49 protein-coding genes and 4 pseudogenes (2 of these 53 cut by a window edge) are annotated in these 56,621 nt (G+C 72.9%); 31 read left to right on the top strand and 22 right to left on the bottom strand.

The features are described 5' to 3' along the window. The 5 genes from ACLQ2U_RS08685 to cysN all read left to right on the top strand — a co-directional run. A protein-coding gene (locus tag ACLQ2U_RS08685; protein WP_425750027.1) for a 50S ribosomal protein L25/general stress protein Ctc crosses the window boundary here: on the top strand, positions 1-636 show its 3' portion. Its footprint begins 72 nt before the window's first position; 636 of the gene's 708 nt are visible here — the last part of the coding sequence; its start codon lies beyond the left edge, outside the window; the stop codon is at positions 634-636. A 104-nt stretch (positions 637-740) separates the two neighbouring features. Next, positions 741-1,331, top strand: coding sequence for an aminoacyl-tRNA hydrolase (gene pth / locus ACLQ2U_RS08680; protein WP_425750026.1), 591 nt, complete (start codon positions 741-743; stop codon positions 1,329-1,331). Between the two features lie 123 nt (positions 1,332-1,454). After that, positions 1,455-2,273 (top strand): inositol monophosphatase family protein, encoded by an 819-nt coding sequence (locus ACLQ2U_RS08675; RefSeq protein WP_425750144.1) that lies wholly within the window; start codon positions 1,455-1,457, stop codon positions 2,271-2,273. A 79-nt stretch (positions 2,274-2,352) separates the two neighbouring features. Further along, positions 2,353-3,267, top strand: coding sequence for a sulfate adenylyltransferase subunit CysD (gene cysD, locus ACLQ2U_RS08670; protein ID WP_425750025.1), 915 nt, complete (start codon positions 2,353-2,355; stop codon positions 3,265-3,267). After that, positions 3,267-4,562, top strand: coding sequence for a sulfate adenylyltransferase subunit CysN (gene cysN / locus ACLQ2U_RS08665; protein ID WP_425750024.1), 1,296 nt, complete (start codon positions 3,267-3,269; stop codon positions 4,560-4,562). Before cysD ends, cysN begins: the two co-directional genes overlap by 1 nt. Before the next feature lie 60 nt (positions 4,563-4,622). Here cysN and galK read toward each other — a convergent pair whose 3' ends face one another. Continuing rightward, positions 4,623-5,777: a galactokinase gene (gene galK, locus ACLQ2U_RS08660; protein WP_425750143.1), complete on the bottom strand. Its 1,155-nt coding sequence runs from the start codon at positions 5,775-5,777 to the stop codon at positions 4,623-4,625. After that, complete coding sequence (gene galE, locus ACLQ2U_RS08655) at positions 5,774-6,757, bottom strand: UDP-glucose 4-epimerase GalE (RefSeq protein WP_425750023.1); 984 nt, start codon at positions 6,755-6,757, stop codon at positions 5,774-5,776. The genes galK and galE overlap by 4 nt, the downstream gene beginning before the upstream one ends. Before the next feature lie 174 nt (positions 6,758-6,931). Between galE and ACLQ2U_RS08650 the strand changes: the two genes are divergently transcribed. The 6 genes from ACLQ2U_RS08650 (at position 6,932) to ACLQ2U_RS08625 (ending at position 11,519) form a co-directional block, all read left to right on the top strand. After that, positions 6,932-7,945, top strand: a complete 1,014-nt coding sequence (locus ACLQ2U_RS08650; protein ID WP_425750022.1) for a hemolysin family protein — start codon at positions 6,932-6,934, stop codon at positions 7,943-7,945. A 33-nt stretch (positions 7,946-7,978) separates the two neighbouring features. Next, positions 7,979-9,004, top strand: a complete 1,026-nt coding sequence (trpS, locus tag ACLQ2U_RS08645) for a tryptophan--tRNA ligase (protein ID WP_425750021.1) — start codon at positions 7,979-7,981, stop codon at positions 9,002-9,004. Positions 9,005-9,027: 23 nt separating this feature from the next. Next, positions 9,028-9,606 (top strand): 2'-5' RNA ligase family protein, encoded by a 579-nt coding sequence (locus ACLQ2U_RS08640; protein WP_425750142.1) that lies wholly within the window; start codon positions 9,028-9,030, stop codon positions 9,604-9,606. Positions 9,607-9,664: 58 nt separating this feature from the next. Further along, positions 9,665-10,600: a YhjD/YihY/BrkB family envelope integrity protein gene (locus tag ACLQ2U_RS08635; protein ID WP_425750020.1), complete on the top strand. Its 936-nt coding sequence runs from the start codon at positions 9,665-9,667 to the stop codon at positions 10,598-10,600. Next, positions 10,560-10,970, top strand: a complete 411-nt coding sequence (locus ACLQ2U_RS08630; RefSeq protein WP_425750019.1) for a GntR family transcriptional regulator — start codon at positions 10,560-10,562, stop codon at positions 10,968-10,970. Before ACLQ2U_RS08635 ends, ACLQ2U_RS08630 begins: the two co-directional genes overlap by 41 nt. A 99-nt stretch (positions 10,971-11,069) precedes the next feature. Then, the gene (locus ACLQ2U_RS08625) at positions 11,070-11,519 is read left to right on the top strand and encodes a hypothetical protein (RefSeq protein ID WP_425750018.1); all 450 of its coding nucleotides are present in this window, start codon (positions 11,070-11,072) and stop codon (positions 11,517-11,519) included. A 276-nt stretch (positions 11,520-11,795) separates the two neighbouring features. Here ACLQ2U_RS08625 and ACLQ2U_RS08620 read toward each other — a convergent pair whose 3' ends face one another. Continuing rightward, a complete protein-coding gene (locus ACLQ2U_RS08620; protein ID WP_425750017.1) occupies positions 11,796-13,436 on the bottom strand; it encodes a glycoside hydrolase family 13 protein in 1,641 nt (546 codons plus the stop codon). Positions 13,437-13,734: 298 nt separating this feature from the next. Continuing rightward, entirely contained in the window at positions 13,735-14,823 is a 1,089-nt protein-coding gene (locus ACLQ2U_RS08615) for a LacI family DNA-binding transcriptional regulator (protein WP_425750016.1), read from the bottom strand. 195 nt (positions 14,824-15,018) lie between these two features. On the opposite strand from ACLQ2U_RS08615, the gene ACLQ2U_RS08610 reads away from it, so the two are divergent. The 12 genes from ACLQ2U_RS08610 (at position 15,019) to ACLQ2U_RS08555 (ending at position 30,715) form a co-directional block, all read left to right on the top strand. Continuing rightward, positions 15,019-16,269 (top strand): sugar ABC transporter substrate-binding protein, encoded by a 1,251-nt coding sequence (locus ACLQ2U_RS08610; RefSeq protein ID WP_425750015.1) that lies wholly within the window; start codon positions 15,019-15,021, stop codon positions 16,267-16,269. Continuing rightward, positions 16,269-17,909: an ABC transporter permease subunit gene (locus ACLQ2U_RS08605; RefSeq protein ID WP_425750014.1), complete on the top strand. Its 1,641-nt coding sequence runs from the start codon at positions 16,269-16,271 to the stop codon at positions 17,907-17,909. Before ACLQ2U_RS08610 ends, ACLQ2U_RS08605 begins: the two co-directional genes overlap by 1 nt. Beyond that, positions 17,906-18,808 (top strand): sugar ABC transporter permease, encoded by a 903-nt coding sequence (locus ACLQ2U_RS08600; RefSeq protein WP_425750013.1) that lies wholly within the window; start codon positions 17,906-17,908, stop codon positions 18,806-18,808. The genes ACLQ2U_RS08605 and ACLQ2U_RS08600 overlap by 4 nt, the downstream gene beginning before the upstream one ends. Before the next feature lie 181 nt (positions 18,809-18,989). Then, positions 18,990-20,801 carry a glycoside hydrolase family 13 protein gene (locus tag ACLQ2U_RS08595; RefSeq protein WP_425750012.1) on the top strand — a complete coding sequence of 604 codons (1,812 nt, stop codon included), beginning with the start codon at positions 18,990-18,992 and terminating at the stop codon, positions 20,799-20,801. Between the two features lie 173 nt (positions 20,802-20,974). Then, complete coding sequence (locus tag ACLQ2U_RS08590; protein ID WP_425750011.1) at positions 20,975-21,316, top strand: hypothetical protein; 342 nt, start codon at positions 20,975-20,977, stop codon at positions 21,314-21,316. Between the two features lie 791 nt (positions 21,317-22,107). Further along, positions 22,108-23,175 carry a BMP family lipoprotein gene (locus ACLQ2U_RS08585; protein ID WP_425750141.1) on the top strand — a complete coding sequence of 356 codons (1,068 nt, stop codon included), beginning with the start codon at positions 22,108-22,110 and terminating at the stop codon, positions 23,173-23,175. 141 nt (positions 23,176-23,316) lie between these two features. Further along, positions 23,317-25,023: an ABC transporter ATP-binding protein gene (locus ACLQ2U_RS08580; protein ID WP_425750010.1), complete on the top strand. Its 1,707-nt coding sequence runs from the start codon at positions 23,317-23,319 to the stop codon at positions 25,021-25,023. Next, the gene (locus tag ACLQ2U_RS08575) at positions 25,020-26,351 is read left to right on the top strand and encodes an ABC transporter permease (protein ID WP_425750009.1); all 1,332 of its coding nucleotides are present in this window, start codon (positions 25,020-25,022) and stop codon (positions 26,349-26,351) included. The genes ACLQ2U_RS08580 and ACLQ2U_RS08575 overlap by 4 nt, the downstream gene beginning before the upstream one ends. 3 nt (positions 26,352-26,354) lie before the next feature. Next, a complete protein-coding gene (locus ACLQ2U_RS08570) occupies positions 26,355-27,635 on the top strand; it encodes an ABC transporter permease (protein ID WP_425750008.1) in 1,281 nt (426 codons plus the stop codon). A 212-nt stretch (positions 27,636-27,847) separates the two neighbouring features. Then, positions 27,848-28,558 (top strand): cytidine deaminase, encoded by a 711-nt coding sequence (locus tag ACLQ2U_RS08565; RefSeq protein WP_425750007.1) that lies wholly within the window; start codon positions 27,848-27,850, stop codon positions 28,556-28,558. Between the two features lie 71 nt (positions 28,559-28,629). Beyond that, the gene (locus tag ACLQ2U_RS08560) at positions 28,630-29,910 is read left to right on the top strand and encodes a thymidine phosphorylase (protein ID WP_425750006.1); all 1,281 of its coding nucleotides are present in this window, start codon (positions 28,630-28,632) and stop codon (positions 29,908-29,910) included. A gap of 100 nt (positions 29,911-30,010) precedes the next feature. Continuing rightward, positions 30,011-30,715, top strand: a complete 705-nt coding sequence (locus ACLQ2U_RS08555) for a DUF4272 domain-containing protein (RefSeq protein WP_425750005.1) — start codon at positions 30,011-30,013, stop codon at positions 30,713-30,715. Between the two features lie 2 nt (positions 30,716-30,717). On the opposite strand, the gene ACLQ2U_RS08550 is transcribed toward ACLQ2U_RS08555, so the two are convergent. Beyond that, positions 30,718-31,584 carry a putative RNA methyltransferase gene (locus tag ACLQ2U_RS08550; protein ID WP_425750140.1) on the bottom strand — a complete coding sequence of 289 codons (867 nt, stop codon included), beginning with the start codon at positions 31,582-31,584 and terminating at the stop codon, positions 30,718-30,720. Between the two features lie 175 nt (positions 31,585-31,759). After that, positions 31,760-31,993, bottom strand: a complete 234-nt coding sequence (locus ACLQ2U_RS08545; RefSeq protein ID WP_425750004.1) for a MarR family winged helix-turn-helix transcriptional regulator — start codon at positions 31,991-31,993, stop codon at positions 31,760-31,762. 8 nt (positions 31,994-32,001) lie between these two features. Here ACLQ2U_RS08545 and ACLQ2U_RS08540 point away from each other — a divergent pair. Both ACLQ2U_RS08540 and ACLQ2U_RS08535 read left to right on the top strand, forming a co-directional pair. Then, positions 32,002-32,346 (top strand): annotated as a pseudogene (locus ACLQ2U_RS08540) (PPOX class F420-dependent oxidoreductase); the annotation flags it as partial. Between the two features lie 80 nt (positions 32,347-32,426). After that, on the top strand, positions 32,427-33,503 hold the full coding sequence (locus ACLQ2U_RS08535; protein WP_425750003.1) for an adenosine deaminase: 1,077 nt from the start codon (positions 32,427-32,429) through the stop codon (positions 33,501-33,503). Here the strand turns inward: ACLQ2U_RS08535 and ACLQ2U_RS08530 are convergent, their stop codons facing one another. Then, positions 33,504-33,914 (bottom strand): hypothetical protein, encoded by a 411-nt coding sequence (locus ACLQ2U_RS08530; protein ID WP_425750002.1) that lies wholly within the window; start codon positions 33,912-33,914, stop codon positions 33,504-33,506. It lies immediately after the preceding gene. A 384-nt stretch (positions 33,915-34,298) separates the two neighbouring features. Here ACLQ2U_RS08530 and ACLQ2U_RS08525 point away from each other — a divergent pair, with 384 nt between their 5' ends. The 4 genes from ACLQ2U_RS08525 (at position 34,299) to ACLQ2U_RS08510 (ending at position 39,356) form a co-directional block, all read left to right on the top strand. Further along, a complete protein-coding gene (locus tag ACLQ2U_RS08525; RefSeq protein ID WP_425750001.1) occupies positions 34,299-37,883 on the top strand; it encodes a nitrate- and nitrite sensing domain-containing protein in 3,585 nt (1,194 codons plus the stop codon). Continuing rightward, the gene (locus tag ACLQ2U_RS08520; RefSeq protein WP_425750000.1) at positions 37,880-38,284 is read left to right on the top strand and encodes a roadblock/LC7 domain-containing protein; all 405 of its coding nucleotides are present in this window, start codon (positions 37,880-37,882) and stop codon (positions 38,282-38,284) included. The genes ACLQ2U_RS08525 and ACLQ2U_RS08520 overlap by 4 nt, the downstream gene beginning before the upstream one ends. Before the next feature lie 99 nt (positions 38,285-38,383). Beyond that, entirely contained in the window at positions 38,384-38,761 is a 378-nt protein-coding gene (locus ACLQ2U_RS08515; RefSeq protein WP_425749999.1) for a DUF742 domain-containing protein, read from the top strand. Position 38,762: 1 nt separating this feature from the next. Further along, positions 38,763-39,356, top strand: coding sequence for a GTP-binding protein (locus ACLQ2U_RS08510; RefSeq protein ID WP_425750139.1), 594 nt, complete (start codon positions 38,763-38,765; stop codon positions 39,354-39,356). Positions 39,357-39,846: 490 nt separating this feature from the next. On the opposite strand, the pseudogene ACLQ2U_RS08505 reads toward ACLQ2U_RS08510, so the two are convergent. The 5 genes and pseudogenes from ACLQ2U_RS08505 to ACLQ2U_RS08485 all read right to left on the bottom strand — a co-directional run. Next, positions 39,847-40,152, bottom strand: a pseudogene (locus tag ACLQ2U_RS08505) (ABC transporter substrate-binding protein); the annotation flags it as partial. A gap of 1 nt (position 40,153) precedes the next feature. After that, complete coding sequence (locus ACLQ2U_RS08500; protein WP_425749998.1) at positions 40,154-40,393, bottom strand: hypothetical protein; 240 nt, start codon at positions 40,391-40,393, stop codon at positions 40,154-40,156. 282 nt (positions 40,394-40,675) lie between these two features. Next, complete coding sequence (locus ACLQ2U_RS08495; RefSeq protein ID WP_425749997.1) at positions 40,676-43,273, bottom strand: transposase; 2,598 nt, start codon at positions 43,271-43,273, stop codon at positions 40,676-40,678. A gap of 42 nt (positions 43,274-43,315) precedes the next feature. After that, positions 43,316-43,813 (bottom strand): annotated as a pseudogene (locus tag ACLQ2U_RS08490) (DNA primase); the annotation flags it as partial. A 108-nt stretch (positions 43,814-43,921) separates the two neighbouring features. Beyond that, a pseudogene (locus ACLQ2U_RS08485) lies at positions 43,922-44,254 on the bottom strand (DNA primase); the annotation flags it as partial. Positions 44,255-44,372: 118 nt separating this feature from the next. On the opposite strand from ACLQ2U_RS08485, the gene ACLQ2U_RS08480 reads away from it, so the two are divergent. Beyond that, on the top strand, positions 44,373-44,714 hold the full coding sequence (locus tag ACLQ2U_RS08480) for a PadR family transcriptional regulator (RefSeq protein ID WP_425749996.1): 342 nt from the start codon (positions 44,373-44,375) through the stop codon (positions 44,712-44,714). 112 nt (positions 44,715-44,826) lie between these two features. On the opposite strand, the gene ACLQ2U_RS08475 is transcribed toward ACLQ2U_RS08480, so the two are convergent. From ACLQ2U_RS08475 to deoC, 10 genes are all read right to left on the bottom strand, one after another. Next, a complete protein-coding gene (locus tag ACLQ2U_RS08475) occupies positions 44,827-45,486 on the bottom strand; it encodes a permease prefix domain 1-containing protein (protein ID WP_425749995.1) in 660 nt (219 codons plus the stop codon). Between the two features lie 58 nt (positions 45,487-45,544). Beyond that, positions 45,545-47,308 carry a thiol reductant ABC exporter subunit CydC gene (cydC, locus tag ACLQ2U_RS08470; protein WP_425750138.1) on the bottom strand — a complete coding sequence of 588 codons (1,764 nt, stop codon included), beginning with the start codon at positions 47,306-47,308 and terminating at the stop codon, positions 45,545-45,547. A gap of 206 nt (positions 47,309-47,514) precedes the next feature. Next, complete coding sequence (cydD, locus tag ACLQ2U_RS08465; protein ID WP_425749994.1) at positions 47,515-49,188, bottom strand: thiol reductant ABC exporter subunit CydD; 1,674 nt, start codon at positions 49,186-49,188, stop codon at positions 47,515-47,517. After that, positions 49,185-50,192: a cytochrome d ubiquinol oxidase subunit II gene (locus ACLQ2U_RS08460; RefSeq protein ID WP_425749993.1), complete on the bottom strand. Its 1,008-nt coding sequence runs from the start codon at positions 50,190-50,192 to the stop codon at positions 49,185-49,187. The genes cydD and ACLQ2U_RS08460 overlap by 4 nt, the downstream gene beginning before the upstream one ends. Positions 50,193-50,203: 11 nt before the next feature. Continuing rightward, the gene (locus ACLQ2U_RS08455) at positions 50,204-51,454 is read right to left on the bottom strand and encodes a cytochrome ubiquinol oxidase subunit I (protein ID WP_425749992.1); all 1,251 of its coding nucleotides are present in this window, start codon (positions 51,452-51,454) and stop codon (positions 50,204-50,206) included. 157 nt (positions 51,455-51,611) lie between these two features. Beyond that, positions 51,612-52,517 carry a M56 family metallopeptidase gene (locus ACLQ2U_RS08450; RefSeq protein ID WP_425749991.1) on the bottom strand — a complete coding sequence of 302 codons (906 nt, stop codon included), beginning with the start codon at positions 52,515-52,517 and terminating at the stop codon, positions 51,612-51,614. A gap of 10 nt (positions 52,518-52,527) precedes the next feature. Next, a complete protein-coding gene (locus ACLQ2U_RS08445) occupies positions 52,528-52,989 on the bottom strand; it encodes a BlaI/MecI/CopY family transcriptional regulator (protein ID WP_425749990.1) in 462 nt (153 codons plus the stop codon). Positions 52,990-53,151: 162 nt separating this feature from the next. Beyond that, positions 53,152-53,976, bottom strand: a complete 825-nt coding sequence (locus ACLQ2U_RS08440) for an aldehyde dehydrogenase family protein (RefSeq protein WP_425749989.1) — start codon at positions 53,974-53,976, stop codon at positions 53,152-53,154. Further along, the gene (locus ACLQ2U_RS08435; RefSeq protein ID WP_425749988.1) at positions 53,969-55,399 is read right to left on the bottom strand and encodes an aldehyde dehydrogenase family protein; all 1,431 of its coding nucleotides are present in this window, start codon (positions 55,397-55,399) and stop codon (positions 53,969-53,971) included. The genes ACLQ2U_RS08440 and ACLQ2U_RS08435 overlap by 8 nt, the downstream gene beginning before the upstream one ends. 6 nt (positions 55,400-55,405) lie before the next feature. Next, positions 55,406-56,365: a deoxyribose-phosphate aldolase gene (gene deoC, locus ACLQ2U_RS08430; RefSeq protein ID WP_425749987.1), complete on the bottom strand. Its 960-nt coding sequence runs from the start codon at positions 56,363-56,365 to the stop codon at positions 55,406-55,408. 136 nt (positions 56,366-56,501) lie between these two features. Here deoC and upp point away from each other — a divergent pair, with 136 nt between their 5' ends. Continuing rightward, positions 56,502-56,621: the 5' end (the start) of a uracil phosphoribosyltransferase gene (gene upp, locus ACLQ2U_RS08425; protein WP_425749986.1), read on the top strand. Its footprint extends 513 nt past the window's final position; 120 of the gene's 633 nt are visible here — the first part of the coding sequence; it begins with the start codon at positions 56,502-56,504; its stop codon lies beyond the right edge, outside the window.

Genomic DNA, 56,621 nt, shown 5'->3' with positions numbered 1-56,621 from the left:
GCCGGCAAGGTGCCCGCCGTGCTGTACGGCCACGGCGAGAAGCCCAAGCACATCGCGCTGCCCGCCCGCGAGTTCGCCGCCGCGATCCGTAAGGGCGGCGCCAACCAGCTCTTCGCGATCGAGGTCAGCGACGGCACCCAGGTGCTGGCGTTGCCGAAGGCGATCCAGCGTGACCCGATCAAGGACACCTTCGAGCACGTCGACCTGCTGCTGGTCCGTCGTGGCGAGAAGGTCACCGTCGAGGTCCCGGTCCACCTGACCGGTGAGGCCGCCAGGGACACCCTGATCGTGCACGAGCACGACACCCTCTCGGTGACCGCCGACGCCACCAAGGTGCCGGACCACCTGGAGGCCTCGATCGAGGGCATGGAGGCCGGCAACCAGGTCACCGCCGCCGACGTCGAGCTGCCGGCGGGCGTCGAGCTCGCCACCGACCCGGAGACCCCGGTCGCCGCGGTGACCGCCGCTCCGACTGCCGAGCAGCTCGAGGCGACCCTGCCCGAGGTCGTGGTGGCCGACGAGGAGGTCGAGGCCGGAGTCGGCGAGGAGAGCGCCGAGTCGTCCGAGGGCGCCGAGGCCGGGGCTCCGGCCTCCGCCGGGGGCGAGGAGAGCGCCGAGGCGAAGACCGAGGCCTGATTCGGTCGCATCGTCCACGGCAGGCGCTTCCGGGATACCCGGGGGCGCCTGTCGGCGTATCGGGACACTGGTGGCGTTGACGCGGTGAGCGGGAGGGGCGGAAGGTGACGGACGAGGCGGGGCCGTGGCTGGTGGTCGGCCTGGGCAACCCGGGTCGGGAGTACGCCGGCAATCGGCACAACGTCGGCTTCATGGTCGCCGACCTGCTGGCCGGTCGGGTGGGCGCGAAGTTCGGCCGGCACAAGCGGGCGGTGGCGGAGGTGGCCGAGGGGCGGCTGGGCTTCGGCGGGCCGAAGCTGGTGCTGGTGAAGCCGCTGACGTACATGAACCTCTCCGGTGGTCCGGTGGCCGGCCTGGCGCAGTTCCACAAGGTGCCGCCGCAGCGGGTGATCGCCGTCCACGACGAGCTGGACATCCCGTATGGCCAGGTGCGGATCAAGATCGGCGGCGGTGAGGGCGGGCACAACGGGCTGCGCTCGATGTCCAAGTCGCTGGGGACCAAGGAGTACGTCCGGGTGCGGTTCGGCGTCGGCCGGCCGCCGGGGCGGCAGGACCCGGCGGACTACGTGCTGTCGGACTTCGGCGCCGCGGAGCGCAAGGAGCTGGAGTTCCTGGTGGACCGGGCGGCGGACGTGGTGGAGTCGGTGGTGACCAAGGGTGTCGAACCGACCCAGAACGCGTACCACGGCGGTTAGCGGCTGCCGGGTGGGGCGTACCGGAACGGGCCGGCGCGGCCGGTAGTCTGCGCCTTCTGGCGTGGCGCGACCGCGACGTGGGTCGCGGCGAGGCGACGGGAGCGAGTTGTGGGTAGTCCTCCGATGATCGACGGCGCGTTCGCCCGGTGGCTGGCGGCGCGGGCCGGGCAGGCGCTGCTGGAGCTGCGTGCCGAGATGGGCTTCGCCGATCCGGGCGCGTTGAAGTCGGCGGGGGACAAGGTCTCGCACGACCTGATCCGGACCGAGTTGGCGCGGTGGCGGCCGGGGGACGCGGTCCTCTCCGAGGAGGACGAGGGCTCCCGGCTGGCCTGGGCGGCGGAGGTGAGCACCGGGGCGGTGTCCCGGTTGACCGCGGACCGGGTGTGGATCGTCGACCCGCTGGACGGCACCCGGGAGTTCGCCGAGGAGGGCCGGTCGGACTGGGCGGTGCACGTGGCGCTCTGGGCGCGCAACGCGCCGACGCCGCACGGCCTGACGGCGGGGGCGGTGGGTCTGCCGGCGCAGCACCGGGTGCTGGGCACGGACTATCCGCCGGCGTATCCGCCGATGACGTTGGAGGCGGCGACCGCGGGTGGCGTGCGGATGATCCGGCTGGCGGCGAGCCGGAGCCGACCGCCGGTGTTCCTGACCGACCTGGCCGAGGACGTGGACGCGCACCTGGTGCCGATGGGTTCGGCGGGCGCGAAGATCGCCGCGGTGGTGGCCGGTGACGTGGACGCCTACATCCACGCCGGCGGCCAGTACGAGTGGGACTCCGCCGCGCCGGTGGCTGTGGCGACGGCCACCGGGCTGCACGCTTCCCGGATCGACGGTTCTGCGCTGAAATACAACGAGGCGGATCCGCGCCTGCCTGACCTGCTGGTCTGCCGCAAGGATCTCGCCAGCCGGTTGCTTGCAGCGCTGCAGAGGCATTCCGGGTAGCCTGACCGCTTGTTCTTGATGTGTCCGACCGGAAAGGTCTGGAATCCATGAGCGGATCCACCCCGATCGAGCCCGTGTCATGAGCGCTCCCGCCCGCTTCTACCAGGTCTCCCACCTAAATGTGCTCGAGGCGGAGAGCATCTTCGTGATGCGCGAGGTGGTCGCCGAGATGGAGCGCCCGGTGCTGCTCTTCTCCGGTGGCAAGGACTCCATCGTCATGCTCCGGCTGGCCCAGAAGGCGTTCGCCCCGGCCAACGTCCCCTTCCCGGTGATGCACGTGGACACCGGGCACAACTTCCCCGAGGTGCTGGAGTACCGCGACCAGCGGGTCGCCGAGCTGGGCCTGCACCTGGTCGTGGCGAGCGTGCCCGAGGCCCTGGCCAGCGGCCTGGTCCGGGAGTCCGGCGACGGGACGCGCAACCGGATCCAGACCCCGGTGCTCCTGGACGCGGTCGAGAAGCACCGCTTCGACGCGCTCTTCGGCGGCGCGCGCCGGGACGAGGAGAAGGCCCGCGCCAAGGAGCGGGTGTTCAGCTTCCGCGACGAGTTCGGCCAGTGGGACCCGAAGAACCAGCGGCCGGAGCTCTGGGCGCTGTACAACGGCCGGCACCACCCGGGCGAGTCGATCCGGGTCTTCCCGCTGTCCAACTGGACCGAGCTGGACGTCTGGCACTACATCGCCCGGGAGCGGATCCCGCTGCCGTCGATCTACTACGCGCACGAGCGCGAGGTTGCCGAGCGGGACGGCATGCTCTACGCGGTCAACGAGTTCTTCCGCCCCCGGGCGGGGGAGGAGCGGTTCAAGGCCCGGGTGCGCTACCGCACCGTGGGCGACGCCTCCTGCACGGCGGCTGTCCGGTCGGACGCCGACACCGTGGAGAAGGTGATCGAGGAGGTGGCCGCCACCCGGATCACCGAGCGCGGCGCGACCCGCGGCGACGACCGGGTCAGCGAGGCCGCCATGGAGGACCGCAAGCGGGAGGGCTACTTCTGATGACCGCCGAGACGATCGCGCCCGAGACGGCGGCCCGACCGATGGACCTGCTGCGCTTCGCCACCGCCGGCAGCGTGGACGACGGCAAGTCGACCCTCATCGGCCGGCTGCTGTACGACACCAAGTCGCTCTTCACCGACCAGCTGGCCGCGGTGGAGGCGGTCAGCGCGGCCCGGGGCGACGAGTACACCAACCTGGCGCTGCTCACCGACGGCCTGCGCGCCGAGCGGGAGCAGGGCATCACCATCGACGTGGCGTACCGCTACTTCGCCACGCCGCGGCGGAAGTTCATCATCGCCGACACCCCGGGGCACATCCAGTACACCCGGAACATGGTCACCGGCGCGTCCACCGCCGATCTGGCGCTGATCCTGGTCGACGCCCGCAAGGGCCTGGTGGAGCAGTCCCGCCGGCACGCCTTCCTCTGTTCGCTGCTGCGGGTGCCGCACCTGGTCCTCTGCGTCAACAAGATGGACCTGGTCGACTTCTCGCAGGAGGTCTTCGAACGGATCGCCGACGAGTTCACCGCGTTCGCCGCGAAGCTCGACGTGCCGGACCTGACCGTGGTGCCGATCTCCGCGCTCAAGGGCGACAACATCGTCACCCGTTCGGAGAACATGCCCTGGTACGAGGGGTCGTCGCTGCTGCACCACCTGGAGCGGGTGCACATCGCCTCCGACCGCAACCTGGTCGACGTCCGGTTCCCGGTGCAGTACGTGATCCGCCCGCAGTCGACCACGGTCACCGACTACCGGGGCTACGCCGGGCAGGTGGCCTCAGGCGTGCTGAAGCCGGGCGACGAGGTGATGGTGCTGCCGTCGGGCTTCACCAGCCGGATCTCGTCGGTGGAGACGGCGGACGGTCCGGTGGCCGAGGCGTTCCCGCCGATGTCGGTGACGGTCCGCCTGCAAGACGAGATCGACATCTCGCGCGGCGACCTGATCTGCCGGCCGAACAACGCCCCGGCGGTGTCGCAGGACATCGAGGCGATGGTCTGCTGGATGGACGAGACCCGCCCGCTGCAGGTCGGCGGCAAGTACGCGATCAAGCACACCACCCGCTCGGCGCGGGCGATCGTGCGTGGCCTGTACTACCGGCTGGACATCAACACGCTGCACCGGGACGAGGCGGCCGGCGAGCTGAAGCTCAACGAGATCGGCCGGGTCCGGCTGCGCACCACGGTGCCACTGCTGGCGGACGAGTACCGGCGCAACCGCACCACCGGCGGCTTCGTCATCATCGACGAGACCACCAACCGCACCGTCGGCGCTGGCATGATCGTCGACACCGCCTGACGCTCCCCGGCGACGCTCTTTCCATGCACGAGGGCGCACGGAAGCGCCGCGGGGGCGGGGTCAGTCGAGGCGGGTGGCGCCGGGGGCGGGGAGGACCGGCACGGTGGCGGGGGCGGCGAAGCCCTTCTCGGCGTACGCCTGGGTGACCACCTCGGCGACCGCGCTTGCGCGGTCCGCCTCGACCAGGGCGAGGACGCAGCCGCCGAAGCCGCCGCCGGTCATCCGGGCGCCCAGCGCCCCGGCCGCGAGCGCCGCCTCGACCGCGGTGTCGATCTCCGGGACGGTGATCTCGAAGTCGTCCCGCATCGAGACGTGCGAGGCGGTGAGCAGCGGGCCGATCTCGCGTACCCGGCTGGCGCGCAGCAGCGCGACGGTGTCGAGCACCCGCTGGTCCTCGGTGACCACGTGCCGGACCCGGCGGCGGGTCTCGTCGTCGAGCCGGCCGAGCGCGTCGTCGAGGTCGGCGACCGCCACGTCCCGCAGCGCCGGCACCCCGAGCCGTTCCGCGGCCCGCTCGCAGGACGTGCGGCGGGCGGCGTACTCGCCGTCGGCGTGCCGGTGCGGGGCGCGGCTGTCGACGACCAGCACGGCCAGCCCGGCGGCGTCCAGGTCGAACGGGATGTGCTCGACCGACTCGTCCCGGCAGTCCAGGAAGAGCGCGTGCCCCTCCCGGCAGCGGATCACCGCCGACTGGTCCATGATCCCGGTGGGCGCCCCGACGTAGGAGTTCTCCGCCCGCTGGGCCAGCCGGGGCTGCCGCTCGGTGGGCAGGTCGAGCCCGCCCAGGTCGACCAGGGCGGCGAGCACCGCCGCCTCGATGGCCGCCGAGGAGGAGAGGCCGGAGCCGACCGGCACGTCGGAGGCGATCGCGATCCGCGCTCCGGGCACGGCGTGCCCGGCCTCGCGCAGCGCCCAGACCACCCCGGCCACGTACGCCACCCAGCCGGTGACCCGGCCCGGCTCGTCGACCTCGGCCGCGCCGAACTCGACCGGGGCGTCGGACAGCTCCGACCGGACCGTCCAGCGCTCGCCCTGCTGCGGGGCGGTGGCGGCCACCGTACGCAGCGGCAGGGCGAAGGGCAGCACGAAGCCGTCGTTGTAGTCGGTGTGCTCGCCGATCAGGTTGACCCGCCCGGGAGCCGCCCAGCGGCCCGCCGGCTCCGCGCCGTACGCGGAGCGGAAGCCGGCGGTGGCGCGGGCCGCGGCGTCGGTCAGGACCGTTCCAGGACGTGGCTGCGGTAGAACGCCCAGGCGTCGCCGACCATGTCGTGCAGGGTGGGCTTCGCCGGCACCCAGCCCAGCTCCTCGCGGGCCAGCGCGGAGGAGGCGACCAGCTCGGCCGGGTCGCCCTCGCGGCGCGGCGCCACCTCGACCGGCAGCGGATGGCCGGTGACCTCGCGGACCACGTCGGTGACCTGGCGGTTGGTGAAGCCGTTGCCGTTGCCCAGGTTGTAGATCCGGTGCCGGCCGGGGACGGCGGCGCTCAGCGCCAGCAGGTGGGCGCGGGCCAGGTCCTCGACGTGGATGTAGTCGCGCACGCAGGTGCCGTCGACGGTGGGGTAGTCGTCGCCGAAGAGCTGGAGCTTCTCCCGCCGGCCGGCGGCCACCTCGAGCGCGATCGGGATCAGGTGGGTCTCCGGGTCGTGCCGCTCGCCGATCGCGACGCCGTCGCGCAGGTACGCCCCGGCGACGTTGAAGTAGCGCAGCGAGACGGCGGCCAGGTCGTGCGCGATGGCCTCGGAGGTGAGCGCCATGTCGACGGCGAGCTTGGTGGCGCCGTACGTGTTGGTGGGGGCCTTGACCGCGGTCTCCGGGATGGGCAGTTCCTCCGGGTTGCCGTAGACGGCGGCGGTGGAGGAGAAGACCATCCGGGGCACCCCCGCGGCCCGCACCGCGTCGATCAGGGCGATCGAGCTGACCGTGTTGGCGTGCCAGTAGAGCTCCGGCTTGACCATCGACTCGCCGGCGGCGATCAACGCCGCGAAGTGCAGCACGCCGTCGAAGCCGGCCTCGGGGGTGAGCACCCGGGCGGCCTGATCGACCGGCAGGTCGACGTGCGTGGCCTCGGGGGCGAGCGCCACCCGGTGGCCGGTGCGCAGGTCGTCGAGGACGGTCACGTCGTGGCCGTTGTCGAGCAGCATCCGGGTCACCACGCTACCGATGAAGCCGGCGCCGCCGGTGACGAGCAGTTTCATGTCGGGTCCTCCTGACTTGGCCGCTCCCGTCGCGGCCGTTCGTGATCACCCTACGGCCGCCCGCTTGTGGCCGCGCTCTCCGTCACACCTCCGTCATTCCATCATAAAGCTCCATGATCGAACAGATCCGAACATCGGCCGCCGCCCTTCCGCCGCCCACCTACCATCACCTACATGCGGGAGGCGGGCGGCCCCGGGCTCCGGAGACGAGCGTCGGGGCGACCCCGACGGGCGCCCGGGCCGGTGGCCCGCGGCGTCGCCCGGCTCGTGGTCCGGGTCGCCGACGGCGCCACCCGGCTCGTCACCGACCTGCTCGGCGCCAGCCCGGCCGCCGGTCGGGAACGGATCAGCGAGGACGAGCTGCGCGACCTGGTCGCCGCCAACACCGTCCTCGACCCGGACGAGCGGCGGATCATCGACGAGGTGCTGGTGGCCGGGGCGAGCCTGGTCCGCGAGGTGATGATGCCCCGGACCGAGGTGGTCTTCCTCGCCGCCGGGCTGAGCCTCGCCGAGGCGGAGCGGCTGGTCCGGGCGGAGACGCACACCCGCTACCCGGTGGTCGACGGCACCCACGACGACGTGGTCGGCTTCGTCCACCTGCGCGACGTGCTGCTCCGCCCCGACCTGGACCCGTACACCACGGTGGGGGAGCTGGCCCGGGAGGTGAAACGGCTGCCCGGCAGCAAGCGGGTGCTCGCCGCGCTGACCGAGATGCGCCGCGAGCGGCACCACCTCGCGGTGGTGGTCGACGAGTACGGCGGCACCGCCGGCATCGTCACTCTGGAGGACCTGATCGAGGAGCTGATCGGGGAGATCCACGACGAGTACGACGCCGTCCCCGAGCCGGTGCACGCCGGCCTGCCCGCGGTGGTGGACGGCCGGCTCAACCTCGCCGACTTCGCCGAGCGGACCGGGGTGGTGCTCCCCGTCGGCCCGTACGAGACGGTCGGCGGGTTCGTGATGGCGGAGCTGGGCCGGCTGCCGGTGGCCGGCGACGAGGTGCCGGTGTCCCCGGCCGACGTCCCGGAGCCGGACGACCGCGCCGGCGGTTGGCTGCTGCGGGTGCTGGCCCTGGAGGGGCGGCGGGTGTCCCGGATCGCGGTCTCCGCGGCCCGCCTGCCGGAGCAGCGGCGCGCGGTCACCGCCCCGGCCGACGTGACGGCGGGCCGACCCGCCGGCCCGTCATGACGTACGCCGTGGATTGCTGACAGAATTGCCGGCATGCCCGACGTTCCCGCCCGCCCCCGCGTCTTCTCCGGCATCCAGCCGACGGCCGACTCGTTCCACCTCGGCAACTATCTGGGCGCGGTGCGGCACTGGGTGGCGCTGCAGGAGACCCACGACGCGTTCTACTGCGTGGTGGACCTGCACGCGATCACCGCGGGGCACGACCCCAAGGTGCTCAAGCAGCGGAGCCGGTTGGCCGCCGCCCAGCTCTTCGCGGTCGGGCTGGACCCGGAGCGCAGCACCCTGTTCGTCCAGTCGCAGGTGCCCGAGCACCCGCAGCTGGCCTGGGTGCTGGGCTGCATCACCGGCTTCGGCGAGGCCAGCCGGATGACCCAGTTCAAGGACAAGTCGCAGAAGCAGGGTAGCGAGCGGGCCAGCGTCGGCCTCTTCACGTACCCGATCCTGCAGGCCGCGGACATCCTGCTCTACCAGGCCAACGCGGTCCCGGTCGGTGAGGACCAGCGCCAGCACCTGGAGCTCTCCCGGGATCTGGCCCAGCGGTTCAACTCGCTGTTCGGGCCGACCTTCACCGTGCCCGCGCCGCACATCGTGAAGGACACGGCGAAGATCACCGACCTGCAGGACCCGACGGCCAAGATGTCGAAGTCGTCCTCCTCGCCGGCCGGCATCATCGACCTGCTGGAGGATCCGGCCCGTTCGGCCAAGAAGATCCGCTCGGCGGTCACCGACACCGGCCGGGAGATCGTCTTCGACACCGAGACCAAGCCGGGCGTCTCCAACCTGCTGACCATCTACGCGGCGCTCTCCGGCCGGGGCATCGACGACCTGGTCGCCGCGTACGCCGGCAAGGGCTACGGCGACCTCAAGAAGGACCTCGGCGAGGTGGTCCGCGAGTTCGTCACCCCGATCCAGGAGCGCACCCGCGCCTACCTCGACGACCCGGCGCAGCTGGACAAGCTGCTCGCGCAGGGCGCGGAGAAGGCGCGGGCGGTCGCCGCGCCGACGCTGCGCACGGCGTACGAGCGGATCGGGTTCTTCCCGCCGGTCCGCTTCGAGTAGCGGCCCCGGAGCGACGGGTGCGGGTGGAGTCGGTGGCCGGAGGGGTGGCGCGGAGCGTGGATCGCAGGGACGGTGCGCCGCAGCCCGGCGACACCATCGAGATCGGGATCGCGGTGGACATCCCGGAGCCGTGGGGCGGCATGCTCACCCGGCGCCGGGTCGAGGCGGGTGACCCGCAGGCCGTCCCGGCGCACGTCACCCTGCTCGGGCCCACCCTGCTCCCGGCGGCGGCGCTGCCGGCGGTCGAGGAGCACCTGGTGACGGTCGCCGCGGCGCATCTGCCGTTCACCCTGCACCTGCGCGGCACCGGCACGTTCCGGCCGGTCACCCAGGTGGTCTTCGTGGCGGTGGCGGCCGGGATCAGCGAGTGCGAGCTGCTCGCCGCCGCCATCAACGCCGCGCCCCAGCTGCACCGGGAGGCCCGCTTCCCGTACCACCCGCACGTCACGGTGGCCCAGGACGTCGCTCCCGAGGCGCTGGACAAGGCGTACGAGGACCTGGCCGACTTCTCGGCGATGTTCGAGGTGGAGGGCTTCACCCTCTTCACGCACAGCGGCCAGACGCGGTGGCGGCCGCGCCGGGACTTCCGGCTGGGCGGCTGACCCCTCGCCGGTGGGCGGTCGACCGCCACGGCGACGACAGATCGGCGAGGATGACGTGGTGGACGCGTGGGGTCGGCTGACCGCCGGCATCGACCGCCGGTGCGCCGTGGCCCGGCACCGCTGGCCGCGGTTCGACCACCTCTGGCGGGCGGTGGACCTCTACGGCAATGTGCTGGCCGGGCGGCTCGCCGCGGCCATCGCCTACTACGGGTTCTTCGCGGTCTTCGCGCTCGCCCTGGTGGCGTACTCGATCTTCGGGGCGATCCTGGAGGACAACGACGAGGTCAGCGACGCGGCGGCGGGGTTCCTGCGGGAGAACCTGCCCTTCCTCGACCCGCGGCAGATCGCCGAGAGCAGCAACGCGGTCGGGGTGATCGGCCTGGTCATCCTGGTCTTCACCGGGATCGGCTGGGTGGAGGCGATCCGCTCCTCGCAGCGGCTGATGTACGGCTTCAACCAGCAGCCCGGCAACCTGGTGGTGCGTCGCCTGGTGGACCTGGGCGTGCTGCTGCTGGTCTTCGTGATGCTCGGCATCTCGGTGGCGGCCGTGGACGCGCTGGAGTCGCTGCTGCGCTTCGTGCTGCGGTCCACCGGCTCGGTCGGCCTGACCACGATCAGCGCGGTGCTGAGCGTGCTGGTCAACGTGGTGCTGGCGACCGCGCTGATGATCGCGGTGCCCCGGCTGCGGATGAGCCGGCGCCGGCTGCGCCCGGTGGTGCTGATCGTCGCGGTCGGGATCACCCTGCTCAACACCGTCGGGCGCCACTACATCGTGCGCACCGAGCGGAACCCGGCGTACACCGTGGTCGCCGGCGCGGTGGGACTGCTGCTCTACCTCTACCTGCTCAACCAGCTGCTGCTCTTCGGCGCCGCGCTCGCCGCGACCAGCCGGCACGGCCGGGTGGTCGACCTGGCGGAGGGGCCCGCCCCGGCGGATCTCGACGTCGAGGCCGATGAGGAAACCGGTCCGGGTACGCCGGGAGGGGCGGGCTGACGTGCTGATCGAGATCGACCCGGGCTCGGCGGTGCCCCCGTACGAGCAGGTACGCGGGCAGCTGGCCGCGATGATCGGCGACGGGCGGCTGGCGGTGGGCACCCGGCTGCCCCCGGTGCGGCAGTTCGCCGCCGAGCTGGGGCTGGCGGTCAACACGGTCGCCCGGGCGTACCGGGAGCTGGAGGCGGCCGGCCTGCTGGAGACCCGGGGGCGGCACGGGACGTACGTCGCCCCGGGCCGCGACGACGCGGTCGACCGGTTGCAGCGGGCCGCGAGCCGGTACGCCGACGAGGCGGTCCGGCTCGGTGTGCCGGCGGAGCGGGCCCTGGCCCTCGTCCGCGCGGCCCTGGACGCCGCCCGCCCGGGCTGAGCCGATGGCGGCGCCGAGGCGGGATCCCGACAGTCGAGGGAAGAGATGAATAGGGCAAATGCCGTCCGGTCCGCGGTGCCGACCGACCATGATGAGCCGGTGGGCGCACTCGTGACGTTGGACCTGCCGGACGACTCGCCGATGCTCGGCCTGCCGTGGATCATCACGTTCGGCCCGCTCGACGACCCCGCGGAGTGGGAGCCGGTGGTCTGCGGGCCGTACGAGCGGGCGCACGCGCTGGCCCTGGCCGAGGCGGTGGTCGCCGAGGAGCAGCTGATGGCGGTGGTCGAGCCGCTGCTGCCGGCGCTCTCGGCGGAGGAGATCCGCGGTGAGATCGCCGCCGCGCAGATCGCCGCCGAGGACGAGACGGCCCGGATCGAGGAGTCCGACCTGTACGGCGACTTCGAGGACGTCATCGACGACGAGCTGGAGGCGGCGGCCACCCAGGAGGAGCAGCCGGCCGAGCCGTTGACAGCGCCGAGCGAGGCCGAGCTGCGCGCCGGCTTCGGCCGGATCGCGGAGCTGCTGACCAACCGGGGCCGCCGCTGAACCCGTTCGCGCGGGACCGGTCCACCGGTTCCCTTCGCGCTGCCGTCACCGCCCTGGTCGACGGTGTAGCCGAGTGCCGCCGACCAGAACCCGCGGCGTCGTGCCGACACGTGGCAGTCCGACCCACGGTCGTCCCAGGTGGACACCGGCACCCCGGGAAGCGGACTCCCCGAGGCGCCGGCGCCACCTCACCCCCCACCACAAGGGGTCGGTAGCCCCAGCCGCCCGTCGGCGCGGAGCACAACGGACGACCAGGTCGATGGCGGGTTACCCGGCTCAACGCCGTTCGAACCACGCAGCACTGTCCACCGGCAGGACGTGCCCGTCGCCCTGCTCGGTGAGGTCGGCGCTGGCGACGATCGGCCGGCCGTAGCCGCCGATCGTGACCTCGGCGCCGCCGATGTTGACCACGCAGGTCAACGTGGTGTCGCCGGCGGTGCGGCGGAACGCCAGCACCCCGGGCTCGGTCTCCAGCCAGATCACCCCGCCGGCCGTGGTGGCCAGCGCCGGGTGCTCGTGCCGGATCCGCAGCGCGGCGCGGTAGAGCTCCAGCGTCGAGCCGGGCACGCCGGCCTGAGCGGCCACCGAGAGGGCACGCCAGGTCGCCGGGGCCGGCAGCCAGCTCAGCTCGCTGCCCTCCGGGCCGAAGCCGTACGGGGCCAGCTCGCCGCTCCACGGGATCGGCACCCGGCAGCCGTCCCGGCTCTCCCCGGTACGCAGGAACGCCGGGTCCTGGCGCAGCGCGTCGGGGAGGTCCAGTACCTCCGGCAGGCCGAGCTCCTCGCCCTGGTAAACGTACGCGCAGCCGGGCAGGGCCAGCATCAGCAGGGCGGCGGCCCGGGCCCGGCGCAGGCCGACCTCGCCGTCGCCGTACCGGGTGACGTGTCGCTGCCGGTCGTGGTTGGAGAGCACCCAGGTGGTCGGGGCGCCGACGATGGTCGACTCGGCCAGCGCGGTGTCGATCACCTTGCGGAACGAGTCGGCCGACCAGGTGACGTCGAGGAAGTCGAAGCTGAACGCCTGGTGCAGCTCGTCCGGGCCGATGTAGCGGGCCAGCCGCTGCGGGGTCTCGGCCCAGGCCTCGGCCACCGCCATCCGGCCGCCCGGGTAGCTGTCCAGGATCGGCCGCCAGGCGCGGTAGATGTCGTGCACCTCGTCCTGGTCGAAGTACGGCAGGCGACCCTTGCCGAGCAGCTCGGACTGGCGCTGACCGGTGGTCATCGAGTTGAAGCCGACGTCCGGCAGCCCTTCGGCCTTGATCATGCCGTGCGCCACGTCGATCCGGAACCCGTCCACGCCCCGGTCCAGCCAGAAGCGGAGCACGTCCTCGAACTCGGCGCGCACGTCGGGGTGGCGCCAGTTCAGGTCGGGCTGGGCCGGGTCGAACAGGTGCATGTACCACTGGCCGTCCGGCAGCCGGGTCCACGCCGGGCCGCCGAAGATGCTCTCCCAGTCGTTCGGCGGCAGCTCGCCCGACTCACCCTTGCCGTCGGCGAAGAGGTAGCGCTCCCGCTCCGGCGAGCCGGGGGCGGCGGCGAGCGCGGCGGTGAACCACGGGTGCGCGCTGGAGGTGTGGTTGGGCACCAGGTCGACGATGATCCGCAGGCCCAGGGCGTGCGCGTCGGTGATCATCGCCTCGAAGTCGGTGAGCGAGCCGAACAGCGGGTCGACGTCGCGGTAGTCGGCGACGTCGTAGCCGGCGTCGATCTGCGGCGAGGTGTAGAAGGGGGTCAGCCAGAGCGCGTCCACCCCGAGGTCGCGCAGGTAGGGCAGCCGCTCCCGGATGCCCTGCAGGTCACCCACGCCGTCACCGTTCGCGTCGGCGAAGCTGCGGACGTAGACCTGGTAGACGACCGCGGAACGCCACCAGTCGTCGTCGGAGGGCGGTGGCGTGGGGTTGGCGGCGGCGGCGGTCATCGGTGACGATCCCCGTTCTGTGGCGCGGGACGGCGGCGCCCGCGTCGGTGTGGGTGATGGGCGCGGATGCTGAGCAGAATGCCGCCCCCGCGCTGCAAGAGTCAAGCATTCCTTGCGCAAGAAATGACGGCTGTCACGCTACGGCCAGCACGTCGTCACCTGTCGTCCCGTCCACCAGCCGGGGCGCGAGTGCTCGACGACCGTTCGTGATCGACTCCGTTTCGCCGAGGTGGCGGTGTCCTGGCCGACCGGACCCCGCCACGTCGCCGACATGGCGGCGGGGCGCGGTGGGGGAAGGTCAGGCCGGGACGGCGAGGGCGGGCGGCGCCGGGCGCTGCCGCCCGGAGCCTCCGGGGGCGGGCGTGGCGTCGGCCGGGCGGGCCACCGCGGTGGAGCCGCGGACCACCAGCTCCGGACGGAACAGGTACTCCGAGTGCGGGGCGGCGTGCCCATTGATCTCGTCGACCAGCGCCCGGACGGCGGCGACCGCCATCGCGGCCACCGGCTGGCGCATGGTGGTCAGCGGCGGGTCGGTGAACGCGATCAGCGGCGAGTCGTCGTAGCCGACCACCGACACGTCCCCGGGGACGGTCAGGCCACGCTGCCGGGCGGCCCGGATCGCCCCGAGGGCCATCAGGTCGGAACCGCAGACGATTCCGGTGACCCCGCGCTCGATCAGCCGGCCGGCGGCGGCCTCGCCGCCCTCGACGCCGAAGAGGGAGAGTTCGGCGAACTCCTCCAGTCCGGCCTCCGGCAGGCCGGTCAGGCGGGTCATCGCGGCCTTCCAGCCGGTCACCTTCCGCTGTACCGGCACGAACCGGTCCGGGCCGGTGATCAGACCGATCTTCCGGTGGCCGAGCGCGACCAGGTGGGCGACGGCCAGCTCGGCGGCCTCCCGGTCGTCGCAGGAGACGAAGGGGGCGTCGATGCCGGGGGCGTATCCGTTGATCATGACGATCGGCAGCGGCCGAGCGATCAGCGCGCGGTACCGGTCGTGGTTGGCCGCGGTGTCGGCGTGCAGGCCGGAGACGAAGGCGATCCCGGAGACCTGCCGGTCCAGCAGCATCTCCACGTACTCGTCCTCGGTGACCCCGCCCGGGGTCTGGGTGCAGAGCACCGGGGTGAACCCGCTCTGCGCCAGGGTCGACTCGATGACCTGGGCGAACGCGGGAAAGATGGGGTTCTCCAGCTCCGGGACGACCAGCCCGACCAGTCCCGCGCTGCGCTTGCGCAGCCGGGCCGGGCGCTCGTAGCCGAGCACATCGAGGGCGGTCAGTACGGCCTGCCGGGTCTCCGGGGCCACGCCGGGGCGGTCGTTGAGCACCCGCGACACCGTGGCCTCGCTGACTTCGGCCTGTTTGGCGATGTCGGACAGTCGAGCGCGCATGGCGGCACTTTAGCTCAACGGCAAACTCTTGCGTACACGCCTGCAATCCCTTCCATTCTCTGCAACCTCTTGCTAACGTCCCCGCAACATGCGAGAGCAGCGGCGCAGCACTGGCGCCGGCTGGCAAGAACTTTCAGAGGTTTCCACGGCGGGTCGCCCTTCCCCCGGCGGACCGCCATGACGACAGGAGTACCGATGCGCATCCGTACCGCGGGTGTGGTCGCCGTTCTCGGCCTGGCGCTCGCCGCCTCCGGCTGCGGTGACAGCAGCAAGGACGAGCCGGCCGCGAAGGATTCCCCCAAGGCCGCGACCGGCAAGCTCGTCATCTGGGCCGACGACAAGCGCGCCGCGGCCCTCAAGCCGTTCGGCGAGAAGTTCGGCCAGGAGAACGGCGTCACCGTCGAGGTGCAGGCCGTCTCCAAGGACCTGCAGACCAACTTCGTCACCGCCTCCCAGCAGGGCAGCGGGCCGGACGTCGTGGTCGGCGCGCACGACTGGATCGGCAACATGGTCCAGAACGGCGCCATCGACCCGGTGCAGCTCCCCGACGAGCAGAAGAGCGGCTTCAACGAGACCGCCGTCAAGGCCGTGACCTTCAACGGTCAGGTCTACGGCGTCCCCTACGCCACTGAGAATGTCGCGCTCATCCGCAACACGGAGCTCGCCCCCGAGGCGCCGAAGACGATCGAGGACCTGGTCGCCGCCGGCAAGAAGCTCAAGGCCGAGAAGAAGGCCAGCGAGATCCTCTGCCTCCAGTCCGGCCAGAACGGCGACGCGTACCACGTCTACCCGCTGTACACCTCGGGCGGTGGCTACCTCTTCGGCACCACGGCCAACGGCGACTACGACCCCAAGGACCTGGGCGTGGGCAAGCCGGAGTCGATCGCGGCCTTCCAGAAGATCGCGAAGCTGGGCGAGAAGGGCGAGGGTGCGCTGAAGCGCTCCATCACCGGCGAGAACTCCATCGCCACCTTCACCGGCAAGAAGTGCGCCTTCCTGGTCTCCGGCCCGTGGGCCATCGCCGACGCCAAGAAGGCGAACATCAAGTACGACATCTCCCCGGTCCCCGGCTTCGCCGGTGGCAAGGAGGCCCAGCCGTTCGTGGGCGTCCAGGCGTTCTACGTCGCCGCCAAGGGCAAGAACAAGGCCCTGGCCCAGGAGTTCGTCACCAACTACGTGACCAAGCCGGAGCTGGCCGTCGCCCTGTACCAGGCCGAGCCGCGCCCGCCGGCGCTGACCGCCGCCTTCGACCAGGTCAAGGGCACCGACCCGGACCTGGCCAAGTTCTCCGAGGCCGGTAAGAACGGCCAGGTGCTCCCGGCGATCCCGGCCATGGCCGCGATCTGGGACCCGTTCGGCAAGGCGGAGGCCGCCGTCATCGGTGGCGCCGACCCGGCCAAGACGATCACCGCCGCTGGCAAGACCATCGCGGGTCAGATCAAGTAATGAGCACGTCGCTGTCCGGCCCGGGGTCTGCCGAGCAGACCCCGGGCCGGGGGCCCGTTCGCTCCGGGCTCCCGCGCAAGTCCCGCACCGCGCGGAACCACGCGCCGATCACCGCGACCGGTCTTCTCGTCAAGGTGGTCCTGCTCGGCCTGGTGGCCGGGATCGCGATCTGGGCGGCCTTCCCGCTCGTCGAGGCCAAGCTCTGGGTCGGACTGGCCATCCTGCTGGCGACCACCGCCGGCCTGTTCTACCTGTACCTGACCCCCCGGCACATCCCGGCCAAGTACCTGATCCCCGGCACGCTCTTCCTGATCGTGTTCCAGGTCTTCCCGGTGCTCTACACCGCCAGCACCGCGTTCACGAACTTCGGCGACGGTCACCGCGGCGACAAGTCCGACGCGATCGTCGCCGTCCAGAGCTCCTCGGTGAAGCAGGTCCCCGGCTCCACCCAGTACCCCCTCTCCGTCGCCACCAAGGGCGACCCGGCCACCGGGCCGCTGGTCTTCCTGATCACCGACCCGAAGACCGGCGCGGTCTCGGTCGGCGACGCCGGCGGGCTGGAGCAGCTCGACGCCACCGAGGTCACCGTGGCGACGGGCGGCAAGGTCACCGCCGCCGAGGGCTACACGGTGCTCAACTTCGGCCAGGCCAGCACCCGCAGCAGGGAGATCACCGACCTGGTGGTCCCGACCGCCGGCGGCGCGCTGCGCTCCTCCGGCCTGTCCCGGGCGTACGAGGGCACGGCGATCCGCGCGTACGACGCGGGCTGCGACTGCATCAAGGACAGCGAGACCGGCAAGACCTGGACCGCCGACGAGGCGGTCGGCTCCTTCGTCGCCGCCGACGGCGAGCGGCTGGCCCAGGGCTGGAAGGTCGACGTCGGGCTGAGGAACTTCAGCCGGGTGCTCACCGACCCGGCCATCTCCAGCCCGTTCTTCTCCACCCTGCTCTGGAACTTCGCCTTCGCGATCGGCTCGACCGGCCTCACCTTCCTGCTCGGCCTGGGCATCGCGCTGGCGCTGCACTCGCCCCGGATGCGCGGCACCAACTTCTACCGGGTGCTGCTGATCCTGCCGTACGCCATGCCGTCGTTCGCGATGCTGCTGGTCTGGCGGGACATGTTCAACACCGACTTCGGTCTGATCAACAACCTGTTCGGCTTCGGGGTCGACTGGTTCGGCGAGACCTGGTCGGCCCGGCTCGCGGTGCTGCTGGTACAGCTCTGGCTGGGTTACCCGTACATGTTCCTGGTCGCCACCGGCGCGCTCCAGGCCATCCCGCGGGAGCTGACCGAGGCGACCTCGGTCGACGGGGCCTCGCCCTTGCAGTCGTTCAGGGCGGTCACCCTGCCGCTGCTGCTGGTGGCGATCTCGCCGCTGCTGATCGCGTCGTTCGCGTACAACTTCAACAACTTCAACGCGATCTACATGACCACCGAGGGTGGGCCGTACCCCGCCGACAACTCGACGGTTGGCGCCACCGACCTGCTGATCACCTACTCGTACCGGCTGGCCTTCGGCGCCCAGGGTGCCGAGTACGGCCTGGCGGCGGCGGTGTCGATCTTCATCTTCGCGATCGTCGCGGTGGTCTCCGCGATCAGCTTCTCGCGGACCCGCAAGCAGGAGGAGGTGTACTCGTGAGCACCTACGCGGACACGCCGGTCGCCAACCGCAACGCCAAGGGCAGGTCCAGGAACCGCTGGTTCGTCCAGGTCGGCTGGCGGCACGTCGTCGGGGTGCTGGCGGTGGTGTTCAGCCTCTTCCCGATCCTGTTCGTGCTCTCGGCGGCGCTCAACCCGCTCGGCACCCTCTCCTCCACGGACCTGGTGCCGACCGAAGGCGTGTCGTTCGAGAACTTCACCAACCTGTTCGAGAAGACCGCGTTCGCCCAGTGGTTCCTCAACTCGCTGCTGCTCGCCGGCGTGGCCACCTTCGCGTCGATCTTCCTGTCGGCGCTGGCGGCCTACGCCTTCTCGCGGATGCGCTTCGCCGGCCGCCGGGTCGGCCTGCTCGCGCTGCTCCTGATCCAGATGTTCCCGCAGTTCCTGGCGATCGTGGCGATCTTCCTGATCTTCAACACGGTCACCGACCTGTGGCCGGAGATCGGCTTCAACACCCCGTGGGGCCTGTTCCTGCTCTACATGGGTGCCGCGCTCGGCGCGAACACCTGGCTGATGAAGGGCTTCTTCGACACGCTGCCGAAGGAACTGGACGAGTCGGCGACCATGGACGGCGCCTCGCACGCCCAGGTCTTCTTCCGGATCATGCTGCCCCTGGTGGCGCCGATCCTGGCGGTGACCGGACTGCTCGCCTTCATCGGCTCGATCAACGAGTTCCTGATGGCCAACGTGTTCCTCACCAACACCAGCTCGAAGACCCTGGCGGTCGGCATGTTCGGCCTGGTGGCCGGTGAGCGCAACAACAACTTCGGGATGTTCGCGGCGGGCACCCTGCTCACCGCGATCCCCACGGTGCTGGTGTTCCAGCTGGTCCAGCGCTACATCGTCTCAGGCCTCACGGCCGGAGCAGTCAAGGGATAAGCCGGACAGGTGGCCGCTCTTCGCGGGGGCGGGGTCAGCAGTGCTGACCCCGCCCCCGCGGAGAACCACCGCACGCTGCGCGGCAAGGGCGTCGACGACGTACACCGGAGCAGTTCCGGGCCGACCGAACGGGTCGGCCCACCTCCTCCTCGTACCGACTCGCAACCGAAGGGGTTTCGCCATGTCCCTGCAGCCGCACCACGACGGGTCCGCGCTCTACGTACCCGAGCAGGAGCCCGCACTCGGGCGGACCGTGCCGGTCTTCGTCCGGGTCCCGGAGGGCGCCGACGTGCGGACCGTGCACGTCCGGACCACCGGGGACGGCGAGCCGCGCTTCGTCGAGGCGACCGTCGACCGCCGCGACGGCGGCGACGTCTGGTGGCGGGCCGACGTCGAGGTCCGCAACCCGGTCAGCAACTACCGCTTCATGCTCACCGGGGCGAAGGGCTACCGCTGGCTCAACGCCGCCGGCCTGGTCGCCCACGACGTGCCGGACAACGGCGACTTCAAGCTGGTCAGCCACGCCCCGCCGCCCGCCTGGGCCCGGGACGCGCTGATCTACCAGATCTTCCCGGACCGGTTCGCCCGGTCCGCCGCGGCCGGCGGCCGGACGGCGCCCGACTGGGCGATCCCGTGCGACTGGGACACCCCGGTGATCGGGCGCGGCCCGGAGACGCCGTACCAGTTCTACGGCGGTGACCTGGACGGCATCACCGAGCGGCTGGACCACCTGGACCGGCTCGGGGTGAACACCGTCTACCTCACCCCGATCTTCCCGGCTCGCTCCAACCACCGGTACGACGCGGCCAGCTTCGACACCATCGACCCGCTGCTCGGCGGGGACGCCGCACTGGTCCGGCTCGCCGACGCGGTCCGCGCCCGCGGCTGGCGGCTGCTCGGCGACATCACCAGCAACCACACCGGCGACGCGCACGAGTGGTTCACCACCGCCGCCTCCGAGGTGCGCGCGGCCGAGCGGGAGCTGTACTACTTCGACGAGCTGACCGGCGACTACGAGTCCTGGAACGGGGTCAGGTCGCTGCCGAAGCTGAACTGGGGCAGCGCCGAGCTGCGCCGCCGCTTCGCCACCGCCGAGGACTCGCTGCTGCGCCGCTGGCTGCGCCCGCCGTACGGGCTGGACGGCTGGCGGGTCGACGTGGCCAACATGACCGGCCGGCTCGGCGCGGACGCGTACACCCACGAGGTGGCGCGGCTGCTGCGCGAGGTGGTCGCCGAGACCCGCGCCGACGGGCTGCTGCTCGCCGAGCACGGTCACGACCACACCGGCGACCTGGACCGGGACGGCTGGCACGGGACGATGAACTACGTCGGCTTCACCGACCCGGTCTGGTCCTGGCTGCGGCACGGCGACGACCCGGTGCCGAACTTCCTGGGCACCCCGGGCGGGGTGGCCCGGCGGGACGCCGACGCGGTGCTGGCCACCATGGACACCTACCGGTCGCTGATCTCCTGGCGGTCGTACACCCACTCGTGGCAGCTGCTCGGGTCGCACGACTCGGCCCGGATCCGGACGGTGGTCGGCGACGCCGCCCGGCAGGAGGTCGCCGCGGGCCTGCTCGCCACCATGCCGGGCACCCCGGTGATCTTCGCCGGTGACGAGCTGGGGCTGACCGGCGAGAACGGCGAGGGGTCGCGTACCCCGATGCCGTGGCACCGGCCGGAGAGCTGGGACCAGGGCACCTTCGCCGCGTACCGGGCGCTGCTGGCGCTGCGGCGGGACGAGCCGGCGCTGCGGCACGGCGGCCTGCGCTGGGTGCACGCCGACGCCGACACCCTGGTCTTCCTCCGCGAGGCGCCCACCGGCACCGTGCTGGTGCTGGCCCGCCGGGCCGCCGGCACGCCGGTCCGGCTGGCCGGCCTGCCGCCCGGCGAGAACGCCTACGGCGGCGCCCCGGCGCTGCGGCCGGCCGCCGACGGCACGGTCAGCCTGTTCGCTGACGGCCCCACCTTCCAGGTCTGGCGCCTCGCCTGACCCGCCCCGCCCATCGAGGGCGGGGGTCAGGGGCGTTTGAGGAGAGCGCGGACGCCGGCCAGGTTGGTGTGGCGGTCGGCGGCGCGGCCGGCGGCCGCGCCGAGATCACGGATTGAGCTCAGCCGGCAGGTCCCCCTACTACAACCCGTCGTTGATGGGGGAGGATGGCCGGCGTGGAAGCTCTTCGGCTGGTACTTCTCTACGTCCATCTGATCGGGTTCGCGCTGCTGCTCGGCGGCACGATCGCCCAGTACGTCAGCGGTCGGCTGCGGATCAACGCGGCCATGCTCTGGGGCTCGGTGATCGGACTGCTGACCGGTCTGGGCCTCTCCGCGCCGCTGCGCGACGGCGACGAGCCGGCACCGGCGAAACTTGTTACCAAGTTGGTGCTGGCCCTGCTGATCTTTGTCATGGTCTTCTTCTCCCGTAAGCGGGAGTCGGTCAACCGTGGCCATTTCCTCGCGATCGCCGGGCTGACCCTGGTCAACGCGGCGGTGGCGGTCTTCTGGCGATAACGTGCCGCTGGCCGGGCCATCCGGGGCGATTCGCTGACGACGACGCGAGCAATTGTTCGATTAACGAATTTTCCCGGCCGACACGACATGTCGGCCGGGACAATTCTCTTATTCGGTCCTTCTTTTCGACGTAGGCGTCAACCAGCCGGTACCGGGTCGAATCGCAGTAGGCGTACGACCACCTGCAGGTGCCGCCGGGGGGCCACGGCCCCCACTTCCAGACGCCCATCCGTAGGTCGACGTGGAGCAGTACGCCGCGGTGCGGAAGGACCCGGTCCCGGCGAAGCAGTGGGAATACGCGAAGCTGGGGGAGTCGACGCGAGGCTCCATGATCAGGGGCCCGAAATCGTTGATGATCTCGGCGTGCGCCTATGGGACAGGAGCCCCGCTGTCGACCGTGGACCCGTCGATGTCTCGATGTCCGCCATGCGGGCGCGGGTTTGCCCGATCGGCCCGTCGTGGCCTGGGCAAAGTGGTAAAACGGAAGCGGTGCGAGACAACGGGCGAGACTCCTTAACGACCATAAAGTATCCTCAGTCCGGCACCCCTGACGCTCGCCCTCCGTGTCGGCCCGCCTCGACGAGGAGTGATCTCCCCCACCCGACGGTTACATGCGGGTAACGGGCGCTCAACAGTCGTGCACGATTGTCGGCCGGTGGGTGGACGCGGGCGTACGCTCCCGTCCGTAACGTGGGATTGCCGGCAGCACAGCGCTCGTCGGTTTCAAGGGCTGCCACCGCACGAGGCGCGGTGTGCAATGGAAGGGAGACGTCTTGCGCTCTGTGCGTGGGATGCGGATCGCCTCCGTCTTCGCGGTGGGTGGGCTCGTACTGGCCGCCGCCGCGTGTGGTGAGGCCCCCAAGGAAGACAACGGCGCCGGCGACGGCGGCAAGAAGTACAGCGCCTGCATGGTGACCGACGTCGGCGGCATCGACGACAAGTCCTTCAACACCTCCGCCTGGAAGGGCCTTCAGGAGGCGAAGAAGGAGAACGACAAGATCGACATCAAGTACGTCGCGTCGAAGGCCGAGGCGGACTACGAGGTCAACCTGACCGGGTACGTCAACCAGAAGTGCGACTTCATCCTCGCGGTCGGCGGCCTGATGGGCGAGGCCACCACGAAGGCCGCCAAGGCGAACCCGAACCAGCAGTTCGGCATCGTGGACGCCAACCCGGGCGTGGACAACGTCTACCCGATGCAGTTCGACACCGCCCAGGCCGCGTTCCAGGCCGGCTACCTGGCCGCCGGGATGAGCAAGACCGGCAAGGTCGGCACCTACGGCGGCCTGCCGATCCCGCCGGTGACCATCTTCATGGACGGCTTCGCCGACGGCGTGGCGCACTACAACAAGGCCAAGGGCAAGAACGTCCAGGTCCTGGGTTGGAACAAGGAGACCCAGAAGGGCTCCTTCACCAACGACTTCGTCAAGCAGGACGAGGGCAAGAAGGTCTCCGACGCGCTGGTCGCCCAGGGCGCGGACATCGTCATGCCGGTCGCCGGCGGCGCCGGCCTCGGCACCACCGCCGCGGCCCAGGCCTCGGGCGGCAAGTACTCGGTCATCTGGGTGGACGTCGACGGCTGCGAGAGCACCCCGAACTGCCCGACGCTGGTGACCACCGTGGTCAAGAACATCCCGGACGCCGTCAAGGAGGCCGTGCTCAAGGCCGCCGGTGGCGAGAAGCTCCAGGCCAAGCCGGGCTTCGTGGGCACCCTGGCCAACAACGGCGTGTCGATCGCCCCGTACCACGACTTCGACAGCAAGGTCCCGGCGGACCTGAAGGCCGAGGTCGAGAAGATCAAGGCGGACATCGCCGCCGGCACCATCACGGTCACCTCGAAGGCCCAGCCGACCAAGTGATCGCCTTCCCGGCCGCCGCGATGAGATCATCGGCAGCGGCGGCCGGCGGGCACCTGGCATGACGATCGGCCGCCTCGACGTACGTGGGGACGACCCCGCGACCGTCGGGGCGGCCGATCCGCTCCACCCCTCGGCCGGCCCGTGCCGGCCGGCCGGCCCACCAGCAGCTACGCTGCACCGTCGCTCGCACTCCAGGAGGTTGCGCTGAGACTCGAACTGCGCGGCATCACCAAGCGGTTCGGTGATCTGGTCGCCAACGACCACATCGACCTGACGGTGGAGCCTGGAGAGATCCACGCCCTGCTCGGCGAGAACGGCGCCGGCAAGTCGACCCTGATGAACGTGCTCTACGGGCTCTACCAGCCCGACGAGGGCGAGATCCTGGTCGACGGCCAGCCGCTGAAGCTGAAGGGCCCGTCAAGCGCGATCGCGGCCGGGATCGGCATGGTGCACCAGCACTTCATGCTGGTGCCGGTCTTCACCGTCGCCGAGAACATCATGCTCGGCGCCGAGCAGGTCAAGGGCGGCATCGCCGGCTTCCTCGACCGGCGGCGGGCCCGCCGCGAGGTGGCCGAGGTGTCCGAGCGGTACAACCTGCGGGTCGACCCGGACGCGGTGGTCGAGGACCTGCCGGTCGGTATCCAGCAGCGGGTGGAGATCGTCAAGGCGCTCACCCGCGACGTCGACCTGCTCATCCTGGACGAGCCGACGGCCGTGCTCACCCCGCAGGAGACCGAGGAACTGCTCACGGTCATGCGGTCGCTCAAGGCCGCCGGCAAGTCGATCGTCTTCATCACCCACAAGCTCGGCGAGGTCAAGGCGATCGCCGACCGGATCACGGTGATCCGGCGCGGGAAGACCGTCGGCACCGCTTCCCCCGAGGCGAGCCGGGACGAGCTGGCCGCGCTGATGGTCGGCCGCAACGTCCGGCTCACCGTGGACAAGAAGGCCGCCACCCCCGGTAAGCCGATCCTCGAGGTCGCCGGCCTGGTCGTCAACGACGACCGGCAGATCCGCGCGGTGGACGGCGTCGACCTCACCGTGCACGCCGGCGAGGTGCTCGGCGTCGCGGGCGTGCAGGGCAACGGCCAGACCGAGCTGATCGAGGCGATCATGGGGCTGCGCCCCACGCTCGCCGGCTCGGTCACCCTCGACGGGCAGGCCGTGCACGGCTGGTCGACCAAGAAGGTGCTCCGCGCCGGGGTCGGCTACGTCCCGGAGGACCGCAGCGTGGACGGCCTGGTCAAGGAGTTCTCCGTCGCGGAGAACCTGGTGCTGGACATCTACGACCGGCCGCCCTTCGGCAAGGGCCTGGCGCTCAAGCCGGACGCGATCGCGAAGTCGGCGAAGGAGCGGATCGAGCAGTTCGACATCCGTACCTCCTCGGCCGACGCCCCGGTGGGCACCCTCTCCGGCGGCAACCAGCAGAAGGTGATCGTGGCCCGGGAGCTGTCCCGGCCGCTGAAGCTCTTCATCGCCGCCCAGCCCACCCGCGGCGTCGACGTCGGCTCCATCGAGTTCATCCACAGCCGGGTGATCCGGGAGCGGGACATCGGCACCGCCGTCATGCTGGTCTCCAGTGAGCTGGACGAGGTGATCGGGCTGGCCGACCGGATCGCGGTGATGTACCGCGGCCGGATCATCGGCATCGTCGGCCCGGACACCCCTCGCGAGGAGATCGGCCTGTTGATGGCCGGCATCACCCCGGACGCCGCGGGCGACACCGCCGGGGCGACCCCGACCGGCGGCGCGGCCACCACGGCCGGCGCCACCAGCGGTACGGCCGGCGAGCCCGGCGGCGCGGCGCCCCCGGCCCCCGAGGGCCCTGGTAACGAGGACGAGGCATGAGCAACCCCAACCCGGCGTCGGGCTCCCCTGACAAGGAGCCGGCGACCGAGGCGCAGGCGGCGCAGAACGCGGCCGGCAACACCGACCGCGGCGCGACCATGACCGCCCCGAAGCAGCCCGCGGAGCAGCCCCGTCCCACCCTGGGCCGGCTGTTCCTGGACAACCTCTGGGCGGCCAACACGGTCACCGTGACCGTGCTCGCGCTGCTGCTGGCGATGCTGATCGGCGCGGTCCTGATCGTCGTGTCCGACCCGGAGGTGCTGGCCACCTACGGTTACATCACCGCCCGGCCGCTCGACGCGATCAACGCCAGCTGGACGGTGGTCAGCGAGGCGTACGCGAACCTGTTCAAGGGCGCGGTCTTCGACCCGGAGGCGTCCGGCTTCCAGGCGACGATGGGGCCGATCTCCGAGACGCTCACCTACACCGCGCCGCTGGCCTTCACCGGCCTGTCGGTCGCGCTCGCCTTCCGCGGCGGCCTGTTCAACATCGGCGCCCAGGGCCAGGCGACCATGGGCGTCATCCTGGCCGCGATCGCCGGGTTCGCCCTGCCGCTGCCGCCGGTGCTGCACCTGCTGGTCGCGCTGATCGCCGGCGCGGCGGCCGGCGCGCTCTGGGGCTTCGTCCCGGGCATCCTCAAGGCGCGGACCGGCGCGCACGAGGTGATCAACACGATCATGCTCAACTACGTCGCGGTCTACTTCCTCTCCTGGGTCATCATCCAGAACGGGGTGCAGAACCCGGACCGCGCCGACGCGATCAGCAAGCCGGTCGACTCCTCGGCCCAGCTGCCCCGGCTGCTCGGCGACAACCTCCGGGTGCACGCCGGCATCCTGCTCGCCGTCCTCGCCACCTGGTTCATCGCCTGGCTGCTCAACCGCTCCACGCTCGGCTTCGAGCTGCGCGCCGTCGGCGCCAACCCGGACGCCGCGCGGACCGCCGGCATCAGCGTCACCCGGACGTACGTGCTGGTCATGGTGATCGCCGGAATGCTCGCCGGCCTCGGCGGCAGCCAGATGGTGCTCGGCTCGACCGCGAACGCGCTCACCCCGCTGGTGGTCGCGCAGATCGGCTTCGACGGCATCCTGGTGGCGCTGCTCGGCCGGGTGAAGCCGTGGGGCGTGCTGCTGGCGGCGCTGCTCTTCGGCGCGCTCCAGGCCGGCGGCAACCGGATGCAGTCGTACTCGGGGATCTCGCTGGAGCTGGTCACCGTGCTCCAGGCGCTGATCGTCATCTTCATCGCCGCGCCGGCCCTGGTGAAGGCGATCTTCCAGCTCCGGGCCGCCCGCGCCGCCCGGTTGCAGACGAGCCTGGCGAAGGGCTGGTAAGGCATGTCCACCACCGCTGTCCCCGACGTCGCCGTCGCCACGGTCGACGAGGGCTTCTGGACGCGCAACCGCAAGATCGGCGCGGTCCTGCTGGCGCTGGGCGTGCTCGCCGCGGTGCTCTTCGGGGCGCTCGCCACCGACCAGCAGGCCCGCTTCACCCTCAGCGAGACCGAGGGCGGCGCGGCGCTGGAGATCAACGGCACGGTCGGCGCGATCCTCTTCGGAGTGATCGCCGCCGCGGCCGGCGGCGCCCTGCTGGCCGGGGTGCCGAAGCGCTGGTTCACCCTGGCGCTCGGCGTCGGCCTGGTCGCCTTCGTGCTGAGCTTCCTCTGCTGGCAGGTCTCCGCCGCGCCCGAGGGGCGCAACTTCATGCCGCTGGTCAACATCGTCCGCGGCACCTTCCTCCTGGCCCTGCCGCTGATCTTCGGTGCCCTGGCCGGGGTGCTCTGCGAACGCTCCGGCGTGGTGAACGTGGCCATCGAGGGGCAGTTGCTGATGGGTGCGTTCAGCGGCGCGCTCTTCGGCAGCATCTCCGGCAACGTCTGGGTGGGCCTGGTCGCCGCGGCGATCGGCGGCGCGCTGATCTCGCTGCTGCTGGCCGTCTTCGCGATCCGCTACCTGGTCGACCAGGTGGTCATCGGCATCGTGCTGAACCTGCTGGCGGTCGGCGTCACCGGCTTCATCTACGAGCGGCTGATGCAGACCAACGCGGAGAAGTACAACAGCGCGCCGCGCTTCCCCAGCTGGGAGATCCCGCTGCTCAAGGACATCCCACTGATCGGGCCGGCGCTGTTCCGCGGCAACATCTTCCTCTACCTCGGCCTGCTGCTGGTGCTGGTCATCCACATCGCGCTGTTCCGCACCCGGTGGGGTTTGCGGACCCGCTCGGTCGGTGAGCACCCGACCGCAGCGGACACCCTCGGCGTCAAGGTGCTGGGGCTGCGCTACCGCAACGTGCTGCTGGCCGGTGTGGTCGCCGGCATCGGTGGAGCCTCGTACACGCTGGCGCTCTACTCGTTCACCAAGAACATGATCGGCGGTAAGGGCTTCATCGCCCTGGCCGCGCTGATCTTCGGTCGGTGGAGCCCGACCGGCGCGCTGCTCGCCGCGCTCTTCTTCGGCTTCGCCGACCAGCTGGGGACGTACCTGGGCGCGATCGGCAGCAGCATCCCCAGCCAGTTCCTGGCGATGCTGCCGTACCTCGCGACGATCCTGGCGGTGGCCGGGCTGGTCGGCAGGGTCCGGGCGCCAGCGGCGGACGGCAAGCCGTACATCAAGGGCTGAGGCCTCGACTGACGCGCGAGCGTGCCCGGCGGGGAGACCCGCCGGGCACATTCGCGTCGGGGTGCGGGCCGCCGTCCCCGCGGCCGTCCCGCGCCAGCTGGCCGTACTCGTCGTGCGCCGACCGGCCCCGTCTCCCGCGCCGCTCGGTGTCGGTCGACACCCGGGCCGACCCTTCCCGCGCCCGGCCAGGGTGACTTGGGCAGAATGGTGGGATGACCGAGATCGACTGGGAGCGGCTACGGGCCGCCGCCACCGAGGTGATGCGACACGCGTACGTGCCGTACTCGAAGTTCCCGGTCGGCGCGGCCGCGCTGGTCGACGACGGCCGGGTGGTGGTCGGCTGCAACGTGGAGAACGCCGCGTACGGCGTGGTGCTCTGCGCCGAGTGCGGGGTGGTCTCCTCGCTGCACGCCACCGGCGGCGGGCGGCTGGTGGCCATGTCCTGCGTCGACGCCACCGGCGAACCGCTGATGCCGTGCGGCCGCTGCCGCCAGCTGCTCTGGGAACAGGGCGGCCCGGAGTGCCTGATCGAGTCCAAGGGCGGCCCGCTGCGGATGGCGGAGCTGCTGCCGCACGCCTTCGACGTGGCCGACATCGAGGCGGTGGTCGGCGAGACCCCGGTGCCGGTGGTGCCGGACCGGCTGGCCGCCTGGCGCGGTCGGGGCACCGTCTTCGTCCACCCCGACCTCTCCGCCGGCCGGCAGGTCTGGACGGCGTACTGGGAGCGGTCGGCCGGGGACGACGCGGGCGCCGAGACCGGGGTGCTGGAGGAAGGCCCGAGCTGGGATGACTCCGCCGAGGCGATCACCTGGGGGCTGGCCCGTACGCCGCGGGTGGTGGTGGTCGACGCCTCCGGCACCATCTTCTGGGCCGGTGAGGGCGAACCGCCGATGGAGATCCCCACCCGCTGGCCCGCCGGCTGAGGTCACGGACCGGCCCCCGCGCCGGGGCGCGCCGCCGATCAGCAGAACCTAGGAAACAGAGGAACTCAACGATGAGTGCGTTCACCGCGGTCGACGTCATCCGGACCAAGCGGGACGGTGGTGTGCTCACCGACGCCCAGATCGACTGGGTGGTCGACGCGTACACCCGGGGTCAGGTCGCCGACGAGCAGATGGCGGCGCTGGCCATGGCGATCCTGCTGCGCGGGATGACCGCGCCGGAGATCGCCCGGTGGACCGCCGCGATGATCGCCAGCGGTGAGCGGCTCGACCTCTCCCCGGTGGCCCGGCCGACCGTCGACAAGCACTCCACCGGCGGCGTCGGCGACAAGATCACCCTGCCGCTCACCCCGCTGGTCGCCGCCTGCGGCGGCGCGGTGCCCCAGCTGTCCGGGCGCGGCCTCGGGCACACCGGCGGCACGCTGGACAAGCTGGAGTCGATCCCCGGCTGGCGGGCCGCGCTCAGCAACGAGGAGTTCATCTCCCAGCTCCGCGACGTCGGCGCGGTGATCTGCGCGGCCGGCGAGGGTCTCGCTCCGGCCGACCGCAAGCTGTACGCGCTGCGCGACGTCACCGGCACCGTCGAGGCGATCCCGCTGATCGCCAGCTCGATCATGAGCAAGAAGATCGCCGAGGGCACCGGCGCGCTGGTGCTCGACGTCAAGGTCGGCTCCGGCGCGTTCATGAAGTCCGTCGACAACGCCCGGGAGCTGGCCCGGACCATGGTCGAGCTGGGCGGCGCGCACGGGGTGAGGACGGTCGCCCTGCTCACCGATATGTCCACCCCGCTCGGGCTGACCGTCGGCAACGCGGTCGAGGTGACCGAGTCGGTGGAGGTGCTGGCCGGTGGCGGCCCGGCCGACGTGGTCGAGCTGACCCTCGCCCTGGCCCGGGAGATGCTCGACGCGGCGGGCCTGCCGGACGCCGACCCGGCCGCCGCGCTGCGCGACGGTCGGGCGATGGACGCCTGGCGCACGATGATCCGCGCGCAGGGCGGCGACCCGGACGCCCCGATGCCGAGCGCCAACGAGGTCGAGGTGGTCCGCGCCCAGGCCGACGGCTTCGTCGAGTCGGTCGACGCGTACGCGATCGGGGTGGCCGCCTGGCGGCTCGGCGCCGGACGGGCCCGCAAGGAGGACCCGGTCAGCGTCCCCGCCGGCATCGTGCTGCACAAGCGCCCGGGCGACCCGGTGCGGGCCGGCGATCCCCTCTACGAGCTGCGCGCCGACCAGGCCACCCGGATCCCGGCTGCGAGGGCGGAGGCCGAGCGGGCGGTCCGGATCGGGGGCACCGCGCCGCAGGCGTCGCCGCTGGTCATCGAGCGGATCGGCTGAACGGCCGACCGCCCGCGGGCGGTCGGTGGGGCATCATGGTGCCGACCTGCCGGCTCGCTGTCCTCCCAGCCCAGGGGGGAGCCGACCGGCAGTGACGCCGATGCGAGCAGACAGGGACTTCGACGTGCTGGTACCCGCCCCCGATCCCCGGGAAGTCCGTGAGGCGAGCCTGGACGAGCTGTCCCGGCTGCGTCTGCCGTTGCCGCCCGCCCAGTTCCCCCTGGTCTGGGAGCCCGGCGACGAGATCGAGCTGCGCGCGACCGGCGAGATCGAGGCGCGCATCGCGGTGCTGCACGTCGTCCTGTCCCGCTGCTTCGGCATGCCGCCGCAGGCGGCGATGAGCTGGCTGCTCGGATCCCACCTGGTCGACATGGTCACCCCGCCCGAGTGGCAGTTCGTGATGGGCGGCAAGGGTGACCACCGGTCGTTCGTGCTGCACCACGACGCGCTCTTCTCGCTGTGCTGGGTGCTCGGCCTGACCAAGGTGCTCGACCCGACCGTGCCGGTGGATGAACGGCTGGTCGAGCGGCTGCCGCACATCGCCGGCGGGGAGACCTTCGCCCAGTGGCGGTCCCGGATCCTGGCCGCCCCGCAGCACCCGGCCGACGCGGCCGCCCTGCTCGACCTGCACTACTGCCTGGACTGGGCGTACCTGGAGGCGGAGAAGGCCGGTCGCCGGCTGCCCGGCCTGGTGGACGCCAACGCGATCGGGCAGCGGCGCTGGGCGTTGGAGTGGGCGGTCATGCTGCGCGGGCCGTACCACGACGAGCCGCCGGGTTGGGAAGAGGTCGACCTCTCCACCTGAGGTCAGCGCGGTCGCCAGACGGTGAGCCGGACCGCTACGGTGACTCCGACCGGCTCGGGCAGCGCGGTGATCCGCGCGGCCAGCCGCTCCGGGTCGGTGTGCCAGGCGCTCGGTCCCATCCCGACCAGGGTCGCCACCTCGGGCCCGGTCAGGGCCAGCCGGGTGGTGTGCACCGCCGTCCGCTCCTGGGTGAAGTGCCCGGCCAGGCTGTCGGCGACCCGGTCCGCCTTGGCCGGGTCCACCCGGAGCAGGTCGAGCGCGTCGACCAGCTCGGCGAGGTGCGCGTCGGTCGGGGTGACCACCAGCAGCGCGCCGGCCGGGTCGAGCACCCGGCGGAACTCGGCGCCGTTGCGCGGCGCGAAGACGTTGAGCAGCACGGCGGTCGACGCGTCCGCCAGCGGCAGCCGCTGCCAGGTGTCCGCCAGCGCGGCCGCCGCCCGCGGGTGGGCCCGGGCCGCGCGGCGCAGCGCCGGCTTGGCCACGTCCAGGGCCAGACCGACGGCGTCGGGCAGCGCCGCCAGCACCGCCGCCAGGTGCCGGCCGGTGCCCGCCCCGGCGTCCACCACCAGGGGGTACGCCCCGACCGCCGGGTCCGGGTCCGTCCGGGCCACCGCCTCGACGGCGGCCCCGGTGAGGGCGGACGAGATCAGGTCGTAGTGCCCGGCGGCCAGGAAGTCGGCTCGGGCGGCCACCATCTCGGCGGTGTCCCCGACGTGCGGGGCGCGCCCGGTGAGCAGGTTGACGTACCCCTGGCGGGCGATGTCGAAGCTGTGCCGGCGCGGGCAGCGCAGGGCGCCGGTGTCGGCGGCCGGCGCCAGCGGCTCGGCGCAGACCGGGCAGCGCAGCCGGGCCAGTACCCGCGGGTGCACCACGTTCCCGGGCTGGTCGGACGGGTGCGGTGCGGTCACCAGGGCAGCGTACGTGAGCGGGGTCGGCGGCCCGGCGGGCCCGGCGGCCGGACGCGGTGGTGGCTGTCCCGCCGTGCGGGCCCGCGGCCGGGGCGGGCGCGGTCCGGGCGGGCGGCGGCTGGCGGCCTCGGCGCGGTCAGGCCCGGCCGGCGGGCCCGGTGGTGAGCCGGTCGACGACCCGGTGGGTCAGCCGCTCCAGCGCGGCCAGCTCGTCCGGCTCGAGCAGGTCGATCACATGGCGACGGACGGCGGCCACGTGGCCGGGCGCGGCCGCCTCGATCGCCCGCCGGCCCTCGGCGGTGAGCGCCACGATCGAGCCCCGGCCGTCGGACGCGCACTCCTCCCGGCTGACCAGCCCGCGCTGCTGCATCCGGGTGAGGTGGGCCCCAGCTGTCCAACCTCGACTACCTGGCCGAGCCGGGCCTGATCCGCTGCTCCACCACCGGCGACCGGGCCAAGGCGCGCAACCTGCGCCGGGACCCCCGGGCCAGCTTCCACGTGACCACCCCGGACGGCGGCGCGTACGCCGTCGCCGAGGGGACCGCCACGCTCACCCCGCCCGCCGCCGCGGAGGACGACGCCACCGTCGAGGAGTTGGTCGAGGTCTACCGCCGCATCCGTGGCGAGCACCCGGACTGGGCCGAATACCGGGCCGCGATGGTCGCCGACGGGCGGCTGGTGGTCCGGCTCGCCGTCGAGCGGATCTACGGCTGGCGCCCCTGACCGGATTCCGCGCTCGTGCCCCAGAGCGCGACCGGACGGTCGCGCCCCGGGGCCGGCCCTGGCCTGACTAGGGTCTGAGCATGGTCGCAATCCGATACGAGGACATCATCAAGGTCCCGAAGGCGCTGCTGCACGATCATCTCGACGGCGGCCTGCGGCCGGCGACGGTCGTCGAGCTCGCCGCCGAGGTGGACCACGAACTGCCCACCACCGACCCGGAGGCGCTCGGCCGCTGGTTCGTGGAGGCCGCGAACTCCGGCTCGCTGGAGCGCTACCTGGAGACCTTCGCGCACACCGTCGCGGTGATGCAGACCGCGCCCGCGCTGCGCCGGGTGGCCCGGGAGTGCGCCCTGGACCTGGCCGCCGACGGCGTGGTCTACGCCGAGGTCCGGTTCGCCCCCGAGCAGCACCTGGAGCAGGACCTCACCCTGGACGAGGTGGTCGAGGCGGTGCTGGCCGGCTTCGTCGAGGGCAGCGAGCAGGCCGCCGACGCCGGTACGCCGATCCGGGTCGGCACCCTGCTCACCGCGATGCGGCACGCCGCCCGGTCGCAGGAGATCGCCGAGCTGGCGGTCCGGCACCGGGACGCCGGCGTGGTGGGCTTCGACATCGCCGGCGCGGAGGCGGGCTTCCCGCCCACCCGGCACCTGGACGCCTTCGAGTACCTCCAGCGGGAGAACTTCCACTTCACCATCCACGCCGGCGAGGCGTTCGGGCTGCCGTCGATCTGGCAGGCCATCCAGTGGTGCGGCGCCGACCGGCTCGGCCACGGGGTACGCATCGTGGACGACATCACCCCCGGACCGCAGCCGGTGCTCGGCCGGCTGGCCGCGTACGTGCGGGACAAGCGGATCCCGCTGGAGCTCTGCCCGTCGTCGAACGTGCAGACCGGGGCGGCGGCATCGATCGTCGACCACCCGATCGGGCTCCTGCGTGACCTTCGTTTCAGGGTGACGGTGAACACCGACAACCGGCTGATGAGCGGCACTTCGATGTCGCGGGAGATGGCGCTGCTGGTGGACGCCTTCGGCTACGGCTGGAAGGAGCTCCAGTGGTTCACCATCAACGCCATGAAGAGCGCCTTCATCCCGTTCGACGAGCGGCTGCGGATCATCGACGAGGTGATCAAGCCCGGGTACGCGAAGCTGACCGCCTGATCAGCGGTGCGGGTGGCTGGCGACCAGGCCGGCCACCCGCCGCAGGATGTCGCGGGCCCGGGCCGCCTCGGCGCCGAGACCGGTCTGCCGGCGCAGCACCGCGGGCTCCGCGCGCAGCAGCGCCACCCCGCGCCGGATCAGCACCCGGGGCGCCTTGCGCTGCTCGGCCAGGTCGCGGGTGAGCCGGCGGACGAAGGTCGCCCCGCGCGGGCGGCGCAGCGCGTACGCCCCGGCGAGCAGACCGCGTCGGCGGCACTCCTCGACGATCTCGGCGGCGAAGATCCCTTCGGCGATGAAAAGTGGCGATCCGGCTACCTCAAATGACCGGGTGGTCACCCTGCGGTCGGCGCCGATCGCATAAACCGGCACTTCGGCCTTGCCCTCCCGCGCCAGCCGGGCAATCGTTTCCACGGCCGTTCCGGCATCCCAGGATTCGGGCGAATCCCAGTCCACCAGGCCGTTCTGTCGCGGCAACGTAGGGTCATCGCCGTTCTTGTAGAAGTCGTCCAGACAAAGCACGGGAAGTCCGGTTTGTTGCGCGATATACGACTTTCCGGAGCCGGAGGGGCCGGCGAGCAGGACGACGCGGTGACGGTATTCCATTACGTTCGGTGACTCCGGCCAGACGGAATGCGAGCAAAGTGTCTCAACATCTCATCACACCTTCGGCGAGCGCCAACCTGGGCTTTCTCTTTCAGGGGCGGCGTGATGGAATCTCGGAGGTCCGACCCGCCGGGTCGGTCGCTGGGCGTTGCCCGAGGCAACGCGGGACGCTGTAATCGCGAGGGCGGTGACGTGAGCAAACGGCCAAAGACGGCGGGCTCCTTCCTGTCGCGTCTGAGCCGGCCGGCCGGCCGGCTCCGCGACATGCCGATCTGGTCCAAGCTCGGTCTGATCATGATCGTGCCGACCATCGCCACGGTCATCGTGGGCACCAGCGGGCTGGTGGACCACCTGCAGACGCTCAACAACGCCAACCGGGCCGGTGACCTCGCCAACCTGGTGGGCTACTCGGGTGACCTGGTGAACAGCCTCCAGGACGAGCGCACCGCCGCCGTCCTGCTGCTGGGTTCGCCCTCGGAGGGTCAGGCCCGGGAGCAGTACCAGGAGGCGTACAACCGGGTGAACTCCCGGGTGGACCAGTCCAAGGCGCCGTACTCGCAGCAGCGCGTCGAGATCGAGGATCTGCCGGGCAGCCTCGAGACCCTGCTGGACCGGATCGACCAGAGCCTCGAAGACCTGCCGGGTACCCGCAGCCAGGTCTACAACGGCAAGCTGAGCGGGAGCGACGCCGTCGCGTCGTACCAGGGCGTGATCGACGACCTGATCGGCATCCGGGACTCGGCCACCCAGATCGCCGGCGACAACGACCTGAGCGACCGGATGCGCGCCGCCGCCGCGGTCGCCCGGACGAAGGAATACCTGTCGCTGCAGCGCATCACGGTGCACGAGATCCTGGACAAGAAGTCGTACCCGCCGGCCCTGCGGGACACCTACATCGCCACCGGCACCGGTCAGCTGCAGGCGCTGCAGAACTTCCAGGCGGTGGCGACCAGGTCCGAGCAGGAGTTCTACAACCAGACCGTGGCCGGGTCCGACCTCCGCCAGGGCAAGGTCTACATCGGCCGTATCAACGGCCTGACGAGCGAGGACACCAAGACGATCGACTTCGGACCGGACCAGTGGGACGCGGCCATGGTGGCCTACTCCGCGCTGTACCGGTCCGTCGAGGTGAAGCTCGACGGCAACGTGGTCGGGCAGGCCGACGAACTCCGCTCGGACGTCCAGCGGCAGGTGTTCCTGGAGACCGGCCTGCTGCTCAGCATGCTGCTGCTGGCCATCCTCTTCGCGTACCTGGTCGCCCGGTCGATGGCCCGTTCCCTGCGCGACCTGCGTCAGGGCGCCCTGTCCATCGCCCAGTACGGCCTTCCCCAGGCGGTGGCCCGGCTGCGCGACCCGCAGGCCAGCGGAGGACTCTCCCCGGCCCAGCTGGCCAACCAGATCGCCGAGCCGCTGCCGGTGCGCAGCAAGGACGAGTTCGGCCAGGTGACCGAGGCGTTCAACGCGGTCCACCTGGAGGCGGTCCGCACCGCCGCCGAGCAGGCCGCGCTCCGCTCCTCCGTCGCGACGATGTTCGTCAACCTCGCCCGCCGCTCGCAGATCCTGGTCGACCGGCTGATCGGCCACCTCGACCGGCTGGAGCGCGGCGAGGAGGACCCGGACCGCCTGGCCGAGCTGTTCCAGCTCGACCACCTGGCCACCCGGATGCGCCGTAACGACGAGAACCTCCTGGTCCTCGCCGGCGCCGACTCCACCCGCGTGCAGCGCGAACCGGCCGCCCTGATCGACGTGCTGCGCGCCGCGCAGTCCGAGGTCGAGCACTACACCCGGATCGAGTTCGGGATCATCGACCGGGACATCGAGGTCGCCGCGCACGCGGTAAACGACCTGGTGCACCTGGTCGCCGAGCTGTTCGACAACGCCACCGCGTTCTCCCCGCCGGACTCCCCGGTCATGGTGGAGGCGCGCCGGATCGGCGACCGGGCGACGCTCTACGTCGAGGACCTCGGCATCGGCATCAGCGCCGACCAGCTGGCCGACCTCAACGAGCGGCTCGCCACGCCGCCCCAGGTGGACGTGGCCGTCTCCCGGATGATGGGCCTGGTCGTGGTCGCCCGACTGGCGTCCCGGCACGGGGTCAAGGCCGAGCTGCGCCCCGGCTCCGGCCGCGGCACGGTGGCCGAGGTCACCCTGCCCACCTCGGTGCTGGTGCCCCGCGCGCTCTCCGGCCGCCAGCCCGGGGCGCTGCCGGCCGCCGCCGGTGGCCCGCAGACCTCCGGGGTCGCCCCGGCCTTCGGCGCGCTGCCCGCCCTGAGCAGCGGCCCGACGCCGGCGCCGCGCCCCGGCGACTCGGGCAACCAGGTCACCCTCGGTGGCCGCCCCTTCGACCCGGCCCCGCGCAACGGCGCCGGCACCGCGGCCGGCATGCGGTCCATGCCGGCCTGGTCGGACCTGACCGGCGCCAGCGGCAGCGACGGCTTCGCCCCGCGTCCGTCCAACGGCCAGTCGGTCGACCCCCTCCCGCAGCGGCGGGCGGGCGACGTCGACCCGGCGAGCACCGGGCAGCAGCCGGTCATCCCGCGGCAGCTGCCGAGCAGCCCCGAGGCGCGCCCGTACAGCTCGCCGCCGTTCCCGCCGGTCTCCTCACCGCCGGTGCCCCCGGTCTCGGCCCCGCCGCTGCCGCCGATCTCCGGCGTCCCGGTCTCGGCCGCGCCGACCTCCGGCCAGCCGGTGTCGGGTCAGCCCTACTCCGGTCAGCCCTACTCCGGTCAGCCGTACTCCGGTCAGCAGTACTCCGGTCAGCCGTACTCCGGTCAGCCGTACTCCGGTCCTCCGGTCTCCGCGCCGCCCGCCGGTGCCCTGCCGCAGCGGCCGACCACGCCGCAGGCCGGGGCCGGAGCGGCGCCGCCGGCCTGGCCGCCGGTGGCCAGCCCCGAGCGGGAGGCGGCGACCCCGCTGGTCCCGGAGCGGCTCTCCGCCGCCCTGGACATGACCTCCGAGCTGCCCCGGGTGGCGCGTCCCGAGACCGCCGAGCCGGCGGCCCCGACCGCGCCGCCGGTGGTGCGGCAGCCGACCGCGCAGCCCGCCGCGCCGCAGGTCCGCGCGGCCCAGACGCGGCCGGCCAACCGCCCGCCGACGCCCCAGCAGACCCCCAACCGGCAGCGGTATGCGGACGAGACGATGGAGCTGCCGATCTTCCGGGAGCTCGAGTCGGCCTGGTTCCGTACCCGCCGACCGGGGCCCGAGGAGGCGGCCGGCGCCAAGGCGGCTCCCAACGACACCGCGACCCAGCAGATGCCTGCCGTCGACGCCGCCGGTCGCCCCGTCCAGCAGACCCCACCAGGGACGACAGGTAACGCACCGATGGCAAACACCCCGACGGCCGGAGGAGCGCCGCGCGACAACGGGCAGACGACGAACGGGGGCACTCGCCCCGGTTCCGCCGACAGCCTGCCCACCCGTCGGCCTCCGCAGCAGTCCCCCGGCTGGCAGACCGCCGCCGACGACGGTTGGCGGGCCGCCGTGGCGGCCTCCGAGGTGCCGGTGGACGCGACCACCCAGACCGGCCTGCCGAAGCGGACCCCGATGGCCCAGCTCGTGCCGGGTGCGGTGGAGAAGCCCACCACCTCGGTCCAGCGCCGGTCGCCGGAGGCCGTGCGAGGTCTGCTCTCCGCCTACCATCGGGGCGTGCAGCGCGGGCGCAGCAACCCCTCGGACAGCAACCCCACCAACCCGGAGGCGACTCCGGGAGGGCAGCAATCCTCGCGGTCCGGCTCAGGCCGGGCGGCCGGGAGCGGGCAGAAGGAGCAAGAAGGATGACAACTACGCAGGATCTCGGTTGGCTGCTGGCCAACTTCGCCGACCGGGTGCCCGGTGTCGCGCACGCGGTCGCCGTCTCCGCGGACGGCCTGCTCCTCGCGTCGTCACGAGACCTGCCGCGGGACCGGGCCGACCAGCTGGCGGCCATCTCGTCCGGGCTGGTCAGCCTGACCCAGGGCGCGGCCCGCTGCTTCGAGGGTGGCGCGGTGCTGCAGACCGTCGTCGAGATGGACAACGGCTTCCTGTTCCTGATGTCCATCTCGGACGGATCCTCGTTCGCGGTGCTGTCCGCCCGCAGCTGCGATGTCGGCCAGGTCGGCTACGAGATGGCACTGCTGGTCGACCGGGTGGGCGACGCGTTGACCCCGCAGCCGCGTACGGCTGTCGGGATGATGGGTTGACCGCTGACCAGCCGGTCGGCGGGACAGCAACGACACAACAACAATGACGGGTTCCACCGGTGAGAGCCGGTGTCGGGTACGAGGGAGGTGAGCGGCGACATGGCCGATCGTGACGAACCGACCGGAGCGTTGGTCCGTCCATACGCCGTGACCCGTGGTCGTACCCGTCCCCGCCTCGACATCGCCATGGAGGCGCTCGTCGAGACGACGGTGCGCGGTCGGGCCGCTGCCAGTGGCAACGTTGGCCAGGGCCGAGAGCACCAGTACATCGCCGCGCTGTGTGACGGACGCGTGCAGTCGCTGGCCGAGATCGCGGCTCGGATGCAGCTTCCGCTCGGCGTGGCCCGGGTGCTCATCGCCGACATGGCGACGGACGGCCTGGTCGCGGTCCACGAGCCGACCATCTTGGACGACTCGGACGACGCGGTGGGCACTGAACTGCTGGAGAGGGTGCTGAGTGGACTTCGCAGGCTCTGACATGTCGCACCGCCCGCCGAACCCGAGTGGGCGAGTGACGTCGGCGAAGATCGTTATCGCCGGTGGTTTCGGCGTCGGCAAGACGACGCTGGTCGGCTCGGTCTCGGAGATCACTCCGCTGACCACCGAGGCCATCATGACCTCCGCCGGCGTGGGCGTCGACGACACCCGGCAGGTGCCGGGCAAGACGACGACCACGGTGGCGATGGACTTCGGGCGCATCTCGATCGACCGGGACCTGATCCTGTATCTGTTCGGCACGCCGGGCCAGACACGGTTCTGGTTCATGTGGGACGAGCTGGTACGCGGTGCGATCGGCGCCGTGGTGCTGGTCGACACCCGCCGGTTGGCCGACTGCTTCGCGGCGATCGACTTCTTCGAGCACCGGCGGCTGCCGTACCTGGTGGCCATCAACTGCTTCGACGGTATGCAGTACCACGACCCGCAGGATGTCCGGGACGCGCTGGCGATCTCGACCAACGTGCCGGTGGTGGCCTGCGACGCCCGTAACCGGGAGTCGACCAAGCACGTGCTGATCTCGCTGGTCGAGTACGTGCTGACCATGCGTCGCTCGCGCGCGGTCGCCCCGGCCTGACGGCCTCGACGCGCCCGGTGGCGGCTCCGGCCGCCCCGGGCGCTCGTCGCTGTCCGGGGCCGCCCCACCACCACGCGGGCGGCGGGGTGGCGGCCAGGTCAGGAGAACCGGCCAGCTGCCGTTGGTCACCGTGGAGATGCCCAGCGCGGCGCCGGTCAGGCCGTTGTGCCGGCTCGGCTCGAAGGCGTACGGGCCGACCATGCCGTCGATCGACTGCGTCGGCAGGTACGCCCGGATCCGTCCCCGGTCGAGGCTGTCGGCGGCCCGCGCGGCCTCCACGATCAGGGTCAGGGCGTCCGAGGCGTACGGGGCGAAGCCCCGGTACCTGCCGTACCGGTGGAGGTAACGGAAGGTCAGGTCGCGGCGGGCGAGAGCGCCGGTGGTGGTGTTCGTCAGCGTGTTGCCGCCGAGCGACACCGGGTGCACGGCGTACGGCCCCCTCCATGGCCTCGGCGTTCACGTCGTCGAGCGTGTCCTCGGCGACCGCCGCGGCGTCGAAGAAGAGCGGGCCCCGGTACCCGGCCCGGCGCAGTGCCCGGGCCGCCGAGCCGGAATCGGGGGCGTTGGCCCAGACCACGACGGCGTCCGGCTTCCTCCGGGCCACCACCTGCGCGACGGGGAGGAAGCTCGAGCCGGTCACCGGCAGCCGGCTGGTCCGGACGAGCTCCGCGCCCACCGACGCGACCGCGGGGCCGATCGCCTGCACGCCGGCGTCGCCGTGCAGGCCGCTGCCGGCCAGCAGCGCCACCCGACGGTTGCCCTGCTCGCCCAGCAGGTCGGCGAGCCGGGACGCCATCTCACCGGAGTCGGGCGTGACCTTGTAGACGAAGCTCCCGGGTGGCGAGCTCGGTGGCCTGCTGGGCGGCCAGCCGCGGGTTGCTGGCGTTGTCCCGTACCTCGAGGCGGACCTTCCGGCGCTGGTTGCCGACCCGCACGCCGTACTCGTTGAGCGTGTCGACGGTGATCTGGAGGGTCCGCTCCTGGGGCCCGCCGAGCGCGGCGCCCCGTCCGGTCAGCTCGAGGCTGACGCCGACCACCAGGTCCTCGACCCCGGTGAGGAGCTGGGGGCACCGCCGTCCGCGCTGCCGTTGTCGCGCCCGCAGGCGCTGAGCAGGAGGGTACTGGCCACTGCGGTGAGCATCCCGCGTCGGGTGAGCATGGAGGAGCCGATTGCCGGTGTCGCCATTGGAGTCGCCTTCCCACCCGGCGTCACCTGTCGCCGCCCGGTTCCGCCGGGTATGCTCCCGGCCGTCACGACCCGGCGTCAGCTTATCCGGGTGTGGGTAGAAACACGCAGGTGGGAGGCGCTTTTCCGGCGGTCAGGAGCGGTAACCGGCGGACCGGAACTCGTACTCCCGGTCGTCGTCGCGCTCGGCGGGGTCGCGGCTGAAGTCCCAGCCGCCGGCCGATTCGCGACCCGGACGGCCACCGACCGCGAACCCGCCGATCTCCTGCCCGCGACGCCAGCCGCGGAAGTAGCCGGTGGTGTTCTCGGCGAGGCTCGCCGCGTCCCGGACGATCCGCAGTGGACGCTCGTCGCGCAGCGGTGAGCCGGGCACGAGGTTGGCCTTGGGCACCCGCTTCGGCAGGCCGGCGGAGGTCTCGGCGCCGACCGCCGGGCGGGCCGCCTGCTCGGCGGCCTGCCAGCCGGTGTCGGCCGTGGTTGACCACTCCAGCTCGGACTCCTCGGCGTGACCGACGAACCAGGCGGACCGGGCCTGAGCGAAGATCAGCAGATCCCCGTCACCCTCGTCGGAGATCGGCGGGGGTCGGTGCTCCATCGGGGCGGGCCGGTGCTCGATCGGTTCCGGACGGCGCTCGGCCAGGTCCGGACGGCGCTCGGCCAGGTCCGGACGGCGCTCGGCCAGGGGGCGTTCGCCGCGGCCGGCGCGCCCGGAACGGCTCGCCTCCTCGCGCTCGACCAGCCGCAGCGGCGGGGTCTCCAGGTACGGGTCGGCGGGCGGGTTGAGTCCGTCGCGCAGCGCCCGGTCGGCCAGCGGCGGCGGCTCGACGAGCCGCAGCATCGGCGGCTCCTGCGGCAGGTCGTCGGCGAGCCAGGGCGGGGTGACCCGCCGCTCCGAACCCGGGTCGGTCGGGGCGTCCACCGGCCGACCGCCGCGCTCGCCGTAGGACGGCACGACCGGATTGTCGGCGGCGCTGTCGGCCGGATCCTCCGGGTTGTTGACCAGCGGCCAGTTGGCCCGGGACCCGGGCGGCGCCGATTCCTGCTCGGGACGGGGGGTCGGCACCGGCACGCTCAGGTCGGTCACGCTGAAGCCGCCGGTGGGGGCGGACAGCGCGCCGTTGGTCTTCGGGCGGGGCGGGATCACGGTGCGCTGCCGCTCGGCACGGGCATTGTTGATCGCGGCGGTGGTGAGCGTCGGCCGGAACGGCTCGCCCGCCTCGGCCGGGGGCACGGTGCCCCGCTGCGCCGGGGCGATCGGGGTGATCCCGGGCGGGGGAGGCGGCGGTGCGGAGACCGGTCGGTTGGTCGGACCGTCCACCCCACGTCGCACCATCGGCATGGCCGGGTCGGTGCCGCGCCGGACGACCGGCATGGCCGGGTCGGTGCCGCGCCGGACGACCGGCATGGCCGGGTCGGTGCCGCGCCGGACGACCGGCATGCCCGGGTCGGTGCCGCGCCGGACGACGGGCATGCGCGGGTCGGTGCCGCGCCGAACGACCGGCATGCGCGGGTCGGTATGCACGGGCGGGGCGGAGGTCGGGGTGCCTGCCGCGGCGGCCGGGGTGACCGGCTGCGGCGCGACGGGCGGCGGTGCGACCGGCGCGGGGGCGACCGGCGGCGGGCCGAGCGGCCGGGGCGCGGTGGGCATCGCGCCGGCGGAGACCGGCTCGGGACGGCTGCGTCGCCCGGTGGGTAGGGGCGCTTCCGGCTCGGCCGGCCGGACGGAGCGCAGGCCCGTCCCGGTGCCGCTGAGCCCGGCCAGGTCGTCGACCGGCTCGCCGCGTCGGGCGGCGGCGCGCCGCCCCGGCACCGGAGCCGGAGTGGTGGACCGGGCGCTGAGCGCACTCACCAGCGCCTCGCAGCCCGCGTCGCAGGCCCGGACCGAGGCGACCGCATGCCGGACGGTCTCCGCCACCGCGGAGGTGAGCGCTCGGTTGACCGTGGCCCGGCGCGGAGTCTCGGTGATGGCCACCCGTAGCGCGGTCACCGCGGCGTCGATCTCCTCGACCTCGGCCACGCCGTCCGCGGCGAGGTGCGCGGCCACCGCGTCCGCGGCGACCGAGCCCTCCCGGCCGCGGGCCGCGGTGCCGCCGAGCATGCCGGGCTCCGGCAGCGCGTCGAGGACGGCGAGCGCCATCGGCTCGGCCGGGTCCGGGTACGCCCGCAGGGCGGCCGGGTAGAGCTCACGGAGCACCTCGCGCAGCGCCACCGCGGCCGAGTGCCGGCCGCTGGACAGGGCGGCGTGCGCGGCCAGGACCTGCTTGTAGCCGGCCAGGTCCCGCGGGGTCGGCAGGGTGACCGCGGAGAGCGCGCCGGCCTGCAGGGCGCGGGCCAGACCCACCGCCCGCCGTTCGGCGGGCGGTGACTGCATCTCCTCCAGGGAGTCGTCGTCGGCGAACCGCTCGGCGAAGTCGTCCACGGAGTCGTCGTCCGCGATCGCCAGTGGACGGCCCGCGGCGCTCAGCAGTGAGGTGACGGTGTGGTCGTCGCTGTCGGCCGCGATCGCCGCTCCGCTCGGCCCGCCCGACCGCTCCACGAGCAGCGCGACCAGCTGGGCGTAGCCCGTCGGGTCGTCGCCGATCTCGCAGACATGCAGCAGACGGCCTGCGTCGTCGACCACAGCGGACGTCAGCGTCGAACCGGCCGATGCCGGTCGGTCGGCCGGATCCGCCGAGGCCAGACCGCAGTACACGCGCACGAGCGCCACGGCGTCGTCCTCCTCCCGGGACACAGGTCTTTTCCTCTGCCAGAGACTGATGCTCCCCGCTCGGGGTCAGTCGCGCCAGTCCACGACAGCAGAGATCTTGCCGACAATGGTGCGCCAACCCAAACTCGCGGTTTGTGCCCCGATTTTCTTCAGGCGCCGTCGGCCGAGGAAACCGCCGATTCCGCCATTGACAGACGAGCGCATAGCCTCGTCCAGGTCGTCCAGGCTGGAGCCGGCGGAGAGCATGTCCAGCACGGCCGGTAGCCGCAGCGCGTACGAGAGGTCACGGGCCACCTCGCCGGCCTCGATCAGGAGCGTGGGATCCCACGTGTCGTGCCCGCCGCGCAGATTTTCCACGACCAGGTCCAGCTCGTAGGTGTCCTCGTCGAGCGGGGCGATGTCGGCCGGTTCGACCCGTTCGGACAGCTCATTCCAGCCGTCCAGTTGGGACATGTCGTTGGGCGCACCGGAACGGATGAAACTGACCAGGGCCTCGGGGGTCTTGAAGAGCAGCAGCCGGCCCTTGTGGCTGAGGAAGACCGGCACCTCCTCGTCATCCTCGTCCTCCGCCTCGGCGTCCTCGTCGGCTACGTCGGCGACGTCGGTGGCGCGCTTGCGACCCTCGGGCTTCCCGCCGTCGGCGTCCTCGTCCTTGGCGGAGAGAGCGGTGAACTCCTCGTCGAGGATCACCACCTCCTCGTCCTCCTCGGTCTCGACGACCTGGCGACGGGCGAGGAAGGGATCGTCCTCGTCGCGCTCGGCGACGTCCGTCGGGGTCAGCTCCCGCGCCGGGCGGTACGCCCGCAGGGTGAAGCCGGTACCGGCGGGCAGGGCGATCTCCACCGGGTCGATCCGCAGTTCGTCCCAGAGGGTGCGGTCGACCGCGCCGCGCTCCACCTCGGGCTCGACCGGCCCGTCGGTGTCGTCGAGCTCGGGCTCGTCGGCGTCGGGCCGTTGGGGCGACTGGCGGGCCACGCTGACCTCCGTGTGCATCGGGTTGCCCACTCGCCGACGCGTCCGGTCGCCGAGTGACTCTGGGCACATACCCTAGTGGGCGTCCCGCCGGGTCCGGACCCCGCACCCCGGTGGCGGTCCGTACGGCCGACAAGTAGCGTAACTACGCATGAAGGCACAGGCGCTGCACGGACACCTCGACGCCCTGCTGCTGGCCGTGCTCGAGCAGGGCGCGCTGCACGGCTACGCCATCATCGAGGCGCTGCGCGCCGGCAGCGACGGCAGCCTCGACCTGCCCACCGGCACGATCTATCCGGCGCTGCGCCGGTTGGAGCGGGCCGGCCACGTGGCCAGCTCCTGGAGCACGGTCAACGGGCGGGAGCGCCGCACGTACGAGCTCACCGACGCGGGGCGTCGGGCGCTGGCCGGCGAGCGGGCCGGCTGGCGGGACTTCAGCGCGACCGTCGGCCGCTTCCTCGGCCCCGGCGAGCCCCCCACCGCACCCGCCTGACCCCCCGGCCGGCCACCGGACGCCGAAGATCGTCCGCAGGCCAGCGCCCCGCCGCCGGGCGTGCCGTGGGTACGCAGACGATCATGAAAGCCGCGCTGGTGGCGGCGCCGGGTCACCGGGTGGCGGCCAGCCAGTACCGGCCGGCCCGCGCGAGCGAGAACCAGGCCGCCCCCGTCACCACCGCGCCGATGATCATGGGTGGCCAGGTCAGCGCGGCGTCCCAGAGCCGCACCGACCAGGTGAAGAGGCCGACCCCGGCGACCGAGCCGAGGACCAGCGCAGCGGTCAGCCCCAGCCCGAGCAGCCGGGCCGCCGGCGACGTCCCGGCCCACCCCCGGCGGGCCGCCAGCCGGCCGAGCACCAGCCCGGCCAGGGCGAACCCGGCGACGGCCAGCCAGATCCCGTCCATCGACGCGGAGAGCAGCAGGTAGCCCGCCGGTGGTCGGGGACCGTCGCTCCAGCTCGACCCCTGCCAGGTCAGGTCGCCGGCGGCCATCAGGGTCAGCGCCACCAGCAGCGCGCGCAGCGACAGGCCGCGCAGCGCCCCGGCGGCCAGCTCGGCCTGGTAGGCCGGCACCAGCTGCGCCGGGGTGCCGAACTCGGCCACCGCCCGCCGCTCGGCCTCCGCCGCCGGCAGGCCGCCTTCCCGGTACGCCTCGGCGGCGTCGGTCAGCGCGTCCCGCAGCTCGACGATCAGCTCCGCCTTGAGCCGGCCCGGCCCGCGCAGCCGGTCGTCGAACTCCCGCAGCCGCTCCTCCACCCCGCTCCGCATGGGCCCACCCTGCCACGGGCGCCACCGCGCCGCGTCGGGGAGATTCCCGGAACCCGGGTCAGGGTGCCAGGGCCAGGTACCCGCGCTCGGCCGCCTCCTGGAGCAGCCACTGGTCCCGGTACCAGCCCGGAGCGGCCACCAGCTCGGTGTGCCGGCCGCGCTGGCCGATCCGGCCGGCATCCAGCACCACGATCTCGTCCAGCCCGGCGAGGCCGCTGAGCCGGTGACTGATCAGCAGCACCGAGTGTCCGGCCGGGGTGGCGGCCAGCGCCGAGGCGAGCACCGCGTCCGCGGCCGCCGGGTCGAGCCCCTCGGTGGGCTCGTCCAGCACCAGCACCCCAGGGGACGCCAGCAGCGCCCGGGCCAGGGCGAGGCGCTGCCGCTGGCCGCCAGAGAGCTGCCCGCCCTCCTCGCCGACCACGGTGTCCCAGCCGTCGGGCTGCTCGCGTACCCAGTCCAGCAGGCCGGCGGCCCGGGTCGCGGCGGTGAGCTGCTCCTCGTCCGCCTGCGGGCGGCCGAGCAGCAGGTTCTCCTGGACCGTGGCGTGGAAGACGTACGCCTCGGCGAGCAGTCCACCGACCGCCCGGGGCAGCTCCTCGGCCGGGTACGCCGACAGGTCGACGCCGTCCAGGGTGACCCGGCCGGCGTCGGGGCGTACCGCGCCGGTGAGCACGGCGGCCAGGGTGCTCTTGCCGGCGCCGCTGGGCCCGACCACGGCGACCCGGCGGCCGGCCGGCAGGTCCAGGTCGATCCGGTCGAGGGCCGGCGCCGCGCCCTCCCGGTAGTGGACGCTCACCCCCGCGAAGCGCACGTCGTGCGGCGCCCCCTCCTCGATCGTCGCCGTGCCGGCCGTCGGGGTCGGCGGGGGCTCGTCCAGCAGCGCCGCGATCCGGGTGAGGCCGGCGCGCAGCTGGGTCCGCTGCCGGGCCGCGCCGACCAGCGCCAGCGCGATCTCCACGGCGGCGAGGGTGCCGACCGCCAGTACGCCGACTCCGACGCCGCTCACCCCGGCGCGGAGCGCGGTGAGCACCACCCCGCCGGCGGTCAGCCCGGCGACCAGCACCCCGGCGGCGTCGACCGCGAACCCGGTCGCGGCGAGCCGGCGTTCCAGCCGGGCCAGCCGGTCGGCGCGCCGCCGCGCGGCGTCCAGGGCGTGCCCGGTGGCGCCGAAGGCGGCCAGGTCGGCGGCGCCGTGGGTGAGGTCCACCGCGTCGGTGGCGAGCGCGCCGCGCAACGGCGCCACCTCGTCGGCGGCCCGGCGGGTGAGCACGGTGGCCAGCATGGGCAGCGCGACCCCGGCGACCAGCAGGCCGACGGCGAGCACTCCGGCCGCGGGGAGCGAGATCAGCGCGGCTCCGCCGACGGCCAGCAGGCTGACCAGCACGGCCGCCGCCCCTGGTACGAGGACCCGCAGCAGCAGATCCTGGACGGCTTCGACGTCGGAGACGAGCCGGCTCAGCGCGTCCCCGGAGCGTTGCCCGGCCGATCCCCGGCGGGCGGCCAGGGTGGCGAATACCCGGGCCCGGACGTCGGTGATCATGCGGAGCACCGCGTCGTGCCCGGCGAGCCGTTCGGCGTAGCGGAACACGCCCCGGCTGATCGCGAGGGCCCGGACCGCGACGATGGCCACGGTCAGCCGGTCCAGCGACGGCCGGCCGGCGGCGGTCATCAGCAGCCAGGTGGCGGTGGCCATCAGGGCGAGCCCGGCGAACTCGGTGGCGGCGGCGAGCAGCCCCGCGCCGGCCAGCCGGCCCAGGTACGGCCGGGCCAGCCGCAGCACGGCCCGCTCGGCGGCGGTGCCGCCGGCCCGGGTGCCCGGCATCGCCCCGCCCGTCCAGGAGCCGGCCGCACCGGATGCTGTGCCGCCGCCCGGGACGGGTCCGCCGGGCGCCAGCTCCCGCGGCGTGATCTCGGCCGGCGTCGGGGCGTCCGGGTCGCGCCCGGCCGGCGTGACCCCGTCGGCCGACACCCCGCCGGGCACGGCCCGGCCCGGCTGGTGGGGGCGGTCAGGCAGGTTCGCTCCGCTGCTCATCGGGTCGCCTCCCCGGCCGGCATCGGGGTCAGCTCGGTGACCCGGCCGTCCTCGATCCGCAGGATCCGGTCGGCGTCCTCCAGCAGCGCGGGACGGTGCGCGACCAGCAGCGCGGTACGCCCGGCCACCAGCCGCCGGGTGGCAGCCAGCACCACCGCTTCGCTGGCGGTGTCCAGCCGGGCGGTCGGCTCGTCGAGCAGCACCAGCGGCGCGTCCCGGAGGAACGCCCGGGCCAGCGCGACCCGCTGCCGCTGGCCGCTGGAGAGCCCGTGCCCGCGCTCGCCGAGCGTGGTCGCCAGCCCCTCGGGCAGGGCCGCGACGACGTCGTCGAGCGCCGCGTCGGCGACCGCGTCGGCCAGCGCCTCGTCAGGGGCCTCCGGTGCGCCGAGCCGGATGTTGTCGGCCAGCGAGGCGGCGAAGAGGTGCGCCCGCTGCGGCACCCAGGCCAGCTGCCGGCGCCAGTCGTCCAGGTCCACGCGGGTCAGGTCGACGCCGTCCACGGTGACCCGGCCGGAGGTCGGGGTGACGAAGCCGAGCAGCAGCCCGAGCAGGGTGCTCTTGCCGGCGCCGCTGGGTCCGATGACGGCGATCCGCTCGCCGGGGCGGATGGTCAGCGTGACGTCGCGCAGCGCGGTGGTGCGCTCGTACGCGACGGTCACCGCCTCGAAGCGGATCTCGCCGCGCCCGTCCGGCGCCGGCCCACCGGTCCGGGCCGCGGCCGCCGGGGCGGCGGAGATGGTCAGCGCCTCGTCCAGCGCGGTCAGCCCCTCCATGCTGGCGTGGAATCGGCTGCCGGCCGCCCGCAGCGGCAGGTACGCCTCCGGGGTGAGCAGCAGCACCAGCAGCGCGGTGGAGAGGGTGATCCCGCCGGAGAGCAGCCGGATGCCGACCGGCACCGCGACCAGCGCCACCGAGAGGGTGGCGACCAGCTCCAGCACCAGCGCGGAGAGGAAGGCGATCCGCAGCGTCTTCATGGTGGCGACCCGGTGCCCGTCGGCCATCCGGCGGACCACCTCGGTCTGCGCCCGGGCCCGGCCGAACGCGCGCAGCGTGGGCAGCCCGGCGACCATGTCGAGGAAGTGCCCGCCGAGCAGCGACAGTCGCCGCCACTGCCGTTCGGTGGCGGCCTGGGCCTGCCAGCCGAGCAGCGCGCCGAAGACCGGGATCAGCGGGATGGTCAGCGCGATGATCAGCGCCGAGCCCCAGTCGGCGAGGACCAGCCGGGCCAGCACGGCCAGCGGCACGGTCACGCTCAGCACGAGCTGGGGGAGGTAGCCGGTGAAGTAGGCGTCCAGCGCGTCGAGACCGCGCCCGGTGAGCGTGGCGAGCTGCCCGGCCCGCTGGCCGGCGACCCAGCCGGGGCCATGCCGGCCGACGGCGGCGAGCAGGTCGGCGCGGAGCGTCGCCTTCACGGTCGCCGCGGCCCGTGCGGCGACGGTGCCCTGTGCCCAGGTGACCAGCGCCCGCCCGGCCACGGCCGCGATGAAACCGGCCAGCGCCGGCCGGTCCAGCCGGCCGTCGATCGCGGTGGCGAGCAGCGCGGCCAGGGCGGTGGCCTGCCCGACGACCAGCAGCGCGGTGAGCCCGCCGAGCATCGCGAGCATGGCGAGGTCGCGCCGGGCCGCGGGGACCCGGCGCAGCAGACGCGGGTCGAAGGGACGGCGGTTCACCAGTACACCGGCGCCCTGCCGTCGGTCCGTCCCCGGAACACCCACCAGCACATCGCCTGAAAGCCTAGTAGGGCCGGCAGGAGCGGCAGCACGAGCCAGCCCAGCAGTCTCAGCGTCGGGCCGCTCGCCGCCGCGTCGGCCACGCTCAGCGAGGCCGCCGGGTCGACCGTGGAGACCAGCACGGCCGGCCAGAGCGCCGCGCCGACCAGCGCCACCGGCACTGCCAGCGCCGCGCTGGTGGCGGCGAAGGCCACCCCGGGCCGGCCGCGGCCGAGCGCCGCGCGAGCCAACAGCAGCGCCCCGGCCAGCGCCGATGCCAGCAGCACTGCGGCGAGCGGCTGGCGCACCGCCTCGCGTACCCGGTCGGAGAGCAGGCCGAGGACGGTGGCCGCGGCGACCGCGGCGAGCGCCACCGGGATCAGCCGGCGGGCCAACCGGCCGACGGCGGCGGCGTCGGCCGCCGGCAGGCGCAGCGTGAGGAACGTCGCACCGTGCGCCGCGACGACGGCGAGCATCGCGAGCCCGGCGGCGGCGACGAACGGGGTGACCAGGTGGGTCACCCCGGCGACGTGGCCGTCGGCGTGCCGGGGTACGCCCTGGAGCAGCCCGCCGAGCAGCGCGCCCCAGCCGAGCGCGGCGAGCGCGCTGCCGGCGACGACCACCCGGTCCCAGCCGGCGCGCGCCCGCGCCCCGCCCGGACGGCTGCGCAACTGGACCCCGGCGGTCACCAGCACCACCCCGGCCAGCGCGCCGACCACGACGGGGTAGAAGCCGGAGAGCAGCTCCCCCTCCAGGGTGGGGAAGGCGCCGAAGAGGATGCCGACGGCGGCGACCAGCCAGACCTCGTTGCCGAGGAAGAACGGGCCGAGCGCGGTGAGCGCGGCGCGGCGACCGGTCGGGGCGCCACGGCGGGCGAGCAGCAGACCGACGCCGTAGTCGTAACCGCCGAGGACCAGGTAGCTGGCGAAGAAGAGACCGAGCAGGGCGTACCAGGCGAGTTCCATCGCGGGTCCTCTCAGGCGAAGGCGGGTACCGGCCGCGGCTCGTCGTCCGGGGTGCCGGGCGGGCGGCCGAGCGCGGGGTCGGCGGCGCCCCGGGCGGCGGCCCGGGCGAGCAGCGTCCAGTTGGTGACGGCGAGGGCGCCGAGCAGCAGGCTGAAGCCGATCAGCGAGGCCAGCATCACCCCCGCGTCGACGCCGGAGACGGCCCGGTCGGTGGGGAGCAGCCCGTACGCCACCCAGGGCTGGCGCCCGACCTCGCGGGCGATCCAGCCGAGGATGACCGCGACGAAGGGCAGCGGCAGGGCGGCCAGGGTCAGCCAGAGCGGGAAGCGCAGCCGGATGATCCAGTCCCGCCAGAGCAGCGGGAGCAGTAGCCAGACGCAGCCGAGGGTGAAGCCGATCAGGATCATGAAGCCCAGGCCGACGCTGGAGAGCGCCGGCGGGGTGTAGTCGCCGGGGCCGAATTGGGCGGTCCACTCGGCGATCAGCGGGTCCGCTGCCGGGCTGCCGCCGAACTTGGTGGGTTGGAGTTGGCCGACCGGGCCGAACTGGGCGAATCCGAAGCCCTGCACCAGGGTGACCGCGAGCGCGGCGGTGACCAGCCCGATCCGCAGCGAGGTGCGGAAGAGCGCGAAGTCCGGGGTACGACGGATCAGGTGCCAGGCGCTGACCGCGGCCATCAGCACCCCGCCGGTGAGCAGCCCCGCGGCGACCACGTGCCCGAAGGCGAAGCCGAGGGTCGGGTTGGTGAGCAGGGCGGTGAAGTCGGTGAGGTGGGCGATGCCGTCGCGCAGCTCGTAGCCGACGGGATTCTGGAGCCAGGCGTTCGCCACCATGATCCAGAAGGCGGAGGCGTAGGCGGTCAGCGCGACGCCCCAGAGCAGCGCGAGGTGTAGGCCCCGGCGGAGCCGGTGCCACCCGAAGATCCACATCCCGAGGAACGTGGATTCCAGGAAGAACGCGAGCAGCGTCTCGATCGCCAGCGGCGCGCCGAAGACATTGCCGACGTAGCGCGACAGCCCGCTCCAGTTCAGCCCGAACTGGAACTCCATCACCAGGCCGGTGGCGATCCCGAGCACGTAGTTGATCACGTACAGCTGGCCCCAGAAGCGGGTCAGCCGCTCCCAGCGGGGGTTGCCGGTGAGGAACCAGGCGGTCTGCAGGACGACCAGCAGGGTGACCAGGCCGAGGGTGACCACCACGAAGAGGAAGTGGATGGAGGTGGTGGTGGCGAACTGCAGGCGCGCGAGGAGCAGGGTGTCCATGGCCGCTCTCCAGAGGTTGGCTCGCTTGTGGTAGCGAGCCTACACGTAGGTTTCCTACGCATCATTTACTACGTCGTGTCGTAGCAGATGTTACGAATGACGTAGTAGTTCGCGACGGAGTGCGCGGGCGTTGCCCGCGGAGCGTGGGCGCCCGGGGTCAGCTCAGGAAGAGGGAGATCGGCAGGGCGACCAGGGTGGTCGCCACCGCCAGCGCGGCGGCCCCGATCAGCCGGGGCGGCCGGTCCGCGACCATCAGCCGTTGCACCCGGACGTCCAGGTCACGGTCGCCCATGCCGAGCGCGCCGGCCGGGGTGATCCGTTCGCCGCAGGCGGCGAAGCGACGCAGCGCACCCGCCAGGGGCGCCTCGGCGTGCAGCTCGCGGGCCTTGTCGTCGGCGCGCATCTCGACCAGTAGCGCGACCCGCTCGTGTGCGTCGCGGACCCAGCGGAACCAGGGCAGCGCCCGGCAGAGCGCGGTGAACGGCAGCAGCACCAGGTCGTGCCGCTCCTGGGCGTGCGCCCGCTCGTGGGTCAGCACCGCGGCCAGCTCGGCGCGGTCGAGCAGGCTCAGTGTGCCCGCACTCACCACCACCCGGGGCTTCACCCCCGGCAGGCAGTACGCCGCCGCGCTCGGGTGGTCCAGCACCAGCGCGCCGGGCACCGTGGGGTCCCGGCGGGCCACCAGGGTGAGCAGGTCACGGTGCCGGCGCTGGGCGCGGACACTGGCGTGGACGCTGCGCACGGTCGTGGTGAGCAGCACGGCGCCGATGCCGAAGCCGACGCCGACCAGCCCGAGGTGCGCGGTGCCCACCCCGGCCGGGAGGGTGCCGTGGCTCAGGTCGGTGGCGAGGGCGAGCAGCGCGCTGCCGGTCGGCCGGTCGTACGCGGCCAGGCCGAGCGCCATCGGCAGGCCCATCGCGGAGAGGCCGAGCGCCAGCCCGACGGCCTGCCAGCAGACGATCGCCACCCGGGGAGCGCGCCACGTCCAGGTGGCGCCGGCGAGGACCTGCGCGGTCAGGTAGCAGGCCAGCATCGACGCGGCGAAGTGCACGGCGAAGGCCACGGCTGCCGCCCTACCGGTCCGTCGCCTCGTCGGCGCGCCGCGCCCGGCCGGCCCGGGGGTCGTCCACCCGGTCGGTCAGCCCGGCCTGGCGGTCGGCCGGCGTGGGCAGCCCGGCCTCGGCGCCCAGCGCCGCGCGGAGCACGTCGGCCTCGGTGCCGGTCACCGAGCGGGCGAAGCGCACCAGTGCGGCGTCCCGGCTGCCGCCGAGGTCGAGGGCGTCGAGCATGAGCTGGGCGATGTGCGCCTCCCGGCTGGCCGCGGCCCGGTAGCGCCAGGCCCGACCCTCCCGCTCGCGCTGCACCATGCCCTTGCCGGCGAGCCGGTCGAGCACGGTCATCACCGTCGTGTACGCCAGCTCGCGCCCGCCGAGCGCGTCGGCCACCTCCCGCACGGTCACCCCGTCCGACGTGCCCGGGACCGAGTCCCACAGCACGTCCATCACCGCACGTTCCAGATCACCGAGCCGAGTCACCCCGCAATCCTACCCCCCGTAGTAGACCCCTCCCCACCCCGCTGGCCATGGGCCGAGGAGGAGACCAGGCGGGATGGATCGGCGTGGGTGAGGACGCCGCTGGCCGGTGACCCGACGTGGGGCACCGGCCAGCAAGATCGAACACACGGCCGGGACCGCCGATCACACCCCCTTGGGGTGCCAGACGGTCTTGGTCTCCAGCAGCGAGGTCATCCGGCTGATGCCCGGGTCCGCGGACCAGTCGTGGTCCGCCGGCGCCGGCCGGAGCACCCGCTTGAGGTTCTCGGCCGCCTTGACCTCGAGGTCGGCCGCCAGCTCGGCGTCGGCCACCCCGGTCAGGTCGATCGCGTTCACGTCCATGTGCGCAGCCAGCGTCGGCACGGTCTCCGACAGGCGACCGGTCAGGATGTTGACCACGCCGCCCGGCAGGTCGGAGGTGGCCAGCACCTCGGCCAGGGTCACCGCCGCCAGGGGCGCCGCCGGGGAGGCCGCCACCACCACCGTGTTGCCGGTGACGATCGCCGGGGCGATCACGCTGACCAGACCGAGCAGCGCCGGCTGCTCCGGGGCCACCACGGCCACCACGCCGGTCGGCTCGGGCGCCGACAGGTTGAAGTACGGCCCGGCGACCGGGTTGGCGCCGCCGTACACCTGGGGGAGCTTGTCGGACCAGCCGGCGTACCAGACCCACCGGTCGATCGCGGCGTCCACCTCGTCGCCCGGCATGCCGAGCGCGACGAACTGCTCGCGCCGGCCCTCCAGCATCTCGGCGACCCGGTAGAGGATCTGACCGCGGTTGTACGCGGTCGCCCCGGCCCAACCCTTGACGGCGGCGCGGGCGGCGACGACGGCGTCCCGCGCGTCCTTGCGAGAAGCCAGTGGCACATTCGCGTCCTGCACGAGATACGACCGTCCCGACTCGCTGCGGGGGAACTTCCCGCCGATGAAGAGCTTGTACGTCTTGCGTACCGCGACCCGCTCAGACATTGAGGTAGCCCTCCAGCCCGTGCCGGCCGCCCTCGCGACCGTAGCCCGACTCCTTGTATCCGCCGAACGGCGAGGTGGGGTCGAACTTGTTGAACGTGTTGGCCCAGACCACGCCGGCGCGCAGCCGGTCGGCCATCCAGAGGATCCGGGAACCCTTGTCGGTCCAGATGCCCGCCGACAGCCCGTACGGCGTGTTGTTGGCCTTCTCGACGGCCTCGGCCGGGGTACGGAAGGTGAGCACCGACAGCACCGGGCCGAAGATCTCCTCGCGGGCGATCCGGTGCGCCTGGGTGACCCCGGTGAAGATGGTCGGCGCGAACCAGAAACCGCGGTCCGGCAGGTCGCACGGCGGCGACCAGCGCTCGGCGCCCTCGGCGGAGCCGGCGTCCGACAGCTCGCGGATCCGCGCCAGCTGGGCGGCCGAGTTGATCGCGCCGATGTCGGTGTTCTTGTCCAGCGGGTCGCCGACCCGCAGCTGGGCCATCCGGCGCTTCAGCGACTCCAGCACCCGGTCGGCGACGTTCTCCTGGACCAGCAGTCGGGAGCCGGCGCAGCAGACGTGCCCCTGGTTGAAGAAGATGCCGTTGACGATCCCCTCGATCGCCTGGTCGATCGGGGCGTCGTCGAAGACGATGTTGGCGGCCTTGCCGCCCAGCTCCAGGGTGAGCTTCTTGCGGGTGCCGGCGACCGACCGGGCGATGGCCCGGCCGACGTCGGTGGAGCCGGTGAAGGCGACCTTGTCCACGCCTGGGTGCTCGACCAGCGTCCGGCCCGTGTCGCCGGCGCCGGTGACGATGTTGACCACGCCGGCCGGCAGATCGGCCTGCTGGCAGATCTCGGCGAAGAGCAGCGCGGTCAGCGGGGTGGTCTCGGCGGGCTTCAGCACCACCGTGTTGCCGGCGGCCAGCGCCGGGGCGATCTTCCAGGCCAGCATCAGCAGCGGGAAGTTCCACGGGATGACCTGCGCGGCCACGCCGACCGGCTTCGGATCCGGCCCGAAGCCGGCGTGGCCGAGCTTGTCGGCCCAGCCGGCGTAGTAGAAGAAGTACGCGGCGACCAGCGGCACGTCGACGTCGCGGGACTCCTTGATCGGCTTGCCGTTGTCCAGCGACTCCAGCACGGCCAGCTCGCGGGAGCGCTCCTGGAGGATCCGGGCGATCCGGAACAGGTACTTGGCCCGGTCCCGGCCCGGCATCGGACCCCAGACCCGCTCGTACGCCTCCCGGGCGGCGCGGACCGCGCGGTCCACGTCCTGCGCGCCGGCCTCGGCGATCTCGGCCAGCACCTCCTCCGAGGCGGGGTTGATCGACTTGAAGGTGCCCCCGTCGATCGGGTCGACGAACTCCCCGTTGACGAAGAGCCCGTACGAGGGCTTCAGGTCCACCACCGAGCGGGACTCGGGGGCAGGTGCGTATTCGAACATCGGCTCTCAGTCCAGGGTGAAGTAGTCGGGACCGGAGTAGACGCCGGTCGTCAGCTTGGTGCGCTGCATGAGCAGGTCGTTGAGCAGGCTGGACGCGCCGAACCGGAACCAGTCCGGGTCGAGCCAGTCGGCTCCCACGGTCTCGTTGACCGTGACCAGGTACTTGATCGCGTCCTTGGTGGTCTTGATGCCGCCGGCCGGCTTCACGCCGACCTGCCGCCCGGTGGCGGCGCGGAAGTCGCGGACCGCCTCCAGCATCACCAGCGTCACCGGGAGGGTGGCCGCGACCGGGACCTTGCCGGTGGAGGTCTTGATGAAATCGCCGCCGGCCAGCATGGCCAGCCAGGAGGCGCGGCGCACGTTGTCGTAGGTGGCCAGCTCGCCGGTCTCCAGGATGACCTTGAGGTGGGCGTCCCCGCAGGCTTCCTTGGTGGCCACGATCTCGTCGTAGACCTCCTTGTAGCGCCCGGCCAGGAACGCGCCCCGGTTGATCACCATGTCGATCTCGTCCGCGCCGGCCTCGACGGCCGCCCCCACGTCGGCGAGCTTGATCTCCAGCGGCGCCTGGCCGGACGGGAAGGCGGTCGCCACGCTGGCCAGGTGCACGCCGGAGCCGCGCAGCACCTCGGCCACGTACGGGACCATCGCCGGGTAGACGCAGACCGCGCCGACGTGCGGGCAGGACGGGTCGGCCGGGTCGGGGCGCACCGCCTTGGCGGCGAGCGCCCGGACCTTGCCGGGGGTGTCCGCGCCCTCGAGGGTGGTCAGGTCGACCATTCGGATGGCCAGGTCGATCGCCTGGGCCTTGGCGGTGGTCTTGATGGAGCGGGTGCCGAGCTGTGCCGCCCGCTGCTCCGCGCCGACCTGGTCCACGCCGGGCAGGCCGTGCAGGAAGGTCCGCAGAGCGGTCTCGGATCGTCCCAGCTCGGAGAGGTCCGACCGGGCCGACGTCGCTGTCGCCGTCATGCCCCGAATACTACGCATCCTGTCGGGCAGTGATCTTGGTCACGGCCGACCCGTCGGGAGCGCCACACGTGAGCGGCGTCGCCGGTCACCCCGCACCCGCAGTGCCGGGGCCGGCGGACCGGTAGGTTGAGCGATCGTGGACGTACACGTCATTGACCACCCGCTCGCCCAGTCACGGCTGACCGCCATGCGGGACGCCCGAACCGACTCCTCGTCGTTCCGGGCCGCGCTGCACGAACTCACCACCATGCTGGTG

Origin of the sequence: Micromonospora sp. DT47 (assembly GCF_049844475.1) — a bacterium.
Lineage (GTDB): Bacteria > Actinomycetota > Actinomycetes > Mycobacteriales > Micromonosporaceae > Micromonospora.
This window is presented reverse-complemented; position numbering and strand designations above follow the sequence as displayed.

What these genes read in the sequence shown, in the direction of transcription:
- cysN (WP_425750024.1), top strand. Translation starts at nt 3,267, where the DNA reads ATGACCGCCGAGACGATCGCGCCCGAGACGGCGGCCCGACCGATGGAC.
- ACLQ2U_RS08480 (WP_425749996.1), top strand. Translation starts at nt 44,373, where the DNA reads ATGAAGGCACAGGCGCTGCACGGACACCTCGACGCCCTGCTGCTGGCC.
- ACLQ2U_RS08675 (WP_425750144.1), top strand. Translation starts at nt 1,455, where the DNA reads ATGATCGACGGCGCGTTCGCCCGGTGGCTGGCGGCGCGGGCCGGGCAG.
- ACLQ2U_RS08575 (WP_425750009.1), top strand. Translation starts at nt 25,020, where the DNA reads ATGAGCAACCCCAACCCGGCGTCGGGCTCCCCTGACAAGGAGCCGGCG.
- ACLQ2U_RS08475 (WP_425749995.1), bottom strand. Translation starts at nt 45,486, where the DNA reads ATGCGGAGCGGGGTGGAGGAGCGGCTGCGGGAGTTCGACGACCGGCTG.
- ACLQ2U_RS08570 (WP_425750008.1), top strand. Translation starts at nt 26,355, where the DNA reads ATGTCCACCACCGCTGTCCCCGACGTCGCCGTCGCCACGGTCGACGAG.
- ACLQ2U_RS08460 (WP_425749993.1), bottom strand. Translation starts at nt 50,192, where the DNA reads ATGGAACTCGCCTGGTACGCCCTGCTCGGTCTCTTCTTCGCCAGCTAC.
- ACLQ2U_RS08555 (WP_425750005.1), top strand. Translation starts at nt 30,011, where the DNA reads ATGCGAGCAGACAGGGACTTCGACGTGCTGGTACCCGCCCCCGATCCC.
- ACLQ2U_RS08565 (WP_425750007.1), top strand. Translation starts at nt 27,848, where the DNA reads ATGACCGAGATCGACTGGGAGCGGCTACGGGCCGCCGCCACCGAGGTG.
- ACLQ2U_RS08630 (WP_425750019.1), top strand. Translation starts at nt 10,560, where the DNA reads ATGAGGAAACCGGTCCGGGTACGCCGGGAGGGGCGGGCTGACGTGCTG.
- ACLQ2U_RS08620 (WP_425750017.1), bottom strand. Translation starts at nt 13,436, where the DNA reads ATGACCGCCGCCGCCGCCAACCCCACGCCACCGCCCTCCGACGACGAC.
- ACLQ2U_RS08605 (WP_425750014.1), top strand. Translation starts at nt 16,269, where the DNA reads ATGAGCACGTCGCTGTCCGGCCCGGGGTCTGCCGAGCAGACCCCGGGC.
- cydC (WP_425750138.1), bottom strand. Translation starts at nt 47,308, where the DNA reads ATGCCGGGCACCCGGGCCGGCGGCACCGCCGCCGAGCGGGCCGTGCTG.
- ACLQ2U_RS08515 (WP_425749999.1), top strand. Translation starts at nt 38,384, where the DNA reads ATGGCCGATCGTGACGAACCGACCGGAGCGTTGGTCCGTCCATACGCC.
- ACLQ2U_RS08435 (WP_425749988.1), bottom strand. Translation starts at nt 55,399, where the DNA reads ATGTTCGAATACGCACCTGCCCCCGAGTCCCGCTCGGTGGTGGACCTG.
- cysD (WP_425750025.1), top strand. Translation starts at nt 2,353, where the DNA reads ATGAGCGCTCCCGCCCGCTTCTACCAGGTCTCCCACCTAAATGTGCTC.
- ACLQ2U_RS08595 (WP_425750012.1), top strand. Translation starts at nt 18,990, where the DNA reads ATGTCCCTGCAGCCGCACCACGACGGGTCCGCGCTCTACGTACCCGAG.
- ACLQ2U_RS08455 (WP_425749992.1), bottom strand. Translation starts at nt 51,454, where the DNA reads ATGGACACCCTGCTCCTCGCGCGCCTGCAGTTCGCCACCACCACCTCC.
- ACLQ2U_RS08610 (WP_425750015.1), top strand. Translation starts at nt 15,019, where the DNA reads ATGCGCATCCGTACCGCGGGTGTGGTCGCCGTTCTCGGCCTGGCGCTC.
- ACLQ2U_RS08615 (WP_425750016.1), bottom strand. Translation starts at nt 14,823, where the DNA reads ATGCGCGCTCGACTGTCCGACATCGCCAAACAGGCCGAAGTCAGCGAG.
- ACLQ2U_RS08510 (WP_425750139.1), top strand. Translation starts at nt 38,763, where the DNA reads ATGTCGCACCGCCCGCCGAACCCGAGTGGGCGAGTGACGTCGGCGAAG.
- ACLQ2U_RS08650 (WP_425750022.1), top strand. Translation starts at nt 6,932, where the DNA reads ATGCGGGAGGCGGGCGGCCCCGGGCTCCGGAGACGAGCGTCGGGGCGA.
- ACLQ2U_RS08545 (WP_425750004.1), bottom strand. Translation starts at nt 31,993, where the DNA reads ATGCAGCAGCGCGGGCTGGTCAGCCGGGAGGAGTGCGCGTCCGACGGC.
- galE (WP_425750023.1), bottom strand. Translation starts at nt 6,757, where the DNA reads ATGAAACTGCTCGTCACCGGCGGCGCCGGCTTCATCGGTAGCGTGGTG.
- ACLQ2U_RS08585 (WP_425750141.1), top strand. Translation starts at nt 22,108, where the DNA reads ATGCGGATCGCCTCCGTCTTCGCGGTGGGTGGGCTCGTACTGGCCGCC.
- ACLQ2U_RS08440 (WP_425749989.1), bottom strand. Translation starts at nt 53,976, where the DNA reads ATGTCTGAGCGGGTCGCGGTACGCAAGACGTACAAGCTCTTCATCGGC.
- ACLQ2U_RS08535 (WP_425750003.1), top strand. Translation starts at nt 32,427, where the DNA reads ATGGTCGCAATCCGATACGAGGACATCATCAAGGTCCCGAAGGCGCTG.
- deoC (WP_425749987.1), bottom strand. Translation starts at nt 56,365, where the DNA reads ATGACGGCGACAGCGACGTCGGCCCGGTCGGACCTCTCCGAGCTGGGA.
- trpS (WP_425750021.1), top strand. Translation starts at nt 7,979, where the DNA reads ATGCCCGACGTTCCCGCCCGCCCCCGCGTCTTCTCCGGCATCCAGCCG.
- ACLQ2U_RS08560 (WP_425750006.1), top strand. Translation starts at nt 28,630, where the DNA reads ATGAGTGCGTTCACCGCGGTCGACGTCATCCGGACCAAGCGGGACGGT.
- ACLQ2U_RS08520 (WP_425750000.1), top strand. Translation starts at nt 37,880, where the DNA reads ATGACAACTACGCAGGATCTCGGTTGGCTGCTGGCCAACTTCGCCGAC.